The organism is Paenibacillus mucilaginosus 3016, from assembly GCF_000250655.1.
Classification (GTDB): Bacteria; Bacillota; Bacilli; order Paenibacillales; family NBRC-103111; genus Paenibacillus_G; species Paenibacillus_G mucilaginosus.
Genome location: NC_016935.1, coordinates 5,815,247 through 5,872,917 on the forward strand (window position 1 = coordinate 5,815,247; position 57,671 = coordinate 5,872,917).

The following is a 57,671-nucleotide window of genomic DNA, read 5'->3' on the forward strand; positions in this document are numbered from 1 at the left end:
GACCCGCCGCGATCAGGACGATGCCCGCGGCGATCAGCAGCTTCGGGATCGAACCCATGAGGCCTCCGCTCCTTTCGTACCGTTTCTTACCCGCTCTCCTGCCGGTCTGACGCCGTAAGCAGGAAAGCTTCATTTGCTTCATCACTTATTGTACCTAGGGGCGGCAGAGCAAAACAAGCTTATCCGCTGAATCGAAACATGAGAACACCGGATTCCCCGCAGCACCGGGAGTCCGGCGGCCAGAAGGAGCAGACGACCTGATATGAACCGTAAAGCAACCGAAGAAGAAATCATCCGCGGCTACCAGCGGGACGAGCAAATGATGATCCTCGTCTTCGCCCAGTGGTGTATTAACCATGATCTTGATCCCCACGAAGTGTATTTGCGTGCCTATCCCGCCCAGGGCGAGAATCCGGCGCTGCAGCAGGCGGTGGAGCTCACCGTGCCCAAGGAGGAAGCCGGCGAGATACCGGACGAAACCCGTGCTCGGCGTGCTGTCCCTGTTCGGCAACGAGGAGCTGGCCTTCGCCGTCACCGAAGAAATCGGCCGCCGCAAAGCGAAGCGGAGAAACTAGTCAGCGGATCAAGGGACAGCTCAAGGCAGTCAAGCAGCTGCATGAGCGTTACCCGGCAAGTGATTTGGCTTTGAGATGTTAAAAATTTGCGTTGAATAGAGACGGGGACGATAAGCAGATGACTGCAAAAAAGTCAGCAGCCTACCCGCCGCCGGCAGCCCTGGAGCTCAGCTGCCAGATGGACCGGCGCACGTCATACCGTCCGTCCATTGTGGAGGTGCCTCATGAGTTCCATCCAGGGAATCCGCACGTCACGCCTGCGCAATTTTTTTGCCTTCCAGCGCGATCCGCTCGGCTTCATGGTCGAGCTGCTTCATGAGGGCGAGCTGGTCTCGCTGCGCACCAGCCGCACGCGCCCGACCTTCATCGTCAACTCGCCGCGCTTTATCCAGAGCATTCTCGTCAGCCAGGAAGCCTCCTTCCGCAAGGGGCGCTCGTCGGATGTGCTCCGCCGCACGCTCGGCGACGGCCTGCTCACGACCGAGAAGGAGACGCACAGCGTGCAGAAGCGCTATATGCAGCCCGCCTTCTATAAAGAGCGCATCCAGGCGTATGCCGAAACCGTGAGAGAACTCACCCGGGAGGCGGCGGACCGGATCCGTCCCGGCCAGACCGTCGCGCTGCATGACGAGCTCATGCAGCTTACGCTTGCCATCATCGCCAAGACCATGTTCGGCGCCGATGTGGACGAGCTCAAAGCGGAGCTCGCCGCTGCGGTGAACGACACGATCGAGCGGACGGCGAAGACGCTGTTCTCCCCGCTGGTCCTTCCGCTCTCCTATCCCACCCCCGGCAACCGGGTGCACCGGAGAGCGATCCGCACGCTTGAAGAGATGGTCTACGCTGTGCTGGACGATGCCTCCCGGACGCCGGAGAAGTACCGCAGCACCCTTCTCGGGATGCTGCTCGATACGACCGACGGGGAAGGGAACCCTCTCCCCCGGGAAGAGATCCGCGACCAGATGATGACGATGCTGCTCGCCGGTCACGAGACGACGGCCAACCTGCTCACCTGGGTGTTGTACAGCCTCGGCCGGGAGCCCGAAGTCGCGGCGGAGCTGTACCGCGAGCTCGACGGGCTTCACGGTACGCCGATGTCCGCCTTCGAGGCGTACCGCCGGTTCACCTTCCTGCCGAAGGTCGTCCAGGAGGCGCTGCGGCTGTATCCCCCGGCCTGGATGATCCTGCGGGAATCCGAGGAGAAGGTGGTCCTGCACGGCGAGGCCTTCCCGGCCGGCAGCACCTTCCTCATCTCCCCGTATGCCATCCACCGGAACGGGGAGGTATTCGAGGAGCCGCTGGCCTTCCGCCCCCACCGGTTCGACGGCGGGGAGAGCGCCTGGCCGCGGTTCGCGTATTTCCCGTTCGGCGGCGGCGTCAGAGGATGCATCGGCTCGAACTTCGCCATGATGGAGGCGTCCCTCATCCTCTCCGGCCTGTGCCGCTCGCTGCACTTCGAGCCGCTGGACGATGCGCCCGCGGTACCCGAGCCGCTGGTGTCCCTGCGCATCCGGGGCGGGCTTCGGATGCGGGCGGTACAGCGATAAGCACTCGGGCGCTCGAGTATATCTTTGGCTCAAGTATATCTTTTTTCGTTCCGTTGTGCTGCGCACAAAGGTCACTTTCAAAAAGATATACTCTCGCTGGTAGGTGAGAAGAAACCGTTGGCTGCGCACAAAAGTAACGATCCAATGATATTACCTTGCGGGGGATTGCTGCCCGTTTAAAAGCTGCGAATCAGGTAGCGCCAGGGGCATGGCTGCGTTCGTGCATTGCATGCTCTTCAACTAAGCGTTTCGCACTGTCTCCAAGCATAACGCGAGACAAACCAAAGCCGTCCGGGATATACGCCGGACGGCTTTGGTTTGTCGTTAAAAAAGTTAAGGGTCAAGTCAGGGGTAAGTGGTGCCGCTTCGGTTCAGGGTTGGCCTAGCTTGGCGGCTCCACCGCTGCAGCCATACCAAATAACGGAACTACGATGCGTTATCGGGGTATTTCCCATGATTTCCTGCTGGATAGCGGAACTCAGATGCCTTATGTGCCCCTGCTGCCTCGAAAAACAGCCTCCAGCAGCGAAATAGCGCACCTGAGTTCCTCTATTCCACGAATCCCCCTATCGCAGAAGGGAATAACGCATCGGAGTTCCGTTATGTCCCCGGCTGACTCCTTTCGAACGTGACCATGGTCTGCGCAGCACAAACGTGGTTGCGTTCTTCCCCCCATGCCAGCGAGGATCTATCTTTTTGAACGCGACCATGGTCTGCGCAGCACAAACGTGGTTGCGTTTCTCCCCCCTGCCAGCGAGAGTATATCTTTTTGAACGCGACCATGGTCTGCGTAGCACAAACGTGGTTGCGTTCTTCCCCCTGCCAGCGAGGATCTATCTTTTCGAACGCGACCATGGTCTGCGCAGCACAAACGTGGTTGCGTTCTTCCCCCTGCCAGCGAGGATCTATCTTTTCGAACGTGACCATGGTCTGCGCAGCACAAACGTGGTTGCGTTCTTCCCCCTGCCAGCGAGAGCATGTCATTCCGGATGCGACTATGGTCTGCGCAGCACAAACGTGGTTGCGTTCTTCCCCCTGCCAGCGAGAGCATGTCATTCCGGATGCGACTATGGTCTGCGCAGCACAAACGTGGTTGCGTTCTCCCCCCTGCCAGCGAGGATCTCTCTTTTCGAACGCTACCATGGTCTGCGCAGCACAAACGTGGTTGCGTTCTTCCCCCTGCCAGCGAGGATCTATCTTTTCGAACGCGACCATGGTCTGCGTAGCACAAACGTGGTCGCATTCTTCCCCCTGCCAGCGAGAGTATATCTTTTTGAACGTGACCTTTGTGCGAAGCACAACGGAACGAAAAAAGATATACTCGAGCACTCGAGAAAAGATAGATCCGAGCGCCTTATCCCTGCAGCACACCCGCGCGGTCGGGGCGGACGGCCGCGGGGGCCGGCTTCGACAGCTCGGTGCACTCGTCGAAGGTGAACTGCCGGCAGCCCAAGCAGCGCGCGGGGCTCACCCGGCGCAGGGCGTACGCGATCGCTTCGCCCGTGCGGCGGAACAGCCGCTCCTCGCCGATCTTGGCGCTGAGGCCGCTGCTGTCCAGGATCGGCCGGACGGCCGGCGTGATGCCCGTGAGCAGCAGCGTGCCGCCGCGCGCCTTGACTTCTTCGGCGATGTCGGCCAAAGCCGCCTCGCCGGTGGTGTCCATGTCGCTGACCTTGCCCATACGCAGCAGAAGGATCGGCTGCGGCCCGCCCGCGGCCAGCTTGTCCTTGATCGTCTCCAGGAAGGCCGACGAGGTGCCGAAGAACAGCGGGCCTTCCACGGTGAAGATCGCGATCTGCGGGCAGGAACGCTCTTCCCCCCCCTGGGCGGGCTTCACGAGCTTGTCCTGCGGATCGGGAAGCACGCCTTCGAGCTTGAGCGTGCCGCTCATCCGCTTGATGAAGAGCACGGCCGCCAGCACCAGTCCCGCGCCTACGGCGGTCGTCAGGTCGGCGAAGACCGTGAGCAGGAACGTGACGACGAGCACGACGGAGTCGCCGGTCCGCGTCTTGAGCACATGCATGAACTCACGGCGCTCGCTCATATTCCAGGCGACGAACATGAGGATGGGCGCCATGGCCGCCAGCGGGATGTGCGAAGCATACGGCGCGAACACCAGCAGCACGACAAGCACCACCAGGGCGTGGATGATGCCGGAGAGCGGCGAGGCCGACCCGTTCTTGATGTTCGTGGCTGTCCGGGCGATGGCTCCGGTAGCCGGAATCCCCCCGAAGAGCGGCGTGACCATGTTGGCGATGCCCTGGCCGATCAGCTCCTTGTTGCTGTTGTGCTTGTCCCCGCCCATCCGGTCGGCAACCATCGCCGAGAGCAGGGACTCGATCCCGCCGAGCATCGCGATAACGAAGGCGGCCGGCAGCAGATCCACGACGAGGTCCCAGGACAGCGCCGGCAGCTTGAAGGTCGGCAGCCCGGTCGGGATCGCCCCGTAGGTCGAGCCGATCGTATCGATCTTCCCGCGGAAGAACAGCACCGCGGCCAGCGTCGCCGCAATAAGCCCGGCCAGCGCGGGAGGGACCTTGGTGGTCAGCCGGCTGGTCATCAGCAGCACGGCGAGACAAATGACGGCCGTCCCGACGCTGTACCAGTTCACCGTCTCGATATGTACGGCGATCTCGCGCATATTCTCATGGAACGCTTCCTTTTTCTTGACATTGCGAAGTCCGAGGAAGTGGGCGATCTGGCCGCTGAAGATGATGACGGCAATGCCCGTCGTGAACCCGATGGTGACCGGCCTCGGAATGTACCGCATGAGCGAGCCCAGCTTGAAGAGGCCCAGCAGCACCAGCATGATCCCGGCCATGAAGCCGGCGATGAGCAGGTTCTCGTAGCCGTGCTCCATGACAATGGCGAAGAGGATCGGGACAAAAGCCCCCGTGGGTCCGGCAATCTGAAACTTGGAGCCCCCGAGCAGCGAGACGAGAAGGCCGGCGAGAATGACCGTATAAATGCCGTATTCCGGACGGACCCCCGAAGCGATAGCGAACGCCATGCCGAGTGGAATCGCCACGATGCCGACGATCAGCCCTGCCGCGAGGTCCCTTTTCAAATAAGAGGCGTTATAGCCCTGAAACCGGATGTCGGATAACATCAATGCACACTCCTTCCTCTTGGTAGGTTACGCTGGTCCCGCTAGATCAAAGCCTCGGCCGACTGCTCCTTGGCCAGTACCTCCAGGCCGTCCACCACCAGATCCAACTGGCCGGTCGACGGGTGAATGACGAGCCCGTGCACCGGCACCGTAGCCGGGAACAGCGGATGCGAGCGGATCATATTCACGCTGTTCGCCACGCTCTCCTCGATCTTCTTGAAGCCCGTCAGCCATCCGTCCAGATCGATCCCCGCATAGGTCAGCGTCCGGATGTTCTCCTCCGGAATCCCGTACCGCTTGGCGCTCTCGAGCACATTCGCGCTCTCCAGATTGGCCATGCCGCATTCGTGGTGCCCGATCACGCATACTTCTTCGGCCTTCAGTTCGTAGATCGCGAGCAGGATGCTGCGCATAATGCTGCCGAACGGGTGCGATACGACCGCCCCGGCATTCTTGATCACCTTCGCATCCCCGTTGCGAAGCCCCATCGCCTGCGGCAGCAGCTCAAGCAGCCGCGTATCCATGCACGTGAGGATGACCAGTTTCTTGTCCGGAAACTTGGTTGTCTCGTAAGCCGTGTACCTCTTCTCCTGAACAAATGCCCGGTTGTGTTCCATAATCGCACCAATAGCTGACATCTTAAATTCCCTCCACTCAATATTTTACTAGAAAATAATTTAGTTAGTTACTTTTTCTAACTTATTTTCCAGTTTTTATAATATCATACCTTATCCAGGATAACCTTAAAGGAAGATTAAAAAGTTATGTTACTTTTGTGAACATCACTCTGTCAGTTAATCTGATGGCAAGAGAAAAGAAAAACGCCGCCCCCTAAAGGAGCGGCGCTTCTCGCGCTGTGGCGTGCTGCGGGGACTGCCGGCTTGGCCGGCTTCATCCGATCCCGTAGAGGGAGGCCATGCAGTCCACGAACATTTTGTTGTATTCCTGCCGCGACAGGTCGCGGCTGCACGCAATGTCTCTTCCCAGAAATTCGTGCCAGGTAATGCGGATATCTTCCTTCTTGTAATGAAAAAGCTCATGCTGCAGGCGAAACGTCTCGTTCTCGAATTCGCCCACCTTGTTGAAGTCAAGCTTCTCGCCGCGCTGCTCGGCAGCCAGGGTGGCCAGCAGGATCAGCATTTTAAACGGATCATCGTACATCTCATACGCGGTGTTCATGAGTAAATCACGCCCCCTTCAAGATACTGCCATCTTACACCAGAACCCGAGGTACGGCATAGGACTTCGGAGCAGCTCGTGAGAATTTCGAAGAAACACAGGAGAATCCTGTAGAAAGTTCAGGAAATGGGCTTCCTTTATTTCCAGTATATGCAGGGAGGCGCCCCACCAAACATGCGGTCCGGCAGGAGAAGCAGAGCCTGCCCTTCCTTCCCGCCGCTTAAGACGCGGCGAACTGCACCTCGCCTGCCTCCCGCAGCTCGGCGAACAAGCCTCCAAGCACCGTATGGTGATGGGCAATGATCTGTTCGGCCTTCAACACCTCGGAGTCGAAGGTCGTATGACCGTCCGTCACGAGCGTCACCCGGTACCCGAGACCGAAGGCGGACCGGCAGGCCGTATCGACACAGTACTCGGTCTGCACCCCCGTGATCACCAGCCGGCCGACGCCCAGCTCCTGCAGCAGCTCATGCAGTCCGGTCCCGAGGAACGGATCGGCATGGCTTTTGTTCAGCGCGGGATCCCCGGGGAGCGGCGCAATCTCCGGATGCACGTGCCAGATCGGTCCGCCCTCCCCCCTCGGCGTTCCCGGCTCCTCCGTATGCCGGATATAGATCACCGGTGCCCCCGCCTCCCGGGCTCTCTTCATCAGACCGCTCAGCGTACCGATGAGCTCCCCTCCCCGGTACAGTTCCGGCCCCCCATAGTCCTTCCATATAAAAGGAGCCACCTGAACATCCACGACGAGCAGCGCCGTTTTATTCCCCCGCTTCTCCATGCTCCCCTGCCTCCTTCGGTCTGTTGTAGCCTTGTTCGCCGTAAGGCTGAAGCTTCTCAAGCCACTTCGCTTCGAGCTTCTTCAGGGCATCCTTCGCGTCAAAATACCCGGTTTCCTTGCGCTCAAGCACCTCCAGCACCTCCATGGTAAAAGCCTCTTCCCCATAGCGGCTCCAGTCCGCCTGCAGCTTGGCGTTCTTGTTCCCGCCCATGTTCAGCTCCATCTTCTTGCCGTTCATCGTCCTGAAATTCGGCGTACTGGTTACCCAGCGTTTGCCGTTCACGTTATTGAGGATCTGGTACACCCCGCCGGTGATTTTCGTTTCTTTATAGAGCTGCAGCAGCTCCGCCTTTCGTCCGGAATGTTTCATGGCCGCTTCTCCTCTCGATTTATCAGATTATTATAATTTAAGTTTGTTATTACATAGATATATTATGTTATTGTCTATTATTTAGTCAACACTTTCTTGAATTAAGGGGACCTGTTGAATCCCATGCCCGCTCCCCGAAGGACAAGCCCAGTCAATTTTGGACCGAAACGGACAATGCAGCATAAAGAAAAGGCCGACCGCCCTGCGTTACAATGTAAACGTTATCAATAGTGCAGGAACAAGCTTCCATTTCCAGCCATACTCCACCATCGTACCCGGGAGGTTAGCGTACTCATGACAAACCAATCTTGGCACTACCGCCGATGGCTCACCGCCTTCTGCGCCGCAAGTCTGCTGCTCTCGGCCGCACCTTCAGCTCTTCGTGCAGAGGAAGCCGGCCAAGGGACCGCCGAACCGGTCCGCATCGTACAGGCGAAGGCCCTTACGCCTACGACCATCCAATTCACCCTCAGCGGTAAGCTGAACTCGCTTCAGCCGTCGGACTTCGAAGTGCAGGCGGCGCTCGGCGATTGGAACAGCCTCAATCCGCAGCTGACGGGAGCCTACACGGTCAAATCGGCGTCCCTCGGCACAGATCACGAAGGCCGCTCGATCGTTACGCTGGAGACGGAGCAGGGACTGAACCCGGACGCGACCTTCACGCGGACCCCGGCAGAGAATCCGAAGAGCGTGCCTTATCTCAACGCCTCCTACTATACGGGGGACCGGACTGCCGACATCCAGCAGGCGGACAACCTCCTTACGTGGCAGATGGACCACGGCGGCTGGTACAAGATGGGCGACAAGTACAAGCGTGCCTGGAACGGGACAGAAGCCAAATCCGACTGGAAGGCGCCGGACGGCACGGAGCTCGGAACGATCGACAACAATGCGACGACGAACGAGATTCTTTTCCTCTCGGTCATGTATAAGGAAACCGGCGACGAGCGCTACCGGGACGCCGTGCTGAGAGGGTTCGAATTCCTCGAGAAGCTGCAGTATGCCAGCGGAGGCTGGGCTCAGGTGTATCCGTCCCGCGGCAACTACTCGGACTATGTCACGTTCAACGATAATGCGATGATGCGGGTTATGAATGTGCTCAAAATGGCCCGGGACCGCCAGTATCCGTTCAACTCTTCCCTGCTGCCGGAGGAATCGGTGCAGAAGCTGCAGGCGTCCCTCGACCGCGGCCTCGATTATATCCTGAAGTCGCAGATCCGGGTGAACGGCAAGCTGACCGCGTGGTGCGCCCAGCACGACCCGCTCACGTATGAGGCGCGCGGCGCCCGCGCTTATGAGCATCCGTCGATCTCCGGATCGGAGTCGATCGAGATCATCAAGTACCTGATGGCGCTGCCGGAGCAGACGCCCGAGGTGAAGCAGGCGGCGGACAGCGCCCTGGCCTACTTCGAAGCGAGCAAGCTCAGCGGCATCAAATACGTATCGGCCGACCCGAACAACGTCTACTTCGTTCCGGACCCGGCGACAGACACCTGGTACCGCTTCTATGACATCGCAACGAATCTCCCGATCTTCTCGGGACGCGACGGGGTCATCAAGCACAATATCCTGGAGATCGAGGCCGAGCGCCGCAACGGCTACCGTTGGGCGGGATCGTGGGCGCAGAAGCTGCTCGCTGCCGTGAAGAGCACCGGCTACTATGAAGGCCGCGTCTATGTGAAGATCGCCGGCAGCGCATCGGAGACGGCTTCGGGCAGCGGACTGGCGGTAGGCGATCTGGAGCGGATCGAGGACGCCATCCGGCCGTCCCTCACACTGGTGGAGCCCGGACGGAAGACCGGCAATCACTACAACGTGGACGGGAGCAGCATCGTGCTGAAGGGCGCGGTCAGCGAAAAGGCGGCCGTGCAGGTCAACGGGGCTGCCGCGTCCGTGGGCAAGGACCTGGGCTACGACTCCGGCGAGCTCGCCCTGCAGCCTGGCCGCAACGAGTTCACCGTGACGGCGGTTGACGCCGCAGGGAATCCCTCGGAGCCGCTTCAGGTCAACGTCGTACCGACAGGCAAAACCGGCAGCTAAGCCGGTGGGAGATCTGACGGGAGCGTGATTTGCGCACCGGGATCTCCTCTCCTGCTCGGCAGGGCAAGCATGCAAAAAAAGGCCGTACCCCTACCGTCCGTTCGTCGGACTTCGGGGTGCGGCCTTTCCATTGGATCCGAGCGCATTCCACGCTCGGGTACAGCAGCGCGGACCTGGCTGGGCTCGGGGGATGCGGGCACTGCCCGGACACCGTCCTCCATGCAGATCGCGCGGGCTGGACTTGAGCACCGGCGGCTGGGAGGCGGCACAGGGTGCAATCGCCTCTCGGACTTCGAGGCGCCGAAAGAGTGTCCTGCCTCTCCGCCCCCAGCCCGGCACAAGGGCACAAAGCTGCAGCCCGCTAGCTGTCGTACCGCAGCTGCTCCTCCTCCGCGATCTGCTGCAGATCGAACGCATTGATGGTGAGGATGCGGTAGCCCTCCTCCTTCTCGGCGTGCTTCAGCGCCATCTCCCGGATGAACCGGGGGGAGCCCCCCTGTTCTTCGTCATAGATGAGCAGGAGCCCGTCGGAGTTGCGGAGCAGGAAGCGGTCCTTCTCCTTGAACTGCCACGGTCCGTCGTACTTCGTCTTCGTGACGCTGTTGACGTAATCGGCGCGCGCGGTGAGCGCCCGGTAGATGTTCTGCTTGTCCTCGCTCCAGTTCTCCTCGGGCTCGATGAACGGCGTAATGACGGCGAGCTGCAGCGGCCAGCCTTCGGTCTTCAGCTCGAGCGCCGTTTCCGCGGCCCACAGCTCCACGCCCCACTGCCCGCTGACGATGACCCACTCGAGCCCCTCCTCCAGCAGGGACAGCAGCTTCGCCCGAACGGCTTTTTTTATGATGGGAATGCCGGGATGCTTCTGCGAGAAGATGCCGAGCTCCGACGCTTTATATCCGGTTACTAGCACACGTTTCAAGGGGTAACGCTCCTCTGTCTCGGCCCGGGGACTCCCCCTGGACCTCATGTTGTTATGTAGGATTCCACAACCGACCCACGAAACCCTCCCCGCGTCCCCAAAAAAGAAAGACGGCCGCCGGATGACCGGCGAACCGTCCTGTCGTGCCGTGTACCGGCTGTCGTCCGTGATAATCGTGCCCGGTGCCGCTTTTGCACAAAAAAGCACCATCGCCATAGAAGCGCCGCTGCGCCCAAAGTCTTCCCGCCGTTCCCTGCGCGCGGAAGACATGGCGGCGAAGCCTCCATCCAACCGGTTGAAGCCTCGAACCGGCCGGTTGGTGCGTCTGCCGGCCGATGAGCCGGCCCGCTTACCCCAAGTCCGGCACCCCGCCGGCCGCGAGCAGCAGATTCAGCTCCTGCGCGCCCGCTCCAGCCTCCAGCGCATCGCCGGCACTTCCTGCCGCCGGTGCCGCCGCCATCGCCTGGATCATCTGTTCCACATCCGTATCCGTCCACACCGTGCCGTCCGCCAATTCGAACCGCTCGATCCGGTAACCGCCGTTGACGAAGAACCGGTCCACGGTCAGCTCCTCCCCGCCCGCTTCGATGACCAGGTTCCCGCCGTCGCGGGACAAGGTCAAGTCATCTTGGCCAAGTGCCGTGAACGTAAGCGTATCCTGCTCGCCTTTGACCCCGGCGTCCGACACGACGGAGGAGCCGAGCACGGAATCCATCACGTAGTGGTCCTGGCCTTGGCCGCCTGTCATGATGTTCTTACTGCTGTAGCCATGAATGGTCAGAACATCACTCCCGCTCCCGCCAAGCAGCTCGGTACCCGCCAGCCAAGAGCTCAAGTGATCCTGTCCGTTCCCTCCGTCGAAGACGTTATCCTCTCCCCCGCCGTTCTCCCCGGTCTGCAGGAGATCATTGCCGCCCTCTCCTCGGACCACATTCCTCCGGAAATTGGAATAGTCGGCTGTCAGGAAAGTATCCTGCCCGTTCCCTCCGGAGTAAGTGCAGTCGTCACTGGTCATAAGGAACTCATCACTGCCGTCGTTGCCATAGTACTTGCTGTATTCGTTCCCGTTATAATCGAAATCACCGGGCGTACTGTTAAAAAGATCATTTCCCGCCCCTCCGGCAATGGTCGAATGAACGGCATTGTACGTATTGAACGTATCATCCCCGGCCTCCCCGTCATAACGGTTGTTCTGTACGAAGAGAGCATAGATATCATCGCCCCCTTCTCCCCCGCGAACGGTGCCGTCCGAAATCCCGGAGAGGACCATGGAATCGGTTCCTGTACCCAAATGCACCGTATTGCGGCTCAGGTCCAATCCGGCATCCGTCAGGAGCTCTACCGTATCGTCCCCGGCTCCCATGGATGCTTCATTGTCGGATCCTTGCAGCAGCAGGCTATCGGCCCCTGCTCCGCCCGTGATCAGATTGGAGCTTCCCGCCACCTCGAGCCGGTCATTCCCGCTATTGCCATGTACCGCATTCTCTCCCGAGGTCACCAGGAGGCGGTCGTCGCCCCCTTCGCCGTAGAGCGTATTGCTTGCCCCCGTCACGCCGAGCGTGTCGCTGCCGTCTCCCCCGTGCAGCACATTGCTCCTGCTCGCCGCAGCCAGCACATCGTCTCCTGCCAGCGCAAACAGATGCTCTCCGCCCTGCGCCGAAGCCACCAGCACATCGTTCTCCTGCGTCCCGAACACCAGCTTAGGTCCTGTCGTCTCCGCCATGGTCATCCTCCTCCACCAGGTTATGATCAAAAGACGTGCTTCCGGCCGGAGGCCCGGGATCATCCAAAGCCTCCGTGCCTGATCCTCCTGCTGTCCCTTCCGTCCAGCTTACCCCTGGGCCGGTGCGCCGCCGGCGGCCAGCAGAAGGTTCAGCTCCTGCGCTCCCGCGCCGGCTTCCGGCGCATCACCTGAAGCACCCGCCTCCGGTGATGCCGCCATGGCCTGGATCATCTTTTCCACATCCGTATCCGTCCACACAACGCCGTCTTTAAACTCGAACCGTTCGATCCGGCAGGAGCCGTTCACGAAGAAACGGTCCACCGTCACCTGCATATCGGAGTATCCGCTTAAGACCAGGTCGTCCCCTTCCCGGGACACATCGATCCCATGATGCGTGAGGAAACCAAAAGCAAGCGTATCCTGCTCCCCTTTCGTTCCGTTATCCGATACGACGGAGGAATTCGCGAGCAGGTTAATCACATAGGTGTCCTCGCCCTGTCCGCCTGTCAGCGTATTGCCGCCGTTGTAACTTACGACGGTTAATACATCGTTCCCGGTGCCGCCCAGCAGCTCGCTGCCTGCCAGCCATGAGGTCAGGGAATCGTTCCCGGCCCCGCCGTCAAACACGTTATTCGATCCCACGCTGATCTCGCCGGCATGAATCAGATCATTGCCGCCCTCTCCCTTGATCAAGCTGTCGTCCAGCCTGGTGTAACGAACGGTCGCCAGGAGATCATCGCCGTTCCCCCCGTAATACGTTTCCCGGCTGCCGGCCGTCCAGAGTTCGTCATTGCCGTCATTGCCATAGTACTTGTTATCGAAGCGCGTGTAGTCTTCGTAGTCTCTGCCGCCTTTCCCGTTGACGAAGCTATCGCTGCCGCTGCCCCCGATGAAGCTGGAATGGGAGGCGTCAAATCGGTAAACGGTGTCATTCCCCGCTTCTCCGTCAATCCGGTTGTTCGCAGCAAAACTCGCTGTCAGACTATCATGGCCTTCTCCGGCGCGCAGGGTGCTGTTCATCACCCGGTCCAACCCGGCGGAATCGTTCCCTGTCCCGAGAAACACCGTATTTCGTTCGGCCGCTTGCTCGGCCTGCCCCCCATCGCTTCCGAGCAGCAGCACATCGTTCCCGGCTCCCATGGATACTTCATTGTAGGAACCTTTCAGGTTCAGCTCATCCTCTCCATCCCCGCCCGTGATCAGATTGGAGCTGCCGGTTACCTCGAACCGATCGTTCCCTTCGTTGCCATGAATGGCATTCGAGCCCGACCCCGACCCCACCAGAAGAAGGTCGTCGCCTCTTTCGCCGTAGAGAGTATTCTTCGAGCCTGTCAGCCCCAGCGCATCGGTTCCGTCTCCTCCGTGCAGCACATTGCCGCTGCTTGCCGCACCCAGCACATCACTCCCGGCAAGCCCAAAGAGATGCTCCCCGCCCTGTGCCGAAGCCATCAGGACATCCATCTTCTGCGTACCGAATACCAGCTTAGGCCCTTTCGTTTCCGCCATCTTGCATTCTTCCTCTCCGATTCAGAGTTAAAAAAGCAAACGTTACATTCATGCAGCCTCTTCGAAGCCGAAAAAAGCGGATTCGAGTGATCCGTTACGGGTCAAGCCTGATTACATATCGGCCCGTCCGCTTTTTGCGGCGCCCCGGGTACATACCGCCCCCTTGGGCGCGCTGCCGCTTTCTTAGCAGCAGGGACTTAAGCTGGAGCTGGAGCTGGAGCTGGAACCGGCCCCGGTTCCGGCCGCACCGGCCGGCACGGAAGCCGACGGATGCCCCGCTGCTGCCTGCGAGCCCAGACCCTTGCGGCCCCTAAGCCGACACCGCTGCTCCCCCGGCAGCCAGCAGCAGACTCAGCTCCTGCGCCCTCGCGCCGGCGTCCGCCGCATCGCCTGAAGCACCCGCCTCCGGTTCAGCCGCCATCGCCTGGATGATTTTCTCGACATCCGTGTCCGTCCATACCGTGCCGTCCGCCAGCTCGAAGCGCTCGATCCGGTACGAGCCGTTGACGAAGAAGCGGTCCACGATCAGCTCCTCCCCGCCCGCTTCGAAGACCAGGTGCGCGCCGTCCCTGGACAAGCTCAGGTCATCGCGGCCCAGCGAGGCGAAGACGACGGTATCCTGCTCCCCCTTGATGCCGTAGTCGGACACCAGGGAGGAACCGAGCGCGGAATCGATCACATACCGGTCCTGTCCCTGCTCGCCCATAAGCCAATTCTCGCGGCTGCTGCCCAGCGTGGTCAGCACATCGTTCCCGCTGCCCCCGAACAGCTCCGAACGCCCGAGCGAGCTCGTCAGCGTATCCTGGCCCGCGCCCCCGTCGAGCCGGTTGTAGCCGCCCTCGATGGTTTCCGCCGCTTGAATCGTATCGCTGCCTCCCTCTCCCAGGATCACCGTTCCTTCGAGAGTCGAGTTTTGCACCACCGTGAACGTGTCTTCTCCGTTGCCGCCCTTGTACAATTGGTAGATGCCGGATACCGTGAACTCATCATTGCCCCCATCGCCATGGTAGGTGTTGCCGACATTCCCGTGGTCGTACCAGGCGTCCACGGCATTCACGAAGCTGTCATTCCCGCTGCCCCCGATGAAGAACGATCCCTCCGAATGGTAGCTGTGGAACGAATCGTTCCCCGCTTCGCCATCGATCCGGTGACCGCCGCTCTCCGACACGCTGAAATTCTCGTTCCCCTCTCCTCCGCGCACGAAGCTGCCGGAGATACGCAGGCCTTGGAAGCTCGCCGAATCGTTCCCTGCCCCCAGATTCACCGCATTGCCTTCATACGTATTCCCGAATCCCGTGACCTCGCCGCTCAACCAGTCATTGCCGGCACCGAGCGTTACTTCATTGCGGGATCCAAGCAGCTTCGCGGCATCCGAGCCAGCCCCCCCTGTGATGAGGTTCGAGCTGCCTCTGACCTCGAAGCGGTCACTGCCGTCATTGCCGTGAACCGCATTCTCTCCGGATGTGACCAGGAACCGGTCACCGCCGCCCTCCCCGTAGAGGGTATTGCCTGAGCCCGCCACCCCGAGCGTGTCGCTGCCGTCTCCCCCGTGAAGCACATTGCCGCTGCTCGTCGCTGCAAGGATATCGTCTCCCGCCAGCGCAAAGAGGTGCTCACCGCCCTGCGCCGAAGCCACCATTACATCGTTCTTCTCCGTGCCGAACACAAGCTTCGCTCCCGTCGTTCCCGCCACAGCCATCATCCTCCAAGGGTTCTGATATGAGGCAGCAGCCCTTATGATCCCGTCGCAGTCTGCTGCTGATGTCTCCTACATGCTATCATAGAAGAATGCCCTCATGAAGACGTTTTCACCTAAATTTTTCTTGATTTGGTAAACCCATACTTTAACAGAGACTTACAGAAGTTCTCCTTTCGGAAATGCCAAAAAAGCCGTTCTCCGGCAGCACCAAAGCTACCGGCAGGAACGGCTATCCGATTCGGCCAATGTCCGTTACAACAGAGGATGCCCTGCTGGCGGCGCGAGCAGGAGTGCGAGTGCTTCGTCCCGCTCCGGGGCAGAAACCGCTTCCAGGGAACCGCCACTTCCAGGGGCGGCGGCCATCGCCTGGATCAGGCTCTCGACCTCCTTGTCGGTCCACACCGTGCCGTCTGCGAATTCGAACTGCTCGACGCGGGCCGCCTTGCTCTCGAAGAACCGCTCAACGATCAGCTTCTCCGTCCCCGTCTCACTTGCGATCTCGAGATCGGCCCCCGAGCGGGCGGCCTTCACGTCCTCCGCTTCCGCAGCCAGGAACTTCACGCGGTCCTGCTCGTTCCAGATGCCATCCTCCCGGATCGTGTTGGTTCCGACACCCGGTCCGATCTCGTACAGATCCTCCCCTTTACCTCCTGTAAGCGTATTCTCCAATGAATAGCCGGTCCACTCAAAGCCGGTTACGGCGAGCGTATCGCTGCCGGCCCCTCCTTTGAGCGTGTTATAGAACGAGACGGAGGTCAGAGCATCGCGGCCTTCCCCGCCATCCAGCACATTGCCCGTGCCGCCCGACGGGAATTCGATCGACAGCTCGTCATCTCCCCCGTCGCCCTTCAGCACCGAGGCATACAGCGAGGTATAGGCCTCCACCCGCAGCGTATCGCCGCCGGCTCCTCCGAGGAACATATTGTCTTCGCCCGAGCCCGCGAAGAAGTCATTGCCTTCATTGCCGAAATACTTGTTCCCGGAGCTGCCGTCCTGTCCGTGCTCATCCACCGCATTCGCGAAGTGATCATTCCCCGCTCCGCCGACGAAGACGGACCGGTACACATTCAGCGCCCCGAACTGGTCGTCTCCCATGCCGCCCTCCAGCCGGTTGTCTCCCGACTCGCGGACGAACAGATCATCGGTGCCCGCACCGCCCAGGGCTGTATTGCGGCTGCCCCAGAGCTGCAGGCTGTCATCCCCGTTCCCAAGCTCGATCCGGTTGTCGTCGGAGGGGTTCAGTTCATCGTATTTTTCAAAAACAACGTCATCCTCCCCATCCCCCGTCACGAGATGGCTGCGGTCTCCGGCATAGCTGAGAGAGTCATCCCCCGCGCCTCCGGTAACCAGGTTGTCCCCTCCGGTGACCCAGAAGGTATCGTCGCCGCCGTTGCCGTGGATCCGGTTATTCTCGGCATCCACCGTCAGCCTGTCATCCCCCTCCTCGCCATACATGACGTTATGCCCGCCCAGCACCTCAAAGTAGTCGTTGCCGAGGCCCCCGTGAATATCCGCATATTCACTTCCACGAAAAACCTGAATCCGGTCATCGCCGTCCGAGGCGAAAATCCGGTCTCCCCCTTCCTGCGAAGCCGTCAAGTTGTCGCTGCCTCTCGTACCGAACACGATACGGGGTTGTGCCGGGTTACTCATCTTTTGCATCATCCTTCCTTCGATGGTTGATTATGGTTCCCCTCCACCTCCATCGTAGCACACTCCCCTGCTCCGGGGTACTCCTTTTAGGCATGTTCTTCCCCGCGGGCCGCACTTTCTGTCCATGGCAAATACCGGAGGGAGCTCCTCCGGCAGCCGGGTCAAGCTATGTACCTCCCGGGCCTCTTACAATACCTGCAGCAGAATGAGCATAAGCAGGAAGCCGGACATGAACGAGAACGTCGCCGAGAGCTCCCTTCCGTTCTCCTGGCTCTCCGGGATCAGCTCCTTGAACAGGATGAAGAGCATCGCCCCCGCGGCAAAAGAAAGCCCGTAAGGCACGAGGGATCCGACCGTCTGCGCCAAGCCGTAGCCGAGCAGCGAAGAAACGATCTCGACGGCTCCCGTAAGGGTAGCGATACCGAACGCCTTCCAGCGGCTGATCTCCTGGGTTACGAGGAACAGCGCGACCATCAGCCCCTCCGGGGCATTCTGCAGCCCGATCGCCAGTGCGATAATGCCGCCGAGGCTCTGATCCTCGCTCGCATAGCTGACTCCGACGGAGAGCCCCTCCGGGATGTTGTGGAGCGTGATGGCGGCCAGCACCAGGATCGCCTTGCGGTCAAGCACCTGATTGACCTTCCGGGTGATGGGCAGATGCGGCACCCCTTTCTCCACCAGTGCCAGCACCGCCGTTCCCAGCAGCACGCCGGCAGTGATCACCCAGACGCTTCCCTGCTTCATGGCTTCGGGAATCAGGCTGAAGGTGGTCGCCACGATCATGATGCCCGAGGAGAGCGCCAGCAGCATATCCCTCAGGCGCTGGGTCGTTCCTTTCATGACGAGGATCAACAGGGCTCCCGCCCCGGTGGACATCGCAGACAGAATGCTTCCCCACAGCACTTCCCACATACGGCATCTTCCTCTCTCTATAGGGCCCCTTCAGTGGCCGGTCTTGGGACATGCGGTCCGCAGACGGCCGGCGGCTTCCCTCTTCATTACCGCATTCGGGCGGCGGCGACGCAGGCACAGGACACGCCGCGGAGGAAATCGGGCAGAGGCGGCTAAGGGGTTCAGGGCAGAGACGGCCGCAGTGGGGAAGGGCATCAGCCTTGCATGGAAAGGGCTAGCAGTGCCCCACAGAATCGAGCTCTGCCGAGAGCTGCATGTGAATACAAAGAAGAACGGCCGCAGACCGTCCTTCTTCATTGCGACAGGGGATATGGCGGCTGCCTGCTGTCTTACCGCGGTGATTTGCCCGGAGCCGAAGATCGCTCCGCCCCAGCCGCAGACTTCATGGAGGCGGGCTTTCGGCGCAGGAAGGCGAAGAGCGCCCCCGCCGCCGCCAGCACCAGCGGGAAGCCCGCAGCCCAGCCGCTGAAGGCATAGATCGCAAGACAGAGCACCAGGGAGAGGCCCGCCCACACCCGGCCCCCGCTCTTTGCGGGCAGCAGCCGCAGGGCGGCCGCCATCACCACGATGTACGAGAAGATGAAGATGGCGCTCGGCCACTTCACAAGCCAGGCCAGGCTCGGCTCGGCCGTGCCGTAGTACAGGAGCACGCCGCCGAAGACCGCGCCGCAGCCGTACAGCGCCGCGATCGGCGAGCGGTGGGCCGGATGCAGCTTCGCCAGCCAGCCGGGCAGCTCCCCTTCCCGGGCCTGGGCGTAGATCATCCGGGAGAAGCCGGCGATATTCGTGTGCACGGAGCTGAACGTGATGAACAGCGCCAGCGCCCCCGTGACCGCCCCCGCCGCCGAGCCGAACGCCTTCTCCATGAGCAGGCTCAGGGGAGCGAGCCCCCCGGTGCCCCCGTAGGAGCCGGTGCCCACCGTCACGGCGACGATCGACAGATACAGCACGATGATCAGCAGCGCCGCCGTCATCAGACTCAGCGGAATGTCCCGCGACGGATTCCGGAACTCCTCCGCCAGCGGGACGATCATCTCCCAGCCGCAGAAGCAGAAGAAGATCGTGACCGCCGCAAGGCCGACGGAAGCCCAGCCGTGCGGTAGGAACGGCTCGAAGCTCTCCCGTTCGACGAGCGGGGCTGCGCCACCGGCGGCTATCATCAGCATCAGCGCGATGATGACGATGACGACGACCTGCACCCAGCCGGCGAGCTCAATGCCTCGGGCATTCAGCAGAAGGGCGCAGAGGATCAGCGCCCCCGCCAGGACGGTTGTGCCGGTATGGGAGAGGCTGAACAGGCTGCCGACATAATGCGCCCCCGTCAGGGCCATGACCGGCACGCCGATCGGAATGGACCCGAGCATCGTCCAGCCGAGCAGATACGCGGCCCGGTCGCCGAAGGCCCGGCGGGCGAAGGACACGACGCCCCCGGAGTCCGGAACCGCCGAAGCCAGGCGTCCCATCGTCAGGGCGATCGGCAGCACGAGCAGCGACATCAGCATCCACGACAGCAGGGAGGCGGGACCCGCCTCCTCCGCCGTCAGCGCCGGCAGCACCAGAATGGCCCCCGCCGAGAACGGCGCCCGCTGTCATCGCCGCGCCCTGCACCCAGGAGAGGGAGCGGCGAAGCTCCCGCTCCTCAGTCATTGCCGCGCGGAATCTTGGTGAAGGCCGCGATCAGCACGTCGCGGTGGCCGCTCTCCGCCCCCGGGCACAGGATTACCGGCGTCACGCCGTGCATCGTGCGGCGGTCGTCGCCGATGATGCAGTCCATCGGCTCGGCCAGCGTCAGTCGGCCGAGCGGTTCGCGGTTCAGGCTGTAGATCCCTGTCTCGCCGCCTTCAATGCTGCTGCGTTCGATCAGGAACGTAAGGATGAACGTAGTGCCGTCGCGGTGGATGCCCTCCGGTGTCGGCAGCCCGGCTTCCTGCGGCTTCGCCAGGATGCGGTACTGATGAATCTTGATGTCCCAGTCGCTCCCCGGCTCGAGGCGGTCGAACATGCCGGCGCACCACTGCAGCAGACCCGTGAAGAAGGAGCTGGCCGATACGCCCTCCTCCATCGGTTCGAAGTGGCGCTGAATGCCGCCGTTCAGGGGGTTGATCTCGTACGACTGGAAGTACGGGCCGTGCGGCAGCAGCTCAAGGGAGGCGTGTTCCGGCCGGTACACGTAATTGCCGTACCGGCGGAGGCGGTACTTGCCGTTGTCGCCCATATACCCGTCCATCTCCAGGCGGTTCCAGCTGTCCGCGAAGGCGTTCCAGCTCTCTTCCGTGAAAAATTCGGCCTGGCGTACGGCCCCGCCGCGGATATGGCAGAAGCCGGGGCCCGCCAGACGCTCGACGATCAGGTTGGTGTCCACACCGGTAACATCTTGAATCTGCATCGTAATCATGGATAATAACCTCTTTTCTATAATGGGTTAATGCGATGCTTCAGTAAAGTATGCAGGACTGCGAATCCGCCGGATCAGCGCTGCAGCACGAGCTCCAGAATCAGGTCGTCCGCCTGTTCCTCCCCGCCTGCTGCGGCGTCGTGGGGGATGGCCGTCCCGTCCCCGAGCCGCTGCTGCCTGCCGAGCTGCTGGAAGAAGCTGTTCAGCGAGTACTGCTGGAACTCCTGGGCGAAGGCCGGGAAGCGGGAGACGTACATGCCTTTCTCCGCGCTGCGCGAGATGCAGAACATCTGGCCGGGGGACACGCGCCAGCGAACCCAGCCGGTAATGTCGCGGTTGAAGGCGGCCATTGCGGCGTCTAGCGTGCCCTTAAGCTCGCTGTACCAGCCGCCGGTCACAACAAGGTGTGTCCACTCGCGGTCCAGCGACTTCTTGATGCGCAGCTCCTGCGCGGACAGGACCGCCTCCTCCAGCTTCACATGGGAAGCGTGGATCATACAGGCCGCGGGCGCCTCACGCAGCTCGGGCATCTTCGTGCCGAAGAGCCCGTCCTCCAGCCCCGTATACCGGCCGATGCCGTACCGGCCCAGCACTCCGTTCAGTTCGCCGATCATGGCAAGCAGCGGCATCGACTGCCCGTTCAGGGCCACAGGCAGCCCTTCGCGCAGCTCCAGCGTCAGCTCCAGCGGTTCCGTGCTGCACGCTTCCGGGGGAGCGGTCCACTCGAACACGCCGTGCGGCGGCACGTCCTGCGTGCAGTCCTCCAGCGGGCCGCTCTCGATGACGCGGGCCCACAGATTCTCGTCAACCGAGTAGAGACTCGGCGAGAGCGGGAATGGGATGCCGAGCGCTTCGAGGAACGGCGCCAGGGCGGCCATCTTCTCTTCGCGTGAAGCGTACTCCCCGACGGCCGGACAGAAGATATCCATCTCGGGCGCCAGCGCCATGATGCTCGTCGTGTACCGGGCCGCCGAATTCTGCAGCGGGGTCGCACTGTGGATGATGAGCCGGGCGCCGATCTTCCGGGCGAGCTTCACGGCTTCCCTGGCAATGAGGGGGCGGGTATAGCTCGAGGAAATCGGGTAGTGGTCGTTGAACAGGGCGTTCGCCAGAATGCCCTTCGTGATATTCTCCTCGCAGAGCGCGCTGCGCACATCCGCGATCTCCAGCCGGATGCCGAGAGCGGACGCCGTCCCGCACAGGTGGCCCGGCATCGCCTGGCCTACGTCAGCCGTCAGCGCATGCACCTCGAGGCCCAGCTCCTTCAGCATCAGGGCGGTGTACATACTGTCGAGACCGCCCGAATACAGCATGACCGCCTTCTGCCCGCGGTGCCTCTGCGCCTGCGAGTAGGAAAGCAAGATTTGACCCATGATATCCCTCCTGATCTGATCATCTAATCGGTTACCGGTATTGTGCAGGCCTCCATGCCGAACCTGTGTTCAGTATAGGGCAGGCCGCCCGGACCGTGAATAATGCATATGCATTACCCTGTTCTTAACAATCGGGCTTGACCCCCTTTTCATACAATTTCGAGTACTTTCAGAATCATCGACGCCTTCGAGGCGACCCCCAATTTGCCGTGTATGCTCGCGATCATGACCCGAACCGTATTGGGCGAGATGCCGAGCGCCTGTCCGATCTGCTTGTAGTCGTAATCGAGCAGCCAGTATTTGGCGATCTCCATCTCCCTGCCCGTCAGGCGGAACGCCGCCAGCTGACGCTCGATGGAGGTGAGGACATGCCGGCGGCCCGCCAGCTCCCGCTCCGCTTCCCGCACCAGTCCCCCGGTGAGCGGATACAGATACGACAGAGACACATGCTTCGGCACCGTCAGCGCCAGGTACCCCGCCGTCTCCCCGTAGCCGTCCTTCACCGGCATGCAAAAGCAGGACCAGTCGCGGAACAGGCACAGCGTATGCTCCCGCCCGCGGGTGAACATGCTTCTGCCGAGCTCCACGGCGGCCGAGACGGCATGGATGCCGGTCTCCTCCAGCGTCAGCCGGGTGCCGGGTCCGATATTGTGACGCTGCAGCCGCGTCAGCACCTGCGCCGTGCTCTCGAGATGCAGCAGCGTGCCGTCCGTGTCGGCGGCCATGACGATCGTCAGCCCGTCGCGGTACAGCACGGAGGGCTGCTGCAGCCAGCGGATCAGCCGCCGACGCCTCGCCTGGCGAAGCCGCAGCTCCGCTCCTTCCAAGCGCGCGCTCAGATAAGTAACGTCCGGATCCTGGATCCGCCGGGAAGCGGCCGCTTCCAATCTCCTTCTCTCTTCGGGAACCAGGCCGAACGCTGTGCCCGGTCTTGTCCTGCCCTCCATTCTTACTTCAGTCCTTCCTTCTGTCCGTCCGGACCTGTCCGTCATGAATCCACCCATCCTCATCTCGATTTCCTTCTATTGGAAGTTCTGTGTCCCACTTCCTGATTTATACCATACTATGATTTTGTGACATCGGCCATGGTTCGGGAGACCTTCCTCTCAGCCCCTCCGGTCTCGTGCTAAAATGTGACACCTTATGATCGGCAGGCGCCTCCATCCCGGTTGGAAGCGCTTAGCTGCGCCCCCGTCATCCGCAGACAGGGACGAACGGGAAAAAACCGACCCTCCCCGGGTCGGCTGCTGTCAAATCGGCAGGTCCTGCCGTATCTCTTGTGGCAATGTAAAGGGACAAAAGAACGAACGCTAGTTCCTGTTCCAGAGTCCAGGTTCCCGGGCTCCTTCCACCCGGATTACGCTCCGCCTTCACGCCGTCCCGGGGCACCGTGCGGCTTCGCCCTGGAAGCGGCTACAGGCTGGGTTTCTTCCAGCCGAAGTCGCCCTGGCTCTCCAGCTTGTCGATCTGTGCACAGATCTCATGCTGCCACTGCGTATCTCCCGTGAGCGAGGCGGCCAGCGACAGATTATATAATCCCGCCAGCTTCCGGGCATAGATGGCATTGTAATGCAGGCAGGCGGAAACCTCGGACTCTTCTTCTTCCGTGAGCTCCCTGGACTTCTGCAGCGTCCACAGTTCCGCCAGCCGCCAATGTACAGCAAGCATTCGCTTGATCCCTCCAGTGAAAATTCGGTGTCTTCACCAGTATGGACAGCGTGCCCCGCCTTTAGTCCGCCCCGTCCCATTCGGGCGGTGCGGCTCCCCTCCGCCCGAATGGGACGGGGGCAGCATCAGGCGGCAATAATTCCGTAAGGCTGCCCGAGCCGCCTTCAGCGGCCTGTGCTCCTTGCTGCTGGCGGCCAAGGCTTACCCGGAAAGCGCGCTGCGCACCGCCAGGATGTACTTCGCCTGGTCGAGCGGGTTCACGCCCCGCCTCGGCCGCTCCGCCCTCACGTCCGGAGGCGCCTCCTGGTAGCCGGCGAAGGAGGTCGAGAGCACCCCCCGGCCCTTCGTCAGCGACCCGAGGCGGGACGGAAAATCGAGAGAGGTGGCCACCGGCAGGAGGCCCTCCATCTCCATCCGGCCGCCCTGGCCGACCGACGTCTCGTACACGGCGCGCATCTCCGCCAGCTCATGCAGCAGCCGGCCGGCGGCCTCCTCCGGCGCCGAGAGCCGGAAGCGCAGCAGCGGCTCCAGCAGCTTCGTGCCGGTTGTCGCCAGCCCGTCCATGATGCCCATCGGCGTCGCCACGACAAAATCCAGCGGGTGCGTGTGCCACACGTGATGCTCACCCTCGAGCAGGGTCACCGACAGGTCGGTAACCTCCCAGCCGTACAACCCCTGAAGCAGCGCCTCCGGCACCCGCCGGGCCACCTCGTTCTGGTAGCTCTCAAGCAGCCGTTCCTCGCGGGCGAGCGACCTGTACCGCAGCCCGCTTCCCCTCTCGCCCGGCTCGATGAAGAAGCGCAGCACGGCCCAGCACGGCTTCGGCATCGTGTAAGCGACGAAGCCCTCGCCCGCGGAGGCCGGCGTCTCCTTGTAGATAACCGACGGCGGCCCGAAGGTGACCCGCTGGCCGAACCGGCTGTGAAGCAGATGGGTGAGCACCTCCATCTGGATCGGCCCCATCACCCGCACGTGGAGCTCGCGGTTCTCCGGAATCCACTGCAGATCGAGCAGCGGATCCTCGTCCGCCAGCTCCTGGAACGCGGCCACCACCGCCGGGTATGCCGCTTCGCTTTCCCAGTGCACCTGCACGGTCAGCAGCGGAACGGCCAGCGGCTGCACGCCGGGCACGTGGTCCGGCACCCCCAGGATGTCGCCGATCCGGGCGCGGCCGAGGCCGTAGACGGCGGCAATGTCCCCGGCGGTGAGCACCCCCCATATCCTCGGTCCTCTGGCCCTCGATCCGCCGGATCTGCGTGACCTTCTCCTGCAGGCCCCGGGTATGATTGTTCACGGTGTCCCGGTTGCGCAGCGTGCCGCTGTACAGGCGTACATAGGCGATGCGGCCCATCGCCGGGTCCTTGTCCAGCTTGAAGACGACGCCCGACAAGCCTTCGTCCGCCGGCGATGCCGGCGGGGGCAGCAGCTCACCTACCGCATCCAGGAGCTCGGCGATGCCGATCCCCCGCGCGGAGGCCCCGAAGAGCACGGGGAAGAGCTCCCCCCGGCGGGCCGCTCCGGCAATAACAGGCCGCATCTCGGACGGGGATAACCCGCCCTCTTCGAGATAGCGCTGGAGGAGCGCCTCCTCCCGCTCTGCCGCCGCTTCGGCCAGCAGGTCGAGATACGGCGTCACGCCGCCCTCCGCCTCCCCCTCGGCCTCCGTGATGCCGAGCAGATCGGCGCTGCCCGCGAAGCGCTCTTCCGCGCCCCGGGGAGCCTGGACAGGCACGGCCAGCGGCGACAGTGTGCGCCGCACCTCCTCCAGCGTCCGCAGGCCGTCGGCTCCGACCCGGTCCAGCTTGTTGATATAGATCAGCGTCGGGATGCCCAGCGCCCGCAGCGCTTGCCAGACCACTTCCGTCTGCGCCTGCACCCCTTCGACCGCCGAGACGACGAGTACCGCGCCGTCCATGACGCGCAGCGACCGCTCGACCTCGGAGAGGAAGTCGACGTGGCCCGGCGTATCGACGAGATTTACGTCAGTCCCCTTCCAGCCGTAACGCGTGACGGCCGCCCTCACCGAGATGCCGCGCTCCCGCTCCACGTCCATCCAGTCGGTCTGCGCCGTGCCGTCATCCACGCTGCCCGGGGTGCGGATGCGTCCGCTGCGGTAGAGCATCTGCTCGGTAGTCGTCGTTTTGCCTGCATCGACATGGGCGAAGATGCCGACATTGCGCAGCCCGCGCCCTCCTGCCTGTTGTTCTGTCCCTTGATTCATGAGGCTGATTGGCTCCTGTTCTGTTCTATTCGCTGCCGAACCATTCGTGAAGCAGCCGGTTCACCTCCGGCGCTTCTTCATGCTGCACCCAGTGCGTCGCCTGGGGGAACCGCTCCAGCCGGCCGCCGGAAGTGCAGTACTTCAGGCTCTCCCCCGCCATCTCGGGCAGCAGGAACTGATCCTGCTCCCCCCAGAGGATCAGGACAGGCACCGGGATGTCCCGGATGGGCGCGCGGCCCTTTTTCCGCCAGAAGCACCGGTACCAGTTCAGCATGCTCGTATAAGCGCGCGGCTGGTCCCAGGCCTGCCGGTACCGCTCCAGATCCTCTTCCGAGAAGGTGCCTTCCCTCGAGCTCTTCCGAAGCACCTCCGTAAGCGTTCTCCATCTCCCCCACTCGGCCGAGATTTCCGGCAGCCAGGGCAGCTGGAAGAACGCCGCATACGAGCTGCGCACCATCTGCCGCACCGAGGTGCGCACTTTATGGAACATCACCTCGGGATGCGGCACATTGATGATCGCTGTCCGGCGCACTTTCTCCGGGTAGAGCGCCGAGGTATACCAGGCGACCATGGCCCCGAAGTCATGGCCCGCAAGGTAAGCCGGCCCCCCGCCGGCTGCATCGATCAGGCCGGCAATGTCGGCGGCGAGTCCATTCATCGCATACGCTTCAATCTTCTCCGGCTTGCCGCTCCGTGCGTAGCCCCTCTGGTCCGGCACCCAGACCCGGTAGCCCTGGGCGGCGAGGAACGGAATCTGGCGCTTCCACCCGTACCAGAATTCCGGAAAACCGTGCAGCAGTACGACCAGCGGGCCGTCCTCCGGTCCGCTCGTGACCACATGGAGCCGGATGCCGTTCGTCTCCACATATCGCTCCGAAAAGCCTTCGGGAAGACCCTCCACGATCCTCACCCGCGGGCCGGGACCGCCTGGAAGTCGATCTCCAGGAAGCGGGTGACTTCCTTCTCCCAGCGCTCCGATACGAAGGCGGTATGTACAGGATGGGCATTGTAGGCCTCATAGGCCGTCCCGTCCGCAAAATCCATCGAGAATCCGTACTCGTAATCATTCTTCGGGGAGACTTGGCGGAACACCTCGAAGCGGGTGACCCCGGGGATCGAGGTCAGCTGCGTCCGGCCGTCCTCCAGGAACTGCTCGGCTTCCGGCGAGCCTGCGGCATGTTTCAGATTAAAGATCACCATATGGCGGATGGATGCGGATGTCATGATATGTTTCCTCCTCATGTGTTTTGGTATAATATGGATAGAGTTCCGGTGCAGTCTATGGATAAAAGCAGGGGTGAACAGGCTGCGGATCAGACCAGCTTCACCTGAGATCCGCCCGGCACTTCGACCACCCGGTCGTCGACCTGCAGCCACACGGACGAGGCGCTGGGGTTATGCACAAACGTGGAGTCTGCGGAGAAGCGCAGCCGGCGGAAATCCGCCATATAATCCACAATCTCGATATTGGTCGCGTACCAGATGTCCTCCCGGCCTCCGATATATTCGCAGAAGCGCTCGATGCGGTCCCAGTTGTTATCGTTGTCAAACTCATAGCTGTGCCCCCACACATACATCATGTAGAGATATTGCTTCTTGTGCAGCCCGGCGAACTGCTCGGCCAGGCTCATCAGCGGCCCGTTGTGGTGGCAGGTCGGCTTCCATTCGTGCCAGTCGTCCGGCATGCCGAAGCCTCCGGTGCTCTCCACCGTCCGGGAATACTCGATCCCGAGGAAGGGCAGCAGCTCCTTGATCTGCCGGCTGTAGGAGCCGTTCGGGTACGACATGCCCCTGACCGGGTACTGCACCAGCTGCTCGAGCCCCCGACGGTCCTGGGCGATCTCCTCCACGAGCTGCTCCTTCGGACTGCGCGCAATCGTCGGATGGGTCACCGTATGGGCCGATACCTCGTGGCCCCGGTACTGTGCTGCGATCTCTTCGGCGGCCAGACGGTCGCCGGTGCCGAGCAGCCCGGAATTCAGGTGGAATGTGCCTTTGATCCCATGCGCATTCAGAATGCCGATCAGCCTGCGGTCCGCCGCACGGCCGTCATCATAGCTCAGTGTAAGCACCTTGTGCTTCCCCTCCGGGAAGGTTACGACTACTTTGGGCATGGATTCGGTTCACCTCGAGTGGAATGGGTAGGATCGTTCGTCTGCAGCCCTCGTATGCGCGGGCTTGTCTGCTGCCGCTTCTTGGAGTTCATTCTATTATAAAACAGATCGGCGAAGATTTCATGAAACGCTTCAATGATCCGGCTCGCTCTCTCGAGCTGCTCTTTTCCGACCGCTTCGCTGCCCGGGTTGGCGTCCTGCCGGCCGTCTCCGCCCCCGGCTTGTTCCCTGCCTCCGACTCTGTTATGATAGGTTTTATGCCTTTTTTTCTCTTATCTTACTTGTAAAGGAATACATAAGTGATGAACCAAACGCACACCCGCATGCAAAAAATGCGGCAGCTCCTCCTCATCCTGCTGCCGATTCTCGTCACCCAGGTCACGATGTTCGCGATGACCTTCTTCGATACGTTCATGTCCGGCCATGCCGGGTCAACGGATCTGGCAGGCGTCGCCATCGGCGCCTCGATCTGGGTGCCGGTGCAGACCGGACTGACCGGCATCCTCTTCGCCGTCACTCCGATGGTCGCCCAGCTCGTCGGCGAGCGGCGCCAGGACCGCGTAGCCTTCACGGTCATCCAGGGTGTCTATGTCGCCGTGATCGTAGCGGCCGCCGTGGCGGCGGCAGGCTTCTTCGCGCTCGACCCGATTCTGGACCGGATGAGCCTCGAATCGTCCGTCCGGGAGATCGCCCGCGGCTTCCTGACGGCCATCTCCGCCGGGATCCTGCCCCTGTTCGTCTATACCGTGCTCCGCTGCTTCATGGACGGGCTCGGGCAGACCCGCATGTCGATGATGATCACCCTGGTTTCCCTGCCCGTCAATGCGGGCCTCAACTACCTGCTCATCTTCGGCAGCCTCGGCTTTCCGCGGCTCGGCGGTGTCGGTGCGGGCGTGGCGTCGGCCATCACCTACTGGGTGATCTGCCTGATCGCCGCTCTCTTCATCGCCCGCTACCGCCCGTTCGCCGAATACCGGGTGTTCGGCCGGCTGTACGGCCTGTCGCTCCGGGCCTTCGGCGAGCTGCTGCGCATCGGGGTGCCGATCGGCTTCGCGATCTTCTTCGAGACAAGCATCTTCGCCGCTGTGACGCTGCTCATGAGCGAGTTCCAGACGGTCACCATTGCGGCGCATCAGGCAGCCCTGAACTTCGCCTCGTTCCTGTATATGATCCCGCTCTCGATCTCGATGGCGCTGACGATCCTCGTCGGCTTCGAGGCCGGAGCCCGCAGGGAAGCGGACGCGCGGCAGTACAGCTATCTCGGGATCGGGTCCGCCCTCGGCATGGCCGTGCTGTGCGCCGTCGTGCTCCTGCTCTTCCGCGGACCGATCGCCGCAATCTACACGTCGGAGCCGGAGGTGCTGGAGCTCGTCGAGCACTTCCTGCTCTACGCACTGTTCTTCCAGCTCTCCGACGCGCTCGCCGCCCCCATTCAGGGCGCCCTGCGCGGCTACAAGGACGTCAACGTGACGCTGGTCGTGGCGCTCGTCTCCTATTGGGTGATCGGCCTGCCTGTCGGCTACTGGCTCGCCCACACGGAGCTCGGCGCCTTCGGCTACTGGATCGGCCTCATTACCGGCCTGGCCTTCGGTGCGGCCGGCCTGTTCACCCGCCTCGTCTACGTGCAGCGCAGCCGGGCGCGGGAGCAGGCCGCCTCTTAAAAGGACGAGGCGCCGCAGTGCGCGTCGTTGGATCATAATGCAAAGAACACCCTTCGACGTGGAGGGTGTTCTTTGCTTCTGCAGCCATGAACCAAGAATCAGTGGACCGTACCTGGCATCATTCTTCTCGCGTTAAGTAAATTCTCTGCCGCTGCAAGACTTTATATCGACTGCAAGACATTATATCGACGCATCCGCATTTCGGCAAGCGAATCGGCGGGCCAGCTTCGCGGCACTTCTATGGGCATCGGGACAGCGGGCCCCTACTCTCTTCATTCAAAATATAAAGGAACTATAATGCCTTATTCGATGATTTCCCATCATTTCCCGGCACTTAGCGGAACTCAGATGTGTTATTGGGGTCCTTTTCATCAAAAAACAGCCTCAAATCTGGTAATAGCGAACCTCAGTTCCTCTATATTTAACCAAGCTCTTTCGCAAACAGATATAACGCATCGGATTTCCGCTATTTCTGATTTCTCCTATGAGTGCTTCGCCGCTTGCCTGCCCGTGACTGCGCCGGGGGCTAGCTGTTAGCGTCAGGCCGCGGCGCCGGCACATAGGAGCTATCAGCTCTCAGCGTCTGCTCAGCACTCGATGCCAGACCTCGACGCCAGACCTCGGCATTAGCCCTTGGCATCAGCACTCTGCCAGTACTCAGGGTTAGCACTCGAGGTCCGACCTCAGCGTCTGCACTCGCGCCTGCACTCAGCTCCTGCACTCAGCTCCTGCACTCAGCTCCTGCACTCGCACCTGCACTCGCGCCTGCATTCAGCGTCTGCCTTCAGCGTCTGCCCTTGCGTCTGCCTCGCGCTCACCCTCAGCGTCTGCCCTCAGCGTCTGCCCTTGCGTCACCCACAGCGCCTGCCCTGGGCATCAGCACTCGGCGTCAGACCTCAACGCTGCCTACGGCGTCAGCTTCGGCAGCGCCGGGATGCTCTGCGAGCAGTCGCCGTTCAGCGGCAGGTTGCGGCAGACGTACTGGCCCGCGCTGTTCTCGGTGGCCGCGCCCGCCGGCGCCGGCTGGTGGACGCGCTGCTTCCACAGCTGCCAGAGCATGAAGCCGTCCGAGGCTTTGCCCTTGTTCTTGATGTATTTCACCATCGTCTCCACATTGTAGTACTGGACGGCCATGTTGTTCTGGCCTGTCAGCATATCGGCGTCATACACGGTCCCGGCCGGCGCCTCCACCTCGAGGATCGCACCGCCGGCGCCCTCGGGCGCAATCTGCATGCCCATGTTGATGACGCCTCCATAGATCGCACGGTAGGATTCATAGCTCTCCCGGGGATCAAAATAGTCGCCCGCATCATAAGACATCAGATTGATCATATCAATCTTGCTGCCGTGATTTTTGACCACCGTGTACATCGTGCCGCCGAACGGAGAGCCCCACTGCACTTTGCCTTCTTCGAACGGCGTGCCCTTTACATAGTAGGCTCCCGTGGACCAGCCGGCGATCGAAATCTTGAGCCCGGCGCTGCGGGAAGCGATCTCGCTGTGCAGCGATGCGATGATGCCGCTGATCTCCGCATCCTTGGTGCAGGAGAAGGCTGCCGCATCCCCTTTGTTGCAGACGCTCGAGCTCGACTCCCAGTCGATGTCCACACCTGAGGCTCCGAGGTCGAGGGCCAGATCGACGACGCGCGGAGCGCTGAAGCGGGACCACTGGTCGCCCTGGCTGTAGGACCATCCTCCGACCGAGACCCAGACCTCCGTGCCGCGGGCCTTCAGCGCAGCTATCGCACTGCGCAGATCCTGAGACTGCTGGGCGGTGAACTTTTTCTGGCCGGTGGTCGCAGCCGCTCCTTCCACGAATTCAAAGCCTGCGACCGCCTGATCGAACTGGTACGAGCCCTTGACATACGCCGTGTCGGGACGAGCAAACGATAGGTTGACGTTCGTGATGTAATTCGGGATATTCTCCGGCTTCAAGTCATAGATGCTCGTATTCCACGTGCTCGCATAGGCCACAAACCTGCGCGGGCCGGGCGGCGTCCCCGGACCCTGCCCGGTCACTGCGGTCACGGAGGCGCTCGCGGAGGAAATATTGCCGGCGGCATCCTTCGCCTTCACCGTGAACGTATACGAGGTGCCGGCGGCCAGGCCGCTGACTGTCGCGGACGTTCCGGTTACGGAAGCGGCAGGCGCCGAACCGCGGTACACCTCATAGCCGGTTACCCCCACGTTGTCGGTCGAAGCCGTCCAGCTCAGCGTAACGGACGAGGAGGTGACGCCGTTCACCTTGAGGCCGGTCGGAGCGGTTGGGGCCGTCGAGTCGGCCGTGGATGCCGGACTCGTCGTGACGGTGACGGCGGCGCTCGCCGCCGAGACATTGCCCGCGGCATCCTTTGCTTTCACCGTGAACGTGTACGGCGTATTCGCCGCGAGCCCTCCGACCGCCGCCGATGTGCCGGCAACAGCGGCCGCAAGCGCCCCACCCCGGTACACCTCATAGCCCGTTACGCCCACATTGTCCGAGGACGCGGCCCAGGCCAGCGTGACGGAGGAGGATGTCTTCGAGGATACGGTCACATTCGCCGGCACGGTCGGTGCCTGGGTGTCGGCTCCGCCGCCGTTGTCCCCGCCGGTGATGTCCTTCCACAGGGCGGGAACGTTCGGCGGCTCCCAGCCGGTCAGTGACGTATGATTCTGAAGGCATTGATACGACTTGCCGCTGTAGGTGACCTGGTCGCCCGCCTTGTAAGCGGTGTTCGCCTGCCAGGGCGCCGCCGCACCGAGGGTCTGAGCGGGGGCCAGTGGAATCAGGCTGAGCAGCAGGACGGCAATAAGAGCAAGAATCAGGGCTTTCGGCTTCGTGCGCTGCCGGATCATGAAGGAACACGCTCCTTTGGGATTCATTTTGGGATTCCATATCTCATGGACCGCTCCTCTATTATTGGATAATTCCCCCAGATCTTTAAGGTGGAAATACCGACAATCAGGGGATAAATATCGCTCATCCGTGCTGCGGCCGGCCCGCCATTCCCCTGGTCCTCCAGCGTTCGTACGTGTTCCGGCAAATCGGAGCCAAGCCGGTACGAGCCCGCATCTCTAGACCTGCAGCTCCGAACTTTTGCATCTGCGAACCTCCACTTGCTAACCTGCAGCTCCGAACCTGCAATCTCCGAACCCATATCTCTGAACCTGCTCCCCGAACCACCCTCTGAACCTGCTCCCCGAACCACCTTTTTACCCGCACCAAAAAAGCCCGGGATTTCTCCCGGACTTCTGGAACCCATAACAATGTCATCGGCAGCCTCTGCCGGCCAATGGCCGATCAGCCTGCCTGCCCTTACCCCTGAAGCGCCTGCAGCTCCTTCAGCCGTACGCCCTGCGGCAGCACCGCTTCGATCCGCTCCCGAACCTGAGCGCTTTCGGGGCGCTGCTCGGCAAAGACCGCCACGATCCCCCGATCCTCGCGCGAGCGGATCAGCCGTCCGATCCCCTGCCGCAGCCTCAGCAGCATGTAAGGCAGCTCCACCTCTTCGAAAGGCGAGGCGGAGGCGGCCCGCTTCACCATGAAGACCGGATCATGCGGAGGGAACGGCAGCGACCAGATGATGACGTTCGAGAGCGACGGGCCCGGCACATCGAGGCCCTCCCACAGCGAGACGGCGCAGAGGACGCTCTCCTCGTCGGACTGGAACTCTTCGATGAGATGGCTGATCTCCGCATCGCCCTCGAAGAGGAAGCGCAGTCCGGCACAGCCCGGCTGGCCTGCGATCTCGCTCTTGAAGCGCCGCAGCTCCTCCTTCGTGGTGAAGAGCACGAGCGCCCGGCCCGCCGTCCGCTGGAGCAGCCGTGCGGCCGTACCGAGCTTCTCGCCGAAGGTCCCGCCCTCTGGCCAGACCGGGAACAAGGCTTCCATTTGGTCCTCGTAATCGTAAGGAGACGGCACGGAGAAGGACAGATAGCTGCGGATGCCGAGGCTGTCCGCCACATAGTCGAACGACCCGTCGACGGAGAGGGTCGCGGAGGAGAAGACGACCGGCATCTTCGCCGAGAACACCTGCTCCCCGAGCACCTCCTTCACCGTGCGCGGCATCAGACAGAGCGTCAGCGCCTCTCCGGCGCCTTCCGCCCAGCAGATCAGCGTATCCGGGGAGTCGAAGAGGCGCAGCGCCCGCTGCATCATCTCGAGATGCTCCTCTACGATGCGCAGCTGGTACTCGTTCAAGGTGTAGAGCTCCCCCTCGAACACCAGCTCTTCCTCGATGGCGGTGAGCACGCTGCGGAAGCGGCCCACCTCCCGCAGCAGCGCGGGACTCAGCTCGATGCGCATGCGCTCGGAGCCCGGGATCGGCCGGGTCTGACGCTCCAGTTCGCGGAAAAGAACTTCACTGCCGTCGATCGCTTCGTCGATGAGCACCGCCAGCGTCTCGCGGATCTCCCCCTGCAGCAGCCGGACGATCAGCTCTTCGAACACCGCATGCTTCAGCCGGTACGTCAGCGCCTTCTGGGCCGCCGTCTCGAGCAGGTGCCCTTCGTCGAAGACGACGGAGCTGTGCTCGGGCAGCAGCGGCAGCTGCCCTTCCCGCTTGCGGCTGTCGGCGGTCCACACATGCTCCATGTAGAAATCATGCGAGCAGATGATGACGTCCGCCGACCGCCGGTAATGATCGCGCGACAGCCGTCTGGCCGCAGCGGTGCCGCTTCTCGCACACGAAGCAGTCCTGGAAAGCGTCCCAGCCCACCCGGCCCCACTGTTCGTCGGTCAGGTGCGGATAATGCTTGCGGTCGCCGTAGGGGTGGAACGACTGCATCGCCCCATTCGTGCGGACGAAGTCCGGCAGCCCTTCAAAGACCTCCTCGAAGAGCTCGCCGTCCTCATCCCGGAACCGGGCTTCGTCGAGCTTCATGAGGCAGAGGTACTGGTCCGGCGACTTGCCGAGCCGGGCGTCGATCGCCAGATCCAGATGCTCGGCCAGCTTGGCGACATCTCCGCCCGGCTTCACAAGCTGCTCGATCAGCGACTCGTCCGCGCAGGCGATCACGGCAGGCTTGCGGGTATATCTCGCATAGCAGACCGCATAGAGCAGGTAAGCGAGCGTCTTGCCCGTACCCACGCCCGCTTCCGCGAAGATGATCTTTTTGTCCGCATAGGCTTTCTCGAGCTGGAAAGCCATATAAATCTGCTCGTCGCGGACCTCGAAGCCCGCCTCGGGCAGGATATCGTAAAACACATCCGCCACCCATTCCCCTACCTGTGCGGCAAAGGGACGGGACGGATCAAACGCAAAAGGGTACCGCTCCACTATCAATCGTTCCTCCATGACCTAAGAATCGTGCAACGGCTATGTATTCGACACCCTGTACGGTCATCCCTGCCGAACAGGCTCAATCCTCCTCCAGTTCCTGCCGGTAGAGCCGGATGCACAGGTACCCGAAGATAAAAAACATAAGGTAGGTGGACAGCAGCAGCAGTTCCCCTACGAAATGGACGATAATATTCGAGAACCAGACCGAGCAGAAGGTGAGCACAAGCACAATACGGAACCGCTTTGACATCGCCGGCTGAACGTGCCTGCGCACCACCGTGAATCCGAGACGCAGGGACAGCATGGCGTAGGACATCAGGAAGATCAGGAACGCGAAGAACCACTCCTGATGCATGATGCCGCTGGCCAATGCGATCGAAGCCCGGTCCATCTGGTAGTCGTTGACGATCATCGAGGTCACATTCTCCATAAAGACGGCAATGCCGTAAGACAGCGTGACCATCATGAACGAATCGGTGCGGCTCAGCTTGAACAGCCGGTGCATACAGAGCGTGGCGACACCGATCTCCACAGGCGCATTCAGCATGTGAAAGTACTCATGGATCTCCATGAGCTGGATCAGCGCCCAGGACAACGGGGTCATCAGCCCGACCGTAATCAGCATGGGCTTCACATAGGTATGAAACTTGATCCGGAAAAAGGCAAGAGCGAGCATAAATATACCGATCCAGGTGACGAAGAAGAAGGCGGCTAACGGCAAATTATCCAAGAGACTCTCTCCCATTGAATTCAGAGTTATGAGTCTTAAGGCATGTATATATGCGACTATAAGACCCTGGTAAGGATATTATTCGACATGATTCTATGAAATCCTCTTCCGAGGTCTCCAAAATTCGTCCCATATTTATCCTCTACCCTACCCTCTTCCCCGAGACCGGCTGCTATGAACCTTCCTTGCCCGGAATTCCCTCGACCGGCACCCATTCATACAGTGACCTGACCTCGCAGCCCAGCGTGTCGGCGATGGATACGGCCACCTGCAGCGGCATGATCCTTGTCATGCTGATATAATCATACAGCTTCTCCGGCTTGTAGAACAATTTGCCGGCCAGCTCCTCCACCTTCAGTCCCCTCTCGTTCAACCGCTCCTGCAGCAGACAGGCCCGGGCCTCCAGTTTCAACGCCATCTCCTCCTTTCACCTGCTTCCCTTCGGCTACCCTTCGTTACCGGCTTACCTTCATTGCGCGGCTTCCCTTCCTTACCCGGCTTCCCTTCATTGCCCGGCTTCCCGCTTTACCCGGCTCCCATCTTGTGCCGCTCTAACCTTAACCTTTCCATTGTTTCCAGCCTCGGAAGAATTATCCTTCCCCTTATGCCCTCTTGCCCCCTACGGATTCGCACATACCCAAAAAGACGGCACCGCCGGGATGCCGTCTTCCGTCTATCGCTGTGTTGTCTATAGCTGGGTTATCTATTGCTGTGCTCCATTTCCGTAAGGATTGTCTCCTCCACCGGCCGAAGGCTTACTTGGCGTCGAGCGCACTGCGCAGGCCGTCCCCGATGAAGTTGAAGGACATGATCGTAAGGAAGATCATAAAGCCGGGGATAAAAGGAAGCCACGGCGCTTTCATCAGAATCGTCAGATTCTGGGCGCTCTGCAGCAGGTTGCCCCAGCTTGCGGCCGGAGGCTGAATGCCAAGGCCGAGGTAGCTCAGCGTCGATTCGGTGAGAATCATCGTGCCCATCTGCAGCGTGGCGGAGATGATCACCGGTGCGAGGCTGTTCGGCAGGATGTGGACGAAGATGATCCTCGCATCCGACATCCCGATCGTCCGGGCCGCCTCGACGAACTCCCGGTTTTTCACCGTCAGAATCTGGCCGCGGAGCAGCCGCGCCTTGCTCATCCAGCCGAAGACCACGAACACGAGGATGATATTGAACAGGCTCGGCCGCAGCAGGGTCACCACGGCGATCATGACGAACAGGGACGGGAAGGCGAGCATCATATCGACGAAGCGCATGAGCACGGCATCGACCCGGCCGCCGTAATAGCCGGCCAGTGACCCGACCGTGACGCCGATGATGACATTGAGCACGACGGAGACGATGCCCACCGACAGCGACACCCGGGCCCCGTAGAGTACACGGGAGAACAGGTCCCGGCCGAGATCGTCGGTGCCGAACCAGTGCGCTGCGCTCGGCGGCTTGAGCCGGTTCAGCAGATCCTGCTCCGCCGGGTCGTGAGGGGCGATAACCGGCGCCAGCAGCGCCAGCAGGACCAGAATGATCATGATGACCAGGGACGCCATCGCCATCTTGTTGCGCTTGAACCGGGCCCAAGCCCGGTTTTCCTTCTTGGACGGGGCCGCCCCCGGCGGGACAGCTCCAATGGCTGCTTCCATAAGACTACCCCTTCGCTTCTTTAGTCGTATAGCTGACGCGCGGATCCAGCAGCGCGTACGAGATATCGGCGAGTATGCTGCCGAATACGTAGAGGAAGGCCGAGATCGTCGTGATGGCGAAGATCACCGGATAATCCCGCTGGAATGCCGCCTCCGTGAAGAGGCGGCCCATGCCGGGGATGGAGAAGATCGTCTCGACGATCAGCGTGCCGGCGAACAGCCCCGGCAGGGACAGGCCGAAGAGCGTCGCCAGCGGAATCAGCGCGTTGCGCAGGCCGTGCACCCCGAGCACCCTGGCGTCCCGCAGGCCCTTGGCCTGCCCTGTGCGCATGTAATCCTGGTTGATAACCTCGAGCATGCTCGATCGGACATACCGGGTCCAGACGGCCACTTCGCCGCAGACGATCGTGAACAGCGGCAGCACCAGATGCTGCAGCCGATCGGTCAAGGAGAAGCTGCCGCCCACGGTCTGCAGGCCGCCGGATGGCAGCACGCCGAGCTTCACCGAGAAGAACATGATGAGCATCAGCCCGAGCCAGAAGGCGGGCACCGACATGCCCACGAAGGTCATGGACGAGACGAACCGGTCAAGCCGCGAATCCACCCGCAGCGCGCACAGGATGCCGAGCGGCAGGGCGATCAGCAGCGAGATCGCCATGCTCGTGACTGTCAGCAGCAGGGTATTCGGCAGGCGGTCGAGAATCAGGTCGCTCACCGGCTGATTCTTGAGGAAGGAGGTGCCGAAGTCGCCGGTGACCATGCCGCTGACCCATTTCCAGTACTGGACATACAGCGGCTGGTCGAGCCCGTAGGTACGGACCATGTTTTCCTTATCGGCCGTCTTGATGGTCGGGTCCTCCATGAACGCCGACAGCGGGCTGCCCGGCGCCATGTGGATGATGGCGAACGAAATGATCGTGATGCCGATGAGGATCGGTATCGCATTAAGAAGTCGCTGCAGCACGTAGCGGGACACGGGATCCCCTCCTGTCGGTCGTAGTAGAGCGGTCCGTACCTCTTCTTACTTCGTGAAGTACCATTTCTCCACTTCCCTCAAGGAATCGCGCGCCGGGTTGAATCCTTCGAGGTTCGCCGGGTACGCGACCGTGGTCGTCGGGGAATACAGGAACGTGTACGGCTGGTCCTCGGCGATCAGCGCGTCGATCTTGCCGAGGAGCTCCTTGCGCTTGTTCGTATCGAAGGTCTGCAGATCCTCGTCGATCAGCTTGTCGACTTCCGGATTCTTGTACGTGACATTATTGAGCCCGTGCTCGATCTCGGCGGAATGCCAGATGCCCTTCGGGTTCGGGTCGCCGCTAATGTTCCAGCCGTAGAAGATCGACTCGAACTGCTTGCTCTGGAAGTTCTTCGAGAAGGCCGAGCCTTCCACTACCCGCGGCTGCACCGAGATTCCGATTTTTTTCAGCTGCTGCTGGATGACCGTGACGGCCTTCTCGCGCACCTTGTTGCCCTGGTTCACCTGCATCTCGAACTCGAACTTCTTGCCGTCCTTGTCGAGGATCGTATCGCCGTCCGAATCCTTCCAGCCGGCTTCGGCGAGCATCGCTTTGGCCTTCTCGGCATCGAACGGGAACTTCGGCACGTTCTCCGTATAGCTCCAGTAGGTCGGCGGCGTCTGGCTGTGGACGATCACCCCCTGGCCCTCCTGCACCCCGTCGACGATCCCCTGCCGGTCGATGGCCATCGTCAGCGCCTGGCGCACCTTCTTGTCCTGGAACAGCGGGTTGGTCAGATTCCATGCGACATAGAGATAGGTCGAGGATTTGATCCCCTTCTGGAGCTTGATCTTGCCCGACGTCTTCGCATACTGCTCGATGACGGCCAGGTTGTCCGCCGGCACCGTACTGGCATTGACTTCCCCGGTCTGCAGCTGCGCCATGATGGAATTGGCGTCCGGAATGATTTTCACCGTTACCTTCTCGACAGCCGGCTTGCCGCCGTAGTAATTCTCGTTGCGCACCAGACGCAGGTACTGCCCCTGCTTCCATTCCTCGAGCTTGTAGGGGCCCGAGCCGACCGGCTGCTTGATGAACGGTGCCTTGTCCATGTCCTTGACCGGGGTCTCGCCCAGAATGTGCTTCGGCAGAATGTTATAGGCCATGAGGTCGATGAAGCTCGCGAAAGGCTGCTTGAACGTGAACTTGATCGTCGCCTCGTCGACCTTCTCGACTTTGGCCAGCTGTTCGAAGACCCCTTTGCGCGGACCTTTATAGTCCGGACTCAAGGCGACATTATAAGTAAAAACGACATCGTCGGCCGTGACCGGTTGGCCGTCCGTGTACTTGGCGTCGGTGCGGATCTTCACGGTCATCTCCTTCTTATCTTCCGAAAAAGTGGGCTGGCCGACCGCCAGGTCCGGATCGAGGTCCTGCTTCGTGCTGTAGTGGTACAGCGAGCTTGTCACGAGATCGTTGATCTCGCTGGATGTCGTCGTCGTGGCCCACAGATCGCTGAAGCCCTGCGGATCGGACAGGTAGGCCCAGATGATCTCGCCGCCGTCCGTTTTCTCCTTCTTGGCTTCGGCTGCAGGGGGCGTCTGTTCCCCGGCAGGCGGAGCCGTTGTATTCTCGCCGGACGTACAGGCGGACAGGAGCACGGCGGCGGACAGGAGGGCGGACAAAGCGGCGGCAGGACGGGAAGAACGAAGTTTCATGAACATGTCTCCTATCTATGTATGAATGGGGTATAGCTCGCGGATACAGACGGGCAACGGTTCTCACGGCAGCCTGGTGTGGTGATGGGATCAGGAGTGTGCAGCGCATCCATGTCCGGATTCAAGAGACGGACAGCGGGGCGGATTCGATCGTTTCGGCAAAATGGCACGCCGCAAAATGGCCGGGCGCCGTCTCGCGGAAGGCCGGCGTCTCGATGCTGCAGCGCACCTCCGCCGCCGGACAGCGCGGGTGGAACGGACAGCCGGAAGGCGGATTCGCGGCGCTCGGCACCTCACCCCTCAGGAGGATACGCTCCCTCGGCCGCTCCACGTCCGGCTCGGGCACGGAGGTGAGCAGCGCCTTCGTGTAAGGATGCCTGGGCCGCAGGAACAGGTCGTCGCGCGAAGCAAGCTCCACGATGCGCCCGAGGTACATGACCGCCACACGGTCCGAGATATGGCTGACGACGCTGAGATTGTGCGAGATGAACAGGTAGGAGATCTTCGTCTGCTCCTGCAGGTCCCGCATCAGGTTGACGATCTGCGCCTGGATCGAGACGTCGAGCGCCGATACGGGCTCGTCCGCCACGATCAGCCGGGGCTGCAGCGCAATCGCCCGGGCGATCGCAATCCGCTGCCGCTGTCCGCCCGAGAATTCATGGGGATACAGCGAAGCGGCTCCCGCGCCGAGGCCCACCAGGTCCAGCAGCTGCTCCGCGCGGGCCATCGCTGCGCTGCGGCTCAGCTTGTCCTGGACGATCAGCGGCTCTGCCACCGTTTGACCGACGGTCAATCGGGGGTTCAGCGAGGCGTACGGGTCCTGGAACACGCACTGCATCTGGCGGCGCAGGGGCCGCAGCTCGCGCTGGGACATGCAGCCGATCTCCCGGCCGCCGAAGCGGATTTGGCCTTCGGTCAAATCGAGAAGGCGCAGCACTAGCCGCCCTACCGTGGACTTGCCGCAGCCGGACTCCCCCACGATGCCGAGGGTTTCGCCCTCCTGCACGGTGAAGCTGACCCCGTCCACCGCGCGGACCTGGCCGGCGCCGGCGCCCTTGCCGTAAGGGAAGCTTTTTTTGAGATTCGATACTTGGAGCAGCGGTTCGCTCATGGACATTCCTCCTCTGGGCTGGAACGGCTCAAGATGTTGCTGCTATGCAGCGCACTTCGTGCGAGGGCCCGATCCCCTCCAGCTTCGGCATGGCATCGCGGCATTCCGGGCGGACGATCGGACAGCGGTCCGCGAACCGGCACCCCGGGCCGTGGCTTCCCGGCGGCGGCACGCTGCCCGCAATGGGCACGAGCCGCTCGGGCCCCCCGTGCATGCGCGGCGTCGACTGCAGCAGCCCCTGCGTATACGGATGCCGGGGCGAGGTGAAGAGCGTCCGCACGTCCGCCGACTCGACAATCTGGCCCGCATACATCACAATGACCCGCGACGCCATCTCCGCCACCACCCCGAGATCATGGGTGATGAAGAGCACGGCCATCTCGCTCTCGCGTAGGAGCTCCCGCAGGAGATCGAGCACCTGCGCCTGGATCGTGACGTCGAGTGCGGTGGTCGGCTCGTCGGCGATCAGCAGCTCGGGCCGGCAGGCCATCGCCATGGCCAGCATGACGCGCTGCCTCATCCCGCCGGAGAGCCGGTGCGGGTACTCCCGGCAGATGCGCGCCGGCTCCGGGAAGCCGACCCGGCGCAGCCACTCTTCGGCCGAAGCCCGTGCAGCCGCCTTATCCGTCTTCAGGTGGCGGACGATGCTCTCCGTGAGCTGGGTGCCGATCGTGAGCACCGGATTCAGGGAGGTCATCGGCTCCTGGAAAATCATCGAGATGTGCCGCCCCCGGATCTGCGACAGCTGGCGCTTCTTCAGGCCCACCAGCGACCGCCCGTGAAACCGAACGTCCCCTCTCGCGATCGCTCCCGTGCGGGGGAGCAGGCCCATGATGGAGAGCGAGGTCATGCTCTTGCCGCAGCCCGATTCGCCGACGAGCGCGACGACTTCGCCGCGGCCGATCCGGAAATCGATGCCGTCGACGATCGTCACCTCCCTGCGCTTGTCCCGGATGACCGTAGTGAGGGATTCAACCTCCAAGATGCTTTCGGACAATACGAACACCTCGCTTATGGAATGCACGATCGATACGTAATGTATCATTCGCAATAGAGAGATTCTTAAGATTGTTTGGATTGTTGAGAATCTTAAGAAAATTTAAAATATATATGGCCTATTGTATAAGCTGAGGAAGAAATTGTCATCAAGATTTTTATACTTTTGGGAATATTCAGGAGGTCAATACAACGCCAAAAGGACACAGGATTCCTCCTGCGCCCTCCGTTTCCCCCATGCCGCATCGGCTTCAGGCCCTCTCATCCCCGCTCCTCCCGCAGCTTCCGGGATTCTTCAAGGTCTCAGCGCTCAGTCTTCTTCCCTGTATTCCAGCTTCCGCGGATCGATATCATTGTCTACATCCAGATCGTCCCCGAAGACGTCTTCGAAAGCATCGGAGATCGCATCCCACTTCACGATCTTGAAGTTCTGGTTGATCACGGCACCGTCCTGCAGGTTCTCATCATCCTGCGCGATGAAGAGGCCCTTCGGATACTGGCTTCCGAGGCCGAAGCCCAGCACATCGATGCCGTCGGTCTCGCTTGTGCCGTCAATGCCCGGAGCGTCCGCTATGACAAAGCTGCCTTCGTACTCCCCGTCTTCGCGGTCGAATACCGCATAGGAGGAGCTTCCCTGGCTGGAGGCGATGAGGTAGCCTTCCCCGTCTTCCGCGTAATACAAGGTCAGGCCTTCGACGTCGGCCGTGAGCTTCACGCCGTCCACGGCAGCCACCGTCTCCCGCACATCCCCGTCGCCCGGCTCCGCCCCGTAGAGCCAGACTCCGGCATCTTCTTCAGCGATGTACAGACGGCCGTATTCGTCATCGGCCACGATCCCTTCGGACTGGGTGGCGAGCTTGAACTCCCTCACCTTTTTGCCGTCGATGGCTCCTTTGCCGTTATCGAACAGCTCATACTGCTCGAACTCGCCCTCTTTGCCGAGCACGAGCGCATAGTACTTGCCGGTTTTCAGGCTGTGGTACAAGCTGAAGCCGTATACCTCGCTCATCGACGAGACGATCGGCGTGCCGCTCACCGCTCGCAGCGCGCCGGTGGACTTGTCTATAGCAAAGATGTCAATCGAATTCGTGGTCCGGTTCGTCGCCGCGGCGATATCTACAGTCTGTCCGGCGAGCTTGAAGCCGTAGCGGACATCAATGTTGTTCATCCGGCCGGTCTCGTAGGAATACTTCTGTCTGCCGTTCAGGTCGTACACGAGGATGCCGCCGTCTTTATTCGTCGCGATAATCATGCTCTTCGCCGGGTCGGACGGATGCACCCAGATCGACGGATCATCCGCGGCATCCGAGCCGCTGGCCACAGCGTCGGTCTCGGCCGACGGGAGTACGCGGGCCGACTGCAGTGCGCTCGCTTCAGCTACGGACGGCACACCGGCCAGGCCTGCGGCCGCCGGAAGGACAAGGGAGAGTACGGCTGCTGTGAGAATACGGGATTTCAATGCTTTCAAGGGATTCCACTCCATCCTTAAGGTGTGTTGATTTCTCTGCTAAGGATAGGAGGGCCGCATGTCCCTTTTATGAACCCCATGTTAACGTTTCATGAAGACGCTCCGGCATGTGCGGCACCGGAACATGTAAAGCGCCTGAACATATGAACCCTATGAACCGTTAAGTACCGGACCATGCAAGGCCCTAAGGCGTGTGCACCTTCATCTGGTCCAGGCTCTTGAATTCATAGCCCTGCCGCCTCGCCTCGTCGATGATCCGGCCGAGCGCCTGCGCATTGTCCTTCGATACCGAGTGCAGCAGAATGACTGCGCCGGGATGCAGCTGCGCCATGACCTTGTCATAGGCGTACTGGGGGCCCTTCTGGTCCGTCGTATCCCAGTCCTTGTAAGCGACCGACCAGAACACATTCGTCATTCCGAGCTCTCGCGAGACGGACAGGGACCGCTCCGTGAAAATGCCCCGCGGCGTCCGAAGATAGCGCATCTCCTTCTGCCCCGTGAGCTCGGCCACGGCATCCTTGACCCGCAGCAGCTCCTCCTTCATCCGCTCCGTGGAGATCTGGCTCATGTCCGGGTGGTGCCACGAGTGGTTGCCGATCAGGTGCCCCTCGGCCGTCATCCGCTTCAGCAGCTCCGGGTGGCTCTCGATATAATGTCCGGTGACAAAAAAGATCGCCGGCACGCCCTTCTCCTTCAGCGTGTCGAGCACGCCTGCCGTGAACCCGTTCTCGTAGCCGTTGTCGAACGTCAGGTAAAGCTCCTTTTGCGACGGGTCTCCGGTGAAGACCGCATCGTACTTTTGGAGCAGGGGCTTGAAGCCCTCCTGGTCGATGGACGGCTGCTGGCCCTTCGTCGACCGTTTGAAGCCAAAATGATACCCGCCGTCCGCCGAGGCCGGCTGCCCTGAGGTGAGCAGCAGGCCGGTCAGCAGCACCGCGGTGACCCGCATGGCAAACTTCGCCTTCTGGCGCATGGTATACCCTCCTCGCTGGTGGAATAGGCTCCGCTGGAACCGGGAGCACAACTCCCCTGTAATATTCCACATTTTCCGGTTCCGAGGAGCCTTCCGCGTCTGGAAAATGCCGGCAGGAGCAGCAAAAACCGCCCGGACGTCATGTCCCGACGGTTCGATGCGTGCATAGATGGATGGCTGGGAGGGAGATGCTCAGACGGTCAGCGGAGCTGTCGACAGACGAGTTCCAGCCGCCAAGCTTGGCGCCCTGCCTGATCCGGCTGCGTGCTCCGCTTAATTGAGCAGTGCATCGGGGCGAAGTCCGATCCGGCTGCCGCTCCATCCGAGGGGCTGCGTATGTGAGCTCCGCCGGGTCCGTTCGCGTATGGAGGCTCAGCTTATTGTGCTGTGCATCGGGGCAACGGCCACCCTGTCTCGCAAAGCAGCGTTCCCCAGCTTCCGCTTTCCCTCTCAAATCCCTTAATTTTGCTCCGCACGAATCTCCCCTTGCTGCTGAAACGTTTTTCTGCACACCAAAAGGCAGGCTCTGCGCCTGCCCCTGATACAAATTCGGCCACTTCCGGCCCACGGTATGTTAACTGTAGAATGGCTCTTTTGCTCCCGACTTTAGCTTCAAAAATAGCGGAACTGAGATACGCTATGTTCCGTTTCAACAGGGCTGCTGCGGAATTAGCGGAACTGAGGTACGCTATGGATAGAAATGGGACGGCCTGAAGTGGAAAATCCGTCCCATAACGCATCGGAGCTCCGTTATTCTTTGGGAGATACCGGGAAATAACCGGATAAGGCATCCGGGTTCCGCTATTTTCATCCCAGCTCCGACGGATGGGCAGGAAGCCTCACACAACCGGATCGGCAGCGCTCTCTACCGAGCAGTTCAGTCCAAAGCATGCGATGCTCCATGCAGTGGAGTACAGCCAGCCCTCCAGCCGATGCGCATGCACCGCTTTAAGTCCGCAGCTTCCAATACCGGCATGCCCTCGTACTCCGGCGCTCGTTATTGGACTGAGGCCCCAGCAGGGGGCTCCACAATGCAGTACGGGAGCCCCAGCCGATGCCCGCATGTTTAGGCACGTCCTCTGCCTACCCATCCGCGCGCTGCATGGCCTCGACTACCCGCACACACAATTGACTCAAGCCGGTGCGCTTCTTGGAGAGGCTTGCAGCAGCCGTGCCACGCCGTCCCGCTGCTCCGCACAAGCCCCGAAGCCTATCAAACCTTTGCAGCGCGCTCTCCGGCTTATTTATACTTGCGCCAGTTCGGATCGGACTTCTCGAGCAGATGGCCGAAGTCGTTATCGAGCCGCTTCTGCTCCGCACGTCTGGTTTCTTCGGCACGCCGGCGCTCCTCTTCCCTGCGCTGCTCCGCCTCCGCCTTCATCGATTCGGACTGGGCTTTGAGCTTCTGCAGCACCTCGGGATTCAGCAGATCCTTCAGCGTTGCCGGTTTGTCCTCCGCCGCGGCTTTGGGTGCCGCGACGGGTCCTCTTTTTTTCACCATGTTCCCTGCCTCCCAGCTTATGAGAAATAAATAAAACGTCGGGTACGGCCCCGGCCGCGCCCGTCTCCCTGAACGGGAAAAGATGATGGTTAATCATACCGCATTTTTCGCCGGCGTGACAACCACTTTGGGGGCGAAAACTGCATTTGGCCGGGGGAGGAGCCGCGTTGTACAATGGACTTATCGATTTTTATCCAAGCGGGAGGTTTGACCGATGTACCTGCGTGAACTCACCTTACTGCGCAGCCGAATCCCGGACGACTCCGTCTATCCGTTCAACATTCCCGCTGTTCGGCACCTGGATACGCTGAACTTCAGCGGCAGCATCACCTTCTTCGTCGGCGAGAACGGCTCCGGCAAATCGACGCTGCTTGAGGCGATCGCTTACCAGTGCGGCTTCCATACGGCCGGCGGGGGACGCAACAATACGTATGAGGTAGATGCGGCCCATTCGGCGCTTGGGGACTATCTGAGGCTGTCGTGGATGCCCAAAGTGACGAGCGGCTTTTTCCTGCGGGCGGAGACGTTCTACCAGTTCGCCTCCTACCTCGACCGCAATCCCGAGTCACTGCACTCCTACGGCGGAAAGTCCCTGCACCGGCAGTCCCACGGGGAGTCGTTCCTGTCCCTGTTCGTGCACCGCTTCGGGGGCAAAGCTCTTTATCTGCTCGACGAGCCCGAGGCCGCCCTCTCGCCCGCCAGGCAGCTCTCGCTCCTGCGGATCATGAAGAACCTTGAGGACCGTGCCCAGTTCATCGTCGCCACCCATTCCCCGATTCTGCTCGGCTACCCGGGAGCCGCGATCCTGAATTTCGATGACGTCCCAGTAGCCCCGATCCGCTATGAAGACACCGCACACTATGTACTGACCCGCCAGTTTCTTGAGAATCGGGACCGGCTGCTTCATGAGCTGTTCAAAGATGATGAGGATGAAGAATAAAGGCATCCTCCCTGGCGTCCGGGTCACTCTGGAGCCAAGGGCGGTACAGGTCCAGCGTCCGCTGAATGCAGCGGTCCATCCCGAGATGCACGTCACCCAGCGTGATCAGCTGCAGCTCTTCGGTCAGGTGGGCGGCAGGGTAGTCAAAATCGAGCAGCGCCCTGCGCTTCTGCTCCGCCAGCAGCGGACCGAGCCCCCCTTCCCGCCCGCTCCAGCCGGACGGAATCTCCGCTTCTAGCAGAGCGGCATACAGCTCCTCCTTCGGGTAGGCTTCGAGCAGCTTGGCGTTGCAGAGCAGGAAGTCCCGGTAATACACCTTGGCGAGCCGCGGCTCCTCCCGGACCCTGTCGCGGAGTCCGCTGGCATGCACGAAGATCGACCAGATATCGTCGCCGACCAGGTGCGACAAGTAACCGAGCAGGAACGGATCGGGCATCCGCTCTCCGTAGCGGTGCAGGAAGTCGCCGTAAGCAATATACGACCTTGAGGCAAAATGCAGCGCCTCGGACGCGGCTTCATCCGCCTTCGCGGCATCGGGTGCCAGGGCGCCGAGCAGCAGGGCGCCCGGAGCCTGGGCGCCGACCTCCTTCGCCAGGGCGTCGGCGATAATCAAATGCATAATGCGTGACGGCATTAGAGCCCTCCTCTACCGCAAAAATCTATGCAGGGCTTCACCCCGCCGCTTCCATTGTCTCCCATCCCCGCCGCCGCCTTCAATCGCCGGAAGCTGATGAATCCCTGACAGACTCGCATCAGCTCCTGGCTCCCCAAGGCACTTCAAAGCACCTCCGCTTCCAGGAAGTGCCGCTGGCACACCCCCTTCTCCCCCGGTATGATAGAAGCATACCGGGCCCCAAGTGAAGAGGCCCGGCATCACTTCACAGAACCCGGGAGAACGCACTCATGATCTATCACGTTTTACATAGCAGCACCCGCGAACTTCGCATCCTCACGCCGGCCGAGGTGCTCGATATGGACACCGACGCGGCCGGACGCATCGTCATTCACGGGGCGGACGGCGAGTTCTATTATCTTCTCGCGGACGAGAGCCTGACCGCTTAAGCTCGGTCCACTATGCAAGGTCAGCTCCAAAAAGCCCCGTAATCTGCCGCAACGATGAACCGGTGCGGCAGGTCAGGGGCTTTTTGGATAGGGGCGGAAGAAGGAAAAGTGAAGGACGCGGCGGACCTGCGCCTTATCTGCTCAGACAGCCGTTACGGCAGCTTGACCTGCACCGGTGTCAGTGATTTGCGGAACGTAGCGTCCCCGAGCTGGCCGAGCGCATTCTCCCCCCAGGCCCAGAGCGTACCATCCTTTCGAAGCGCGAGATAATGGCTCTCCCCCGCTTCTACTGCGATAATGTCTCGAAGGCCTGCCCATGGTTGGGGAGTATCCCATTTCATCGTCTCCTTCGATCCCGACGCCCAAGCCGGGTTCAATCCCCAGAAATATAACGAGCCGTCCTCACTTAAAGCGAGGGTGGAAAAAGAAGTTGTGATCACCTCGGTTACGTGACTAAGCCCTTGGATTTTGACCGGCTTCCGGATCACCGGTTTATCCCGGTCGGATACAGGTTCGGTCTGAGGTCCAATCTGATTGACCACATTATTCCCCCAGCCCCATACGTCGCCATGCTTGTCTATGGCCATAAAGTGGCCCGCCTCTTCGCCTTGAGACAGCTTTACGATCCCTTCCAGCCCTTCCACCTTAGTGAATTTCTTGTCTGTGTTCAGGTTAAAGCCCTCGAACTGCTTCCACTGCCATACGGTTCCATCCTTTTTAACGATAACAAGAGAGCCAATGCCTGCCGAGATATCGACTGCATCCGACAGATCGGAAACGGGACTCGCTTCTCCCGTACCATAGGGCGGATCGATCCACATCCATACCCGGCCTTCCTTATCCAGCGCGGCGTACAGGGACATGCCGGCAGATACTTTCACGATATTGGATAACCCCGTGATCTGCTGGGGGACGGAAAACTTCGACCCTCCCTCTCCCGTCATCGGGTCGATCACCCAGTCGCAGGACCAGGTCCACACCGTCCCGTCCTCTTTCAGGATCAGATTCCGCTTCACGGAAGCCGCAACTTGTTTTGCGCCTGCGAGACTCATGATCCTCTCGGGCTTGTTGTCGTGAACGATGGTCTCCCCGCCGGTGACCTGTGCCTTATTGCCCCAATACCACAGGGACCCTGCATCATCCATGACGACATTGTGCCTGGCGGCTGAGGAGAAAAAGAAATGCGCTCCTTCCGCAGCAGGACCCGCCGCATCCTGGGCCGAAACCGGTCCTGCCGCCGTCAGCAGCAGGGAGGACAGCAGCAGGGAGGTCCCTAGTAAACGGGTACGAGAAAAGGATTTCTTCCGATAATTCATCCTAAAACACACTCCTTATTTCTATATATGGATTTAATTTCCACAAACTTTTAACGCATCTCCCCGCTCACTTGTTGCATTTTTTCTATTTTTTACCTGTTTTTCAGGGCAAAAGACTCGTTTTGTAAGGTGAAATGTATCGAAAGCAGGTCTTGGAGTCTATACAAATACGCCAGGAATCAATACAATAGAAGTATAACTTCCGACAAAGGCAAACTCCTCTAAAGGGGAGGACGCAAAGCCACGGGCCTACCGAACATCCTGTTCCACGGCTGCCGGGCTGCCGTTAGTCTAACCCAAGCGGCTGTACTGTCTGCAGGGGCAGTCCATGCGTGATCAGCGATCATCAGAATCTGCACCATTCTACCTTGGCACAAATCTTCTGATCTCGTGAGAATTTGTCCTTTTGGAGGTTACCAGCTTGAATCATTCCCTTGAAAAATTATCGGATGAAGATCTTCTGGAGGCCTATCTCCTGGCTCTCGATTTGAAACTGGAGCCCAGCTTCATCCGCTTGCTGCGGGATGAAATCGACCGCAGACAACTCCATATGGATTGATACACAAAAGGAGCATATGCAGGCAGGATGTCTACTACCCTTCAAGGATTGCTGTTAACGCGAATGAATCCCATCATCACTCAGTGGGTCAGCGGAGTGGAAGAACGCTTTCCCGGAAGGTATGATTCCGCAGAGCTGCTGCGGACGGCCGAATCCTATTTTCACCTGGTCAATGACTGGCATATCCCTTTGGAGCTTCACCCGCTCTTCCCGGTGATTCCGGCGCTCACCCGCTATCATGTATCGATGAGCACGCCGCCCACCCATCTTTTGGAGAGCTCCCATCTATGGCGTTCCATCCTGCTGGCCTCCTCCACCGAGCTGTATACGGAAGGCCTGGTTTCCGGAGACGAGCTGATCTCCGACATGCCCCGCATTCATGGGCGGATCGATGAGATCCAGTATGTGATATCCTCGGGCTTCTGGGAGCATTCCCAGCGGCAGCTCGACTCGGCCATGACCCAGATGCACAAGGAGCGGCTGCAGATGGCCGGCAAGCTGGCGGCCAGCATGGCGCACGAAATCCGCAACCCGCTGACCACGATCTCCGGGTTCCTGAAGCTGCTGACCTCGAAGATTCCGGCCGAATCGGCAGGCGCCGTGAAGCATTACGTATCGATCATTCAGGAAGAATTCAACACGATCCAGATGCACATCAACAACTTCCTGAACTTCTCTAAGAACAAAGAGCAGGAGCCCTTCCGCGAGGTCGGCATGGAAGAGCTCATTCTGGGCATTGTGAATCTGGTTGCACCGCGTCTCAGCAGCGAAGGCATCGAGCTGCTCTCCGGCGTGGAAGGCCCGAACATCCGGCTGCGCGTACAGCAGGTCGGGATGCAGCAGGTGCTGATCAATCTCATCAACAACAGCATCGATGCGGTACAGCACATGGAGCCCTCCGAGCCCAAGATGATATCCATCCACGGCTTCGAGGACCGGGATCACACCTATATACGGGTAACGGACAACGGCCCGGGCATTCCCCCGGACGTCAAGGACAAGCTCTTCTCGCCGTTCGTCACGAGCAAGACCACCGGCACCGGGCTCGGCCTTGCGATCTGCAAGCAGCTCGTAGAGCAGCACGCCGGCGTGCTCTCCTTCGACTCCCGTCCCGGCGAGACCTCCTTCACCGTCAAGCTCCGCAAAACCGGTGTCGGAGCGGTTCCCGTCAACAGTGCTTCCGTATGATACGGAGTACACCGCAAGATCAAATCGAGCCCTGGCGAGATTTTGATTCTTGTATGTGAAGCGAAGCCCGCTGCGAAGCCGGCTTTTTTGCTTTTGTCCGCGCGATGAGGCGGAACACAACCACCAAAAGACCAAGGGCCCTCGCGGTCCCTTGGTCTTTTTGGCGCTGCCTTCCGATCCCCTTCTTCCGCCCCGCCATCCGATCAGGCCTGAGGGAAGGAATTCCCTCCGCCCCAGTACACCGTGACGTGGGAGCCAAGGGCGAACCGGTCGGTGGCATGGATCTCCCACACTTCCGTGCCCGTGTCGACGTAATAGTGGTATTCACTGCCCTGGAACTGGGCGGCGGTCACCCGGCCCGGTATGCCGCCTCCGCCAGCGAAGCCCAGCATCAGCTCGCCCGGCCGGACCGGCATCACCCCGTGCTGCCGGAAGGCAGGCGGCGGCTCCTCGCAGGCCCACAGCTCCGCCGAGCCTCCCGCCCGCGGCCGGAACCCGCCCTCTTCCCAGCTGCCCTCCACCAGGTTCGCCTTCGAGACGAACCGGGCGGTGAACGGAGTCTCCGGGCGCATGTACACTTCCTCGGGAGGGCCCGCCTGCTCGATCCGCCCCTGGTTCATCACGATCACCCGGTCGGCCATGGCCAGCGCCTCTCCCTGATCGTGGGTCACGTATACGACCGCGGCCCCGCTCAGCCGGTGCGCCTCCTGGATCTCCCGGCGCATCTCCACCCGGAGCAGGGCATCGAGCGCGCTCAGCGGCTCGTCCATCAGCAGCAGCCGGGGGCGGGGCGCAATCGCGCGTCCGAGCGCCACCCGCTGCTTCTGGCCGCCGGAGAGCTGATGCGGCCGGCGGTCCGCCAGGGCCGAGAGGCCGAGCGCCTCCATCACTTCGCGGACCCGCTCCTCGCGGGAGGCCGCCGGCTCCTGATGCCGGTTGTGCCGCAGCGGAAACCGGATATGCTCGGCCACCGTCATGTGCGGCCAGAGCGCGAAGTGCTGGAACACCATGCCGAGGCCTCTCTGCTCCGGCGGCACGAGCACGCCGCCTCCGGCGACAAGCGTCCCGTTCATCCGAATCTCGCCGGAGCTCGGGGCCTCGAAGCCGGCGAGCAGGCGCAGCAGCGTCGTTTTGCCGCAGCCGGAAGGACCGAGCACCGCCGTGAATTCGCCCAGCGCCAGGCTCAGGTCGACCGGATGCAGCGCCGGATCGCCGCCGAACGTCTTGGAGGCGCCCCGCAGCTCGATCAGAGGAGCTGCCTGGGGCTGCCTTCCGGCCCCTCCCGTTTCCGTTCGGGCGGCCTTTATCGTATTTCCCATGCTCATGCTTTCCTGATGCCTCTCTTTCCTGCAAAATGCCGTATCCCCGCCATCAGGCCACAGCCTGCCCCCAGCAGGAGCACTAGAAGCGTCGACAGCGCCGTGGAATACACCGTGTCGCCCCCCTGCTCGAAGCCGAAGACCGTGATGCCGATCGTCTCGGCTCCCGGCGACCAGAGCAGCGCGGAGACCGTCAGCTCCGTCAGCGCCGTGAAGAAGACGAGGAGCGCGCCGCCGGCCAGGCCCGGCAGGAGCAGCGGCAGCAGCACGGTGCGCCAGACCGCCGTACGTCCGGCACCGCCCGCCCGGGCCGCCTCCTCCATCGAAGGGTCCACTAGGGCGAACGCCGCCAGGCCCGCCCGCAGCTGCAGCACGAGAAACCGGCAGACATAGGCGATGAACAGGATCGCCCCGGAGCCGTAGATCCCCGGATTCCATCCCGGCAGCGGCTCCATCCAGGTCAGGATCATCGCCAGTCCGAAGACGATGCCCGGCAGGGTATAAGGCAGCGCGAGTCCAAGCTCCGCGGCTCTTGTCCACCGGGATGGCCGTCGGACACACAGATAGGCGATCGCCGTCCCGAGGACCAGGATGACGGCCGCCGCAGCCCCTGAGAGCAGCAGCGAGTTGCCGATGGCCCGCCACACCTTCGGGGTCTCGAGCAGGATGTAGCGGTAATTGGCGAGCGTGGCGTTGGCCGGCCCGAAGGGCAGACCGTACGCCCGCTTCAGCGAGGTGGCGGTCATCGAGAGCAGCGGCAGCACCGTCACGAGGAGCAGCCCGCCGGCGAATGCCGCTTCGGCTGCCGGTCGCCACCGCCCGAGGTGCAGGCGGGCGGCCGTCTCCGGCGCACGCGTCTCCGGCACCCCGCCGCGGCGGACCGAGAGCCGCTGCAGCAGGGCGCCGCCCGCGGCGATCACCGCGAGAAGCACCGACAGCGACGCCGCTCTCGGGAATGCCGACGGTCCGAAGCCGACCGTCTCCTCGTAGATGCGCGTGCTCAGCACGGAGATGCCCGCGGGCAGGCCGAGGAAGGCCGGGATGCCGAAGTTGTCGAGCGACGCGAGGAACGCCAGCAGCGCCCCGCCGGTCAGCCCCGGCGCGGCCAGCGGCAGCGTGATGAGGAGCAGCGTCTTCCAGCGGCCGAGCCCCGAAGCCCGGGCCGCCTCCTCCGCCTCCCGCGGGATGCGCCGCAGGGTGTCCAATGCGAGCAGATAGACGAGCGGGAAGTGATGGGAGCCCCATCACGAGGATGATCCCGCCATAGCTGTAGACGCTCCACAGCTCGGCCTCCGGCGAGATGGTCCGGAGCAGGGCCGCCGGCCAGCCCTGTGTGCCGAGCAGCGACGACCAGGACAGCGTCAGCACGTAGGACGGCAGCAGGAACGGCAGGAGCAGCAGCGCATGCAGCCAGCGCTTGCCCCGCAGGTCGGTATAGGCCATGAACCAGGCCGCAGCCGCTCCGAGGAGCAGCGACAGCCCGGAGGCGCCGCCCACGATGACCGCCGTATCGCGCAGCGACCGCAGCAGACGGGGCTCCCGCAGGAGCTCCCCGTAGTGGCGCAGCGTCAGGCCCGCTTCATCCATGAAGCTCAGGCCGGCCAGCTTCAGCAGCGGCAGCACGAAGAACAGGAGCAGCAGCGCGAGGCCGGCGTACCGCAGCAGATGGCCTCCAGCCCTACGGAAGGAGGCCGTTAAAGGTTTCCGCCGGCTTCCCTTAGGCCTCTGCTCCTGCAGCCCCCCGTGCCGTTCTCTCAGCCCTGTGAGTTTCTCCCCCGCACCGGCTTCCCCCATGACGGCTTCAGCGGCAGACGCTGCTCCCCCGGACGTACCCTTCCCTCTGTGCAGTTCCCGGAGCTCCTCCATTATTGGCCGAACACCTCGGTGAACTGCTTCTTATCCGCTTCCCGCGCTTCCACGAGCTCGGCCGGGCTGGCGGACAGCACCTTGATGTCCTTCAGAGCCTTCAAGCCCTGCGGGGCTGGCACCCCTTCGCGAAGCGGCGTATAGCCAAGCTTGGAGGCCAGCGTCTGCCCTTCCTCCGAGAGCACGAAGTCCACGAATGCTTCGGCCAGCTTCCGGTTCGGACTGTTCTTGACGATCGCGATCGGCTCGGTGATCACCGGCACCCCTTCGGACGGGTACACGAGATCGACCGGCGAGCCCTTGGCCTTCTCCCGTGCGACGAGGTAGTCGACCACCATCGCCATGGACTTCTCCCCCGAGGCGACGGACTTCAGGACGGCCCCGTTGCCCTTGACGACCGTCATGCCGCCCTCCTTGAGGCTGCGGAGATAGTCCCAGCCGAAGCCCTCCGTCCGGGTGAACACGCCGATATTGTAAGCGGCCGCGCCGGAATACAGCGGGCTAGGCATTACGGCCGCATTCTTGTTCTCCGGCGCCGCGAGCGCCTTCCACGAAGCCGGCACGGTCTTCACCTTGCCTGTATGGACGGCGAGCACGGTGGCGATGATTTTGGTGCCGGTGTAGGCTCCGTCCCCGTCGGCGTAGCCCGGCGGAAGCTTGGCCGCTTCCGGCGACTGGTATGCGGCGAGCAGATCCTGCCGCTTCAGCGATTCGAAGGTGACGCTGTCGGCCAGCAGCAGCAGATCCGCCTGCACCTTGCCGGCCTGCTTCTCCGCCTGCACCTTCGCGATGACCTCCTCGGTTCCCGAACGGAACGGGGCGACCCGCACGTCCGGATACTTGCCCTGGAAGGCGGCGACAAGCTTCGTCACATCCTCCTCGGGCTGGGACGTATAGAAATTCAGCGTTCCCGACAAAGTGCCGGACGCGGCGGCGCTCTCCTGTGTTCCTGCTCCGGCCGCCGGGGCGGATGCGCCCGGCTGGGCTTTGGTACCGCATCCGGTCAGGGCGAGTACGGTCAATAGTCCGATGAGTCCGATGGTTTTGCGCTTCTTTTGCATGAGAAATGAGAACCCTCCCGAATCTGTTATCGTCTGGTATGCCTACTGAAGTATACGGGATCGTTGTTATGGGGGCGTTAAGAGGACGTTGCGGAATTGTAAAGTTCTTTTGAAGAGGCGCCGGCCGGCAGGAATACGCCGTGGAGCGGCGGAATATAGATGGGGTAGCCCGCCATTACACCAAGTTGGGAGTTGGGACTTTCTGCATTGCATATATTCACTGTGGGAACATGGAACGACTGCTTGCGCTTGACGCCAAAGTGTTCCCTCCAAGCCACCGGATTGACGCAGCGACGACGGAGCGGCGGCTCCGGGTAAATCCACGCACGGATATTGCCGTATGGGACGGCGAGGAACTGATGGGCTACGTTTCTCTCTATCCGATTCCCCATGCGATTTACCGGGAGATCCGCAGCGGCAGCTTTGACGAACAAAGGGTGGAACGGCACACCCTGCCTTACCGGCGAATCGGCCCGTACGACGCTTATCTCTGCGGCATAGCGATCGACAAGATGAGGTATCCGCGCCTGCGGGCCGCCTACCTGTTCGATCTGCTTTCGAAGCATCTCACCCGGCTGAGGCGGCAGGGCTTTTTTATCCGCCGCATCATCGCGCACGCCGTATCGGCGGCCGGCCGCAGGACGCTTGAGCGCATGGGATTTCATGAAGGACAGCCCGGCATCTATCTCTACCACTGCCTCCGGCAGGGCCTCCTGTTCATCCGCCCGCGGACTAGCTTCCCCGCCATCCTGAGCATCGCTCCCGGACAGGGACAATGCATGTTCAGCGCGGCACCGAGCGCCTATAACGGCGAATCCGTCTGGGACACCGATACATAGCGGCCCTATCCGATTCATAGATCAGCCTGCGCTTGCAGCTTTGATTGAAATCTCCCTTTTTTTCCGCAAAAAGAAAACCTCTCCGGCCTTCCGCGCGTCGCTTCGCGGGAATCGGAGAGGTTTTTTGCAATACGCGCATCGTCCGTAAAGGACGGCGAAGCCGCTGATCCTGCTTACGGGGAGTGCGGCTCACCCGGCCTGACCGCCCCAGCCGTCAGTAAGGCCCGCGGATCTGCGAAGCCACCGATTCGCGGTAGAACGAACGCAGCCGCTCCAGCTCCTCCGCTGTGAACGGACGAGCTCCAGCCGCCCGCAGGTTGTCTTCCACCTGGCGCACGTTCTTGAAGCCCGGGATGACGCATGTGATGTTCGCGTCTTCGAGAATCCAGCGCATCGCCGCCTGCGCCATGCTTTCGCGGCCCTCGGCGATCCACGCGAGCTCTCTGGACAGCTTCACGCCCGTGGTGAACGGAAGCCCGGCGAACGTCTCGCCGACATTGAAATGCTCGCCGTTGGCGTTGAAGCTCCGGTGATCGTCCGCTTCGAAGGTCGTCTCCTCCGTGAACTTGCCGGTGAGCAGGCCGCTGGCCAGCGGCAGGCGGGCCAGGATGCCCACGCCCGCTTCCCTGGCCGCCGGGAACAGCTCCTCGGCCGGCTTCTGGCGGAACAGGTTGAAGATCACCTGAAGCGCTTTCACCCCAGGCACGCCGAGGCAGAACAATCCTTCCTCCACCGTCTCCACGCTGACGCCGTAATGGCGGATCTTGCCTTCCTGCTGCAGCTTGTCCAGCACCTCGAAGACCGTGCCGTCCTTCAGGATCGCCAGCGGCGGACAGTGGATCTGGTACAGGTCGATGCGCTCGCGCTGCAGCCGCTTCAACGAATTCTCACAGTAGCTGCGCACCTGCTCTTCCGAGTATGTCGCCGGATCGTGAATGTCTCCTGCGCGGCAAAATTTGGTCGCGATATGGATCCGGTCCTCCTGCCCGCGGGTCGCCTTCGCCAGAAGCTCCTCCGCATGGCCGGAACCGTATACATCTGCCGTATCGAAGAAGTTCACGCCTTCATCCATCGCACGCTGCAGCCCGCGCAGTGCTTCCTCGTCACTCGTCTGCCCCCAGCTGCCGCCGATGGCCCAGGTGCCGAAGCTCACCTCGCTGACGCGAAGCTCCGTATGTCCAAGCTGTCTGTAGTTCATTCGGTCATCCTCCTCGCATGGTACTTCCCACAGCGTAACGGAAGCCGGCCCTCTCCGCAAGAACTTACCTTGACGTTACTAGCTTACTTTTGTCCGACGTGGACCAGACGGTTCTGCGGAGGAAGCCTCACCGGACAGGATCGCGCCTGCTTGCTGCCCGGCTCCCCTCCCGGCGGCCACCCCCAGCCCAACCTTTTCTCACCTCTCCGGACCTCATGCTTCACCGAACCTCATGCCTGCGCCAATTACAGGCGGTGTACGCTTCGGGTCTCCCGGATCTGCCGGATGTGATGCGCGGCATGCGCAATGTCATGGCGGATGGCGTCACGAACCTGCGCCCTGCCGTGCTCGTGAACCAGTGTCCGGTCCATCGCTCCGGGCAGCACGGTGCAAAGATAGGCAATGTAGTCCCGCATCGCCCCGAACAACTTGACTTCCCTCTCTACGGAGCGCATCGCGTGCTGCATGGTCCGGTTCCACACCCCCGCGTCGAATACAGGGAAGAAGTAGGTCTCCCCCGTGTCCGCCAGCGC

Annotated in this window: 49 protein-coding genes, 2 pseudogenes and 1 riboswitch (2 of these 52 running past the window's edge); of the genes and pseudogenes, 10 read left to right on the plus strand and 41 right to left on the minus strand. The window is 61.7% G+C overall.

Annotation, left to right across the window (positions count from 1 at the left end; translation table 11 throughout):
• On the minus strand, nucleotides 1-58 hold the 5' end (the start) of the coding sequence (locus PM3016_RS23730; protein ID WP_013919146.1) for a DUF2905 domain-containing protein. Its footprint begins 164 nt before the window's first position; 58 of the gene's 222 nt are visible here — the first part of the coding sequence; it begins with the start codon at nucleotides 56-58; the stop codon falls past the left edge of the window.
• Nucleotides 59-262: 204 nt separating this feature from the next.
• Here PM3016_RS23730 and PM3016_RS23735 point away from each other — a divergent pair.
• Together PM3016_RS23735 and PM3016_RS23740 are read left to right on the plus strand one after the other, a co-directional pair.
• A pseudogene (locus PM3016_RS23735) lies at nucleotides 263-575 on the plus strand (hypothetical protein).
• Between the two features lie 224 nt (nucleotides 576-799).
• Nucleotides 800-2,122 (plus strand): cytochrome P450, encoded by a 1,323-nt coding sequence (locus tag PM3016_RS23740; RefSeq protein WP_013919148.1) that lies wholly within the window; start codon nucleotides 800-802, stop codon nucleotides 2,120-2,122.
• 1,354 nt (nucleotides 2,123-3,476) lie between these two features.
• Here the strand turns inward: PM3016_RS23740 and PM3016_RS23750 are convergent.
• From PM3016_RS23750 to PM3016_RS23770, 5 genes are all read right to left on the minus strand, one after another.
• A complete protein-coding gene (locus tag PM3016_RS23750) occupies nucleotides 3,477-5,231 on the minus strand; it encodes a SulP family inorganic anion transporter (RefSeq protein ID WP_014371251.1) in 1,755 nt (584 codons plus the stop codon).
• Between the two features lie 41 nt (nucleotides 5,232-5,272).
• Nucleotides 5,273-5,869, minus strand: a complete 597-nt coding sequence (locus PM3016_RS23755) for a beta-class carbonic anhydrase (protein WP_014371252.1) — start codon at nucleotides 5,867-5,869, stop codon at nucleotides 5,273-5,275.
• A 253-nt stretch (nucleotides 5,870-6,122) separates the two neighbouring features.
• Nucleotides 6,123-6,410 (minus strand): hypothetical protein, encoded by a 288-nt coding sequence (locus tag PM3016_RS23760; RefSeq protein WP_013919151.1) that lies wholly within the window; start codon nucleotides 6,408-6,410, stop codon nucleotides 6,123-6,125.
• 220 nt (nucleotides 6,411-6,630) lie between these two features.
• Nucleotides 6,631-7,188, minus strand: a complete 558-nt coding sequence (locus PM3016_RS23765; RefSeq protein WP_013919152.1) for a cysteine hydrolase family protein — start codon at nucleotides 7,186-7,188, stop codon at nucleotides 6,631-6,633.
• Nucleotides 7,169-7,558, minus strand: coding sequence for a GIY-YIG nuclease family protein (locus PM3016_RS23770; protein WP_013919153.1), 390 nt, complete (start codon nucleotides 7,556-7,558; stop codon nucleotides 7,169-7,171). The genes PM3016_RS23765 and PM3016_RS23770 overlap by 20 nt, the downstream gene beginning before the upstream one ends.
• Nucleotides 7,559-7,852: 294 nt before the next feature.
• Here PM3016_RS23770 and pelA point away from each other — a divergent pair, with 294 nt between their 5' ends.
• Nucleotides 7,853-9,598 carry a pectate lyase gene (pelA, locus tag PM3016_RS23775; RefSeq protein WP_014371253.1) on the plus strand — a complete coding sequence of 582 codons (1,746 nt, stop codon included), beginning with the start codon at nucleotides 7,853-7,855 and terminating at the stop codon, nucleotides 9,596-9,598.
• A 361-nt stretch (nucleotides 9,599-9,959) separates the two neighbouring features.
• Here the strand turns inward: pelA and PM3016_RS23780 are convergent, their stop codons facing one another.
• From PM3016_RS23780 to PM3016_RS23850, 16 genes are all read right to left on the minus strand, one after another.
• Nucleotides 9,960-10,565, minus strand: a complete 606-nt coding sequence (locus tag PM3016_RS23780) for an SLOG family protein (protein WP_049819069.1) — start codon at nucleotides 10,563-10,565, stop codon at nucleotides 9,960-9,962.
• Between the two features lie 301 nt (nucleotides 10,566-10,866).
• A complete protein-coding gene (locus PM3016_RS23785) occupies nucleotides 10,867-12,240 on the minus strand; it encodes a calcium-binding protein (RefSeq protein ID WP_013919156.1) in 1,374 nt (457 codons plus the stop codon).
• A gap of 108 nt (nucleotides 12,241-12,348) precedes the next feature.
• Nucleotides 12,349-13,746, minus strand: a complete 1,398-nt coding sequence (locus PM3016_RS23790) for a calcium-binding protein (RefSeq protein WP_013919157.1) — start codon at nucleotides 13,744-13,746, stop codon at nucleotides 12,349-12,351.
• A gap of 310 nt (nucleotides 13,747-14,056) precedes the next feature.
• Nucleotides 14,057-15,439 carry a calcium-binding protein gene (locus PM3016_RS23795; RefSeq protein WP_014371255.1) on the minus strand — a complete coding sequence of 461 codons (1,383 nt, stop codon included), beginning with the start codon at nucleotides 15,437-15,439 and terminating at the stop codon, nucleotides 14,057-14,059.
• Between the two features lie 258 nt (nucleotides 15,440-15,697).
• Nucleotides 15,698-17,098, minus strand: a complete 1,401-nt coding sequence (locus PM3016_RS23800; RefSeq protein ID WP_016362827.1) for a calcium-binding protein — start codon at nucleotides 17,096-17,098, stop codon at nucleotides 15,698-15,700.
• A gap of 186 nt (nucleotides 17,099-17,284) precedes the next feature.
• Nucleotides 17,285-18,010, minus strand: a complete 726-nt coding sequence (locus PM3016_RS23805) for a ZIP family metal transporter (RefSeq protein ID WP_013919161.1) — start codon at nucleotides 18,008-18,010, stop codon at nucleotides 17,285-17,287.
• A gap of 329 nt (nucleotides 18,011-18,339) precedes the next feature.
• The gene (locus PM3016_RS23810; RefSeq protein WP_014371257.1) at nucleotides 18,340-19,566 is read right to left on the minus strand and encodes an APC family permease; all 1,227 of its coding nucleotides are present in this window, start codon (nucleotides 19,564-19,566) and stop codon (nucleotides 18,340-18,342) included.
• Nucleotides 19,567-19,649: 83 nt separating this feature from the next.
• Nucleotides 19,650-20,405 (minus strand): 2OG-Fe dioxygenase family protein, encoded by a 756-nt coding sequence (locus tag PM3016_RS23815; RefSeq protein WP_014371258.1) that lies wholly within the window; start codon nucleotides 20,403-20,405, stop codon nucleotides 19,650-19,652.
• 74 nt (nucleotides 20,406-20,479) lie between these two features.
• Nucleotides 20,480-21,778 carry an argininosuccinate synthase domain-containing protein gene (locus PM3016_RS23820; RefSeq protein ID WP_014371259.1) on the minus strand — a complete coding sequence of 433 codons (1,299 nt, stop codon included), beginning with the start codon at nucleotides 21,776-21,778 and terminating at the stop codon, nucleotides 20,480-20,482.
• A 149-nt stretch (nucleotides 21,779-21,927) separates the two neighbouring features.
• On the minus strand, nucleotides 21,928-22,770 hold the full coding sequence (locus PM3016_RS23825) for a helix-turn-helix domain-containing protein (RefSeq protein WP_164923396.1): 843 nt from the start codon (nucleotides 22,768-22,770) through the stop codon (nucleotides 21,928-21,930).
• A gap of 421 nt (nucleotides 22,771-23,191) precedes the next feature.
• Nucleotides 23,192-23,446: a DUF7667 family protein gene (locus tag PM3016_RS23830; RefSeq protein WP_014371261.1), complete on the minus strand. Its 255-nt coding sequence runs from the start codon at nucleotides 23,444-23,446 to the stop codon at nucleotides 23,192-23,194.
• Nucleotides 23,447-23,647: 201 nt separating this feature from the next.
• Entirely contained in the window at nucleotides 23,648-24,274 is a 627-nt protein-coding gene (locus PM3016_RS40155; protein WP_337999608.1) for a hypothetical protein, read from the minus strand.
• On the minus strand, nucleotides 24,171-25,667 hold the full coding sequence (locus PM3016_RS41180; protein ID WP_337999609.1) for a GTP-binding protein: 1,497 nt from the start codon (nucleotides 25,665-25,667) through the stop codon (nucleotides 24,171-24,173). Before PM3016_RS41180 ends, PM3016_RS40155 begins: the two co-directional genes overlap by 104 nt.
• Nucleotides 25,668-25,692: 25 nt before the next feature.
• A complete protein-coding gene (locus tag PM3016_RS23840) occupies nucleotides 25,693-26,577 on the minus strand; it encodes an alpha/beta fold hydrolase (protein WP_014371263.1) in 885 nt (294 codons plus the stop codon).
• Nucleotides 26,574-26,891: a Dabb family protein gene (locus PM3016_RS23845; RefSeq protein ID WP_013919167.1), complete on the minus strand. Its 318-nt coding sequence runs from the start codon at nucleotides 26,889-26,891 to the stop codon at nucleotides 26,574-26,576. The genes PM3016_RS23840 and PM3016_RS23845 overlap by 4 nt, the downstream gene beginning before the upstream one ends.
• An 89-nt stretch (nucleotides 26,892-26,980) precedes the next feature.
• On the minus strand, nucleotides 26,981-27,781 hold the full coding sequence (locus PM3016_RS23850; RefSeq protein ID WP_013919168.1) for a polysaccharide deacetylase family protein: 801 nt from the start codon (nucleotides 27,779-27,781) through the stop codon (nucleotides 26,981-26,983).
• 302 nt (nucleotides 27,782-28,083) lie between these two features.
• Here PM3016_RS23850 and PM3016_RS23860 point away from each other — a divergent pair, with 302 nt between their 5' ends.
• Complete coding sequence (locus PM3016_RS23860) at nucleotides 28,084-29,442, plus strand: MATE family efflux transporter (protein ID WP_014371264.1); 1,359 nt, start codon at nucleotides 28,084-28,086, stop codon at nucleotides 29,440-29,442.
• 906 nt (nucleotides 29,443-30,348) lie between these two features.
• Here the strand turns inward: PM3016_RS23860 and PM3016_RS23865 are convergent.
• From PM3016_RS23865 to PM3016_RS23925, 12 genes and pseudogenes are all read right to left on the minus strand, one after another.
• On the minus strand, nucleotides 30,349-32,277 hold the full coding sequence (locus tag PM3016_RS23865) for a fibronectin type III domain-containing protein (RefSeq protein ID WP_014371265.1): 1,929 nt from the start codon (nucleotides 32,275-32,277) through the stop codon (nucleotides 30,349-30,351).
• A 460-nt stretch (nucleotides 32,278-32,737) separates the two neighbouring features.
• A pseudogene (locus PM3016_RS23875) lies at nucleotides 32,738-34,700 on the minus strand (ATP-dependent DNA helicase).
• A gap of 82 nt (nucleotides 34,701-34,782) precedes the next feature.
• Nucleotides 34,783-35,433, minus strand: coding sequence for a hypothetical protein (locus PM3016_RS23880; protein ID WP_013919173.1), 651 nt, complete (start codon nucleotides 35,431-35,433; stop codon nucleotides 34,783-34,785).
• A 172-nt stretch (nucleotides 35,434-35,605) separates the two neighbouring features.
• Nucleotides 35,606-35,845 (minus strand): helix-turn-helix domain-containing protein, encoded by a 240-nt coding sequence (locus tag PM3016_RS23885; RefSeq protein WP_013919174.1) that lies wholly within the window; start codon nucleotides 35,843-35,845, stop codon nucleotides 35,606-35,608.
• A 343-nt stretch (nucleotides 35,846-36,188) separates the two neighbouring features.
• Nucleotides 36,189-37,067: an oligopeptide ABC transporter permease gene (gene opp4C, locus PM3016_RS23890; protein ID WP_013919175.1), complete on the minus strand. Its 879-nt coding sequence runs from the start codon at nucleotides 37,065-37,067 to the stop codon at nucleotides 36,189-36,191.
• Nucleotides 37,068-37,071: 4 nt separating this feature from the next.
• Complete coding sequence (locus PM3016_RS23895) at nucleotides 37,072-38,043, minus strand: ABC transporter permease (protein ID WP_014371267.1); 972 nt, start codon at nucleotides 38,041-38,043, stop codon at nucleotides 37,072-37,074.
• Nucleotides 38,044-38,088: 45 nt separating this feature from the next.
• Nucleotides 38,089-39,741: a peptide-binding protein gene (locus PM3016_RS23900; RefSeq protein WP_014371268.1), complete on the minus strand. Its 1,653-nt coding sequence runs from the start codon at nucleotides 39,739-39,741 to the stop codon at nucleotides 38,089-38,091.
• A 121-nt stretch (nucleotides 39,742-39,862) separates the two neighbouring features.
• Complete coding sequence (locus PM3016_RS23905; protein WP_014371269.1) at nucleotides 39,863-40,852, minus strand: ABC transporter ATP-binding protein; 990 nt, start codon at nucleotides 40,850-40,852, stop codon at nucleotides 39,863-39,865.
• A 28-nt stretch (nucleotides 40,853-40,880) separates the two neighbouring features.
• Nucleotides 40,881-41,897: an ABC transporter ATP-binding protein gene (locus PM3016_RS23910; RefSeq protein WP_013919179.1), complete on the minus strand. Its 1,017-nt coding sequence runs from the start codon at nucleotides 41,895-41,897 to the stop codon at nucleotides 40,881-40,883.
• Between the two features lie 261 nt (nucleotides 41,898-42,158).
• Nucleotides 42,159-43,316 (minus strand): phytase, encoded by a 1,158-nt coding sequence (locus PM3016_RS23915; protein ID WP_014371270.1) that lies wholly within the window; start codon nucleotides 43,314-43,316, stop codon nucleotides 42,159-42,161.
• A 184-nt stretch (nucleotides 43,317-43,500) separates the two neighbouring features.
• Nucleotides 43,501-44,289, minus strand: coding sequence for a delta-lactam-biosynthetic de-N-acetylase (gene pdaA / locus PM3016_RS23920; protein WP_013919181.1), 789 nt, complete (start codon nucleotides 44,287-44,289; stop codon nucleotides 43,501-43,503).
• Between the two features lie 1,240 nt (nucleotides 44,290-45,529).
• Entirely contained in the window at nucleotides 45,530-45,790 is a 261-nt protein-coding gene (locus PM3016_RS23925; protein ID WP_013919182.1) for a YqkE family protein, read from the minus strand.
• 214 nt (nucleotides 45,791-46,004) lie between these two features.
• Here PM3016_RS23925 and PM3016_RS23930 point away from each other — a divergent pair, with 214 nt between their 5' ends.
• Nucleotides 46,005-46,730, plus strand: a complete 726-nt coding sequence (locus PM3016_RS23930) for an AAA family ATPase (RefSeq protein ID WP_013919183.1) — start codon at nucleotides 46,005-46,007, stop codon at nucleotides 46,728-46,730.
• Here PM3016_RS23930 and PM3016_RS23935 read toward each other — a convergent pair.
• On the minus strand, nucleotides 46,705-47,364 hold the full coding sequence (locus PM3016_RS23935; RefSeq protein WP_013919184.1) for a zinc dependent phospholipase C family protein: 660 nt from the start codon (nucleotides 47,362-47,364) through the stop codon (nucleotides 46,705-46,707). The two genes, PM3016_RS23930 and PM3016_RS23935, sit on opposite strands and share 26 nt — an antisense overlap.
• Before the next feature lie 269 nt (nucleotides 47,365-47,633).
• On the opposite strand from PM3016_RS23935, the gene PM3016_RS38815 reads away from it, so the two are divergent.
• Entirely contained in the window at nucleotides 47,634-47,792 is a 159-nt protein-coding gene (locus tag PM3016_RS38815) for a hypothetical protein (RefSeq protein WP_013919186.1), read from the plus strand.
• 152 nt (nucleotides 47,793-47,944) lie between these two features.
• Here the strand turns inward: PM3016_RS38815 and PM3016_RS23940 are convergent, their stop codons facing one another.
• Nucleotides 47,945-49,108 carry an RCC1 domain-containing protein gene (locus PM3016_RS23940; RefSeq protein ID WP_014371271.1) on the minus strand — a complete coding sequence of 388 codons (1,164 nt, stop codon included), beginning with the start codon at nucleotides 49,106-49,108 and terminating at the stop codon, nucleotides 47,945-47,947.
• 200 nt (nucleotides 49,109-49,308) lie between these two features.
• Nucleotides 49,309-49,396: riboswitch (cyclic di-GMP riboswitch) on the plus strand.
• A gap of 133 nt (nucleotides 49,397-49,529) precedes the next feature.
• On the opposite strand from PM3016_RS23940, the gene sda reads away from it, so the two are divergent.
• Both sda and PM3016_RS23945 read left to right on the plus strand, forming a co-directional pair.
• Nucleotides 49,530-49,667 (plus strand): sporulation histidine kinase inhibitor Sda, encoded by a 138-nt coding sequence (sda, locus tag PM3016_RS37555; protein WP_013919188.1) that lies wholly within the window; start codon nucleotides 49,530-49,532, stop codon nucleotides 49,665-49,667.
• A gap of 63 nt (nucleotides 49,668-49,730) precedes the next feature.
• Nucleotides 49,731-50,855, plus strand: a complete 1,125-nt coding sequence (locus PM3016_RS23945; protein WP_013919189.1) for a sensor histidine kinase — start codon at nucleotides 49,731-49,733, stop codon at nucleotides 50,853-50,855.
• A 203-nt stretch (nucleotides 50,856-51,058) separates the two neighbouring features.
• Here PM3016_RS23945 and PM3016_RS23955 read toward each other — a convergent pair whose 3' ends face one another.
• Nucleotides 51,059-52,174 carry an ABC transporter ATP-binding protein gene (locus PM3016_RS23955; RefSeq protein WP_014371273.1) on the minus strand — a complete coding sequence of 372 codons (1,116 nt, stop codon included), beginning with the start codon at nucleotides 52,172-52,174 and terminating at the stop codon, nucleotides 51,059-51,061.
• 2 nt (nucleotides 52,175-52,176) lie between these two features.
• Nucleotides 52,177-53,379 (minus strand): ABC transporter permease, encoded by a 1,203-nt coding sequence (locus PM3016_RS40165; protein WP_014371274.1) that lies wholly within the window; start codon nucleotides 53,377-53,379, stop codon nucleotides 52,177-52,179.
• A gap of 199 nt (nucleotides 53,380-53,578) precedes the next feature.
• On the opposite strand from PM3016_RS40165, the gene PM3016_RS40170 reads away from it, so the two are divergent.
• The gene (locus PM3016_RS40170) at nucleotides 53,579-53,872 is read left to right on the plus strand and encodes a hypothetical protein (RefSeq protein WP_014371275.1); all 294 of its coding nucleotides are present in this window, start codon (nucleotides 53,579-53,581) and stop codon (nucleotides 53,870-53,872) included.
• Nucleotides 53,873-54,039: 167 nt separating this feature from the next.
• On the opposite strand, the gene PM3016_RS23965 is transcribed toward PM3016_RS40170, so the two are convergent.
• Complete coding sequence (locus PM3016_RS23965) at nucleotides 54,040-55,101, minus strand: ABC transporter substrate-binding protein (RefSeq protein WP_014371276.1); 1,062 nt, start codon at nucleotides 55,099-55,101, stop codon at nucleotides 54,040-54,042.
• A gap of 230 nt (nucleotides 55,102-55,331) precedes the next feature.
• Here PM3016_RS23965 and PM3016_RS23970 point away from each other — a divergent pair, with 230 nt between their 5' ends.
• On the plus strand, nucleotides 55,332-55,940 hold the full coding sequence (locus PM3016_RS23970; protein ID WP_013919192.1) for a hypothetical protein: 609 nt from the start codon (nucleotides 55,332-55,334) through the stop codon (nucleotides 55,938-55,940).
• A 214-nt stretch (nucleotides 55,941-56,154) separates the two neighbouring features.
• Here PM3016_RS23970 and PM3016_RS23975 read toward each other — a convergent pair whose 3' ends face one another.
• Together PM3016_RS23975 and PM3016_RS23980 are read right to left on the minus strand one after the other, a co-directional pair.
• On the minus strand, nucleotides 56,155-57,138 hold the full coding sequence (locus PM3016_RS23975) for an aldo/keto reductase (RefSeq protein ID WP_014371278.1): 984 nt from the start codon (nucleotides 57,136-57,138) through the stop codon (nucleotides 56,155-56,157).
• A gap of 245 nt (nucleotides 57,139-57,383) precedes the next feature.
• Nucleotides 57,384-57,671, minus strand: the 3' portion of a protein-coding gene (locus tag PM3016_RS23980; RefSeq protein WP_014371279.1) for a DinB family protein. It continues 192 nt past the right edge of the window; the window shows 288 of its 480 coding nt (coding positions 193-480); its start codon lies off the right edge, out of view — the gene reads right to left on this strand; its stop codon occupies nucleotides 57,384-57,386.

Coding starts and splice junctions, on each gene's coding strand:
- pdaA (WP_013919181.1), bottom strand. CDS start 44,289: ATGCGCCAGAAGGCGAAGTTTGCCATGCGGGTCACCGCGGTGCTGCTG.
- PM3016_RS23970 (WP_013919192.1), top strand. CDS start 55,332: ATGGAACGACTGCTTGCGCTTGACGCCAAAGTGTTCCCTCCAAGCCAC.
- PM3016_RS23825 (WP_164923396.1), bottom strand. CDS start 22,770: ATGACGGACAGGTCCGGACGGACAGAAGGAAGGACTGAAGTAAGAATG.
- PM3016_RS41180 (WP_337999609.1), bottom strand. CDS start 25,667: ATGAATCAAGGGACAGAACAACAGGCAGGAGGGCGCGGGCTGCGCAAT.
- PM3016_RS23900 (WP_014371268.1), bottom strand. CDS start 39,741: ATGAAACTTCGTTCTTCCCGTCCTGCCGCCGCTTTGTCCGCCCTCCTG.
- PM3016_RS23975 (WP_014371278.1), bottom strand. CDS start 57,138: ATGAACTACAGACAGCTTGGACATACGGAGCTTCGCGTCAGCGAGGTG.
- PM3016_RS40155 (WP_337999608.1), bottom strand. CDS start 24,274: ATGCCGAAGCCGTGCTGGGCCGTGCTGCGCTTCTTCATCGAGCCGGGC.
- PM3016_RS23765 (WP_013919152.1), bottom strand. CDS start 7,188: ATGGAGAAGCGGGGGAATAAAACGGCGCTGCTCGTCGTGGATGTTCAG.
- PM3016_RS23905 (WP_014371269.1), bottom strand. CDS start 40,852: ATGAGCGAACCGCTGCTCCAAGTATCGAATCTCAAAAAAAGCTTCCCT.
- PM3016_RS23925 (WP_013919182.1), bottom strand. CDS start 45,790: ATGGTGAAAAAAAGAGGACCCGTCGCGGCACCCAAAGCCGCGGCGGAG.
- PM3016_RS23955 (WP_014371273.1), bottom strand. CDS start 52,174: ATGGGAAATACGATAAAGGCCGCCCGAACGGAAACGGGAGGGGCCGGA.
- PM3016_RS23740 (WP_013919148.1), top strand. CDS start 800: ATGAGTTCCATCCAGGGAATCCGCACGTCACGCCTGCGCAATTTTTTT.
- PM3016_RS23865 (WP_014371265.1), bottom strand. CDS start 32,277: ATGATCCGGCAGCGCACGAAGCCGAAAGCCCTGATTCTTGCTCTTATT.
- PM3016_RS23820 (WP_014371259.1), bottom strand. CDS start 21,778: ATGGGTCAAATCTTGCTTTCCTACTCGCAGGCGCAGAGGCACCGCGGG.
- PM3016_RS23780 (WP_049819069.1), bottom strand. CDS start 10,565: ATGAGGTCCAGGGGGAGTCCCCGGGCCGAGACAGAGGAGCGTTACCCC.
- PM3016_RS23750 (WP_014371251.1), bottom strand. CDS start 5,231: ATGTTATCCGACATCCGGTTTCAGGGCTATAACGCCTCTTATTTGAAA.
- PM3016_RS23770 (WP_013919153.1), bottom strand. CDS start 7,558: ATGAAACATTCCGGACGAAAGGCGGAGCTGCTGCAGCTCTATAAAGAA.
- PM3016_RS23815 (WP_014371258.1), bottom strand. CDS start 20,405: ATGATTACGATGCAGATTCAAGATGTTACCGGTGTGGACACCAACCTG.
- PM3016_RS23850 (WP_013919168.1), bottom strand. CDS start 27,781: ATGCCCAAAGTAGTCGTAACCTTCCCGGAGGGGAAGCACAAGGTGCTT.
- PM3016_RS40170 (WP_014371275.1), top strand. CDS start 53,579: ATGCAGCCAGCGCTTGCCCCGCAGGTCGGTATAGGCCATGAACCAGGC.
- PM3016_RS23860 (WP_014371264.1), top strand. CDS start 28,084: ATGAACCAAACGCACACCCGCATGCAAAAAATGCGGCAGCTCCTCCTC.
- PM3016_RS23755 (WP_014371252.1), bottom strand. CDS start 5,869: ATGTCAGCTATTGGTGCGATTATGGAACACAACCGGGCATTTGTTCAG.
- PM3016_RS23800 (WP_016362827.1), bottom strand. CDS start 17,098: ATGAGTAACCCGGCACAACCCCGTATCGTGTTCGGTACGAGAGGCAGC.
- PM3016_RS23785 (WP_013919156.1), bottom strand. CDS start 12,240: ATGGCGGAGACGACAGGACCTAAGCTGGTGTTCGGGACGCAGGAGAAC.
- PM3016_RS23965 (WP_014371276.1), bottom strand. CDS start 55,101: ATGCAAAAGAAGCGCAAAACCATCGGACTCATCGGACTATTGACCGTA.
- PM3016_RS23790 (WP_013919157.1), bottom strand. CDS start 13,746: ATGGCGGAAACGAAAGGGCCTAAGCTGGTATTCGGTACGCAGAAGATG.
- PM3016_RS38815 (WP_013919186.1), top strand. CDS start 47,634: ATGATCTATCACGTTTTACATAGCAGCACCCGCGAACTTCGCATCCTC.
- PM3016_RS23930 (WP_013919183.1), top strand. CDS start 46,005: ATGTACCTGCGTGAACTCACCTTACTGCGCAGCCGAATCCCGGACGAC.
- pelA (WP_014371253.1), top strand. CDS start 7,853: ATGACAAACCAATCTTGGCACTACCGCCGATGGCTCACCGCCTTCTGC.
- PM3016_RS23845 (WP_013919167.1), bottom strand. CDS start 26,891: ATGACATCCGCATCCATCCGCCATATGGTGATCTTTAATCTGAAACAT.
- PM3016_RS23760 (WP_013919151.1), bottom strand. CDS start 6,410: ATGAACACCGCGTATGAGATGTACGATGATCCGTTTAAAATGCTGATC.
- PM3016_RS23940 (WP_014371271.1), bottom strand. CDS start 49,108: ATGAATTATCGGAAGAAATCCTTTTCTCGTACCCGTTTACTAGGGACC.
- PM3016_RS23935 (WP_013919184.1), bottom strand. CDS start 47,364: ATGCCGTCACGCATTATGCATTTGATTATCGCCGACGCCCTGGCGAAG.
- PM3016_RS23805 (WP_013919161.1), bottom strand. CDS start 18,010: ATGTGGGAAGTGCTGTGGGGAAGCATTCTGTCTGCGATGTCCACCGGG.
- opp4C (WP_013919175.1), bottom strand. CDS start 37,067: ATGGAAGCAGCCATTGGAGCTGTCCCGCCGGGGGCGGCCCCGTCCAAG.
- PM3016_RS23945 (WP_013919189.1), top strand. CDS start 49,731: ATGAATCCCATCATCACTCAGTGGGTCAGCGGAGTGGAAGAACGCTTT.
- PM3016_RS23830 (WP_014371261.1), bottom strand. CDS start 23,446: ATGCTTGCTGTACATTGGCGGCTGGCGGAACTGTGGACGCTGCAGAAG.
- PM3016_RS23910 (WP_013919179.1), bottom strand. CDS start 41,897: ATGATACATTACGTATCGATCGTGCATTCCATAAGCGAGGTGTTCGTA.